This is a genomic window from Achromobacter sp. MYb9, from assembly GCF_002975275.1.
In the GTDB taxonomy this organism is placed as follows: Bacteria; Pseudomonadota; Gammaproteobacteria; order Burkholderiales; family Burkholderiaceae_B; genus Achromobacter.
Genome location: NZ_PCOQ01000001.1, coordinates 168796 through 226466 on the forward strand (window position 1 = coordinate 168796; position 57671 = coordinate 226466).

The 57671-nt window shown below is 65.2% G+C and carries 48 protein-coding genes and 1 other RNA gene (2 of these 49 only partly in view); 25 read left to right on the forward strand and 24 right to left on the reverse strand.

The annotated features are described in order from the left end of the window. The 3 genes in view from pheA to gyrA are tightly spaced (each overlapping or abutting the next) and all read right to left on the reverse strand, a layout consistent with a single transcriptional unit that may run on beyond the window. Positions 1-150: the 5' end (the start) of a prephenate dehydratase gene (pheA, locus tag CQ050_RS00830; protein ID WP_105554971.1), read on the reverse strand. 936 nt of this gene lie to the left of the window's left edge; only the first 150 of its 1086 coding nucleotides appear in the window; it begins with the start codon at positions 148-150; its stop codon lies off the left edge, out of view. Next, positions 143-1273 carry a 3-phosphoserine/phosphohydroxythreonine transaminase gene (serC, locus tag CQ050_RS00835; RefSeq protein WP_199196703.1) on the reverse strand — a complete coding sequence of 377 codons (1131 nt, stop codon included), beginning with the start codon at positions 1271-1273 and terminating at the stop codon, positions 143-145. The genes pheA and serC overlap by 8 nt, the downstream gene beginning before the upstream one ends. Then, complete coding sequence (gene gyrA, locus CQ050_RS00840) at positions 1273-3942, reverse strand: DNA gyrase subunit A (RefSeq protein WP_105554973.1); 2670 nt, start codon at positions 3940-3942, stop codon at positions 1273-1275. The genes serC and gyrA overlap by 1 nt, the downstream gene beginning before the upstream one ends. Positions 3943-4366: 424 nt before the next feature. Between gyrA and ompA the strand changes: the two genes are divergently transcribed. The 5 genes from ompA to ssrA all read left to right on the forward strand — a co-directional run bounded on the left by ompA (position 4367) and on the right by ssrA (position 8545). Continuing rightward, entirely contained in the window at positions 4367-4948 is a 582-nt protein-coding gene (gene ompA / locus CQ050_RS00845) for an outer membrane protein OmpA (protein WP_006225153.1), read from the forward strand. A 148-nt stretch (positions 4949-5096) separates the two neighbouring features. Next, positions 5097-5825 (forward strand): bifunctional 2-polyprenyl-6-hydroxyphenol methylase/3-demethylubiquinol 3-O-methyltransferase UbiG, encoded by a 729-nt coding sequence (gene ubiG / locus CQ050_RS00850; RefSeq protein WP_105554974.1) that lies wholly within the window; start codon positions 5097-5099, stop codon positions 5823-5825. Continuing rightward, positions 5822-6496 carry an HAD-IA family hydrolase gene (locus CQ050_RS00855; RefSeq protein ID WP_105554975.1) on the forward strand — a complete coding sequence of 225 codons (675 nt, stop codon included), beginning with the start codon at positions 5822-5824 and terminating at the stop codon, positions 6494-6496. The genes ubiG and CQ050_RS00855 overlap by 4 nt, the downstream gene beginning before the upstream one ends. 392 nt (positions 6497-6888) lie before the next feature. Next, on the forward strand, positions 6889-8064 hold the full coding sequence (locus tag CQ050_RS00860; protein WP_105554976.1) for an MFS transporter: 1176 nt from the start codon (positions 6889-6891) through the stop codon (positions 8062-8064). A 91-nt stretch (positions 8065-8155) separates the two neighbouring features. Beyond that, positions 8156-8545: a transfer-messenger RNA gene (gene ssrA, locus CQ050_RS00865) on the forward strand. A gap of 104 nt (positions 8546-8649) precedes the next feature. Here the strand turns inward: ssrA and CQ050_RS00870 are convergent. Continuing rightward, complete coding sequence (locus tag CQ050_RS00870) at positions 8650-8994, reverse strand: hypothetical protein (RefSeq protein WP_105554977.1); 345 nt, start codon at positions 8992-8994, stop codon at positions 8650-8652. 328 nt (positions 8995-9322) lie between these two features. Between CQ050_RS00870 and wecB the strand changes: the two genes are divergently transcribed. Genes wecB through CQ050_RS00925 form a run of 11 tightly spaced genes read left to right on the forward strand, consistent with a single transcriptional unit; the run spans position 9323 to position 24480 of the window. After that, positions 9323-10483: a non-hydrolyzing UDP-N-acetylglucosamine 2-epimerase gene (gene wecB, locus CQ050_RS00875; RefSeq protein WP_105554978.1), complete on the forward strand. Its 1161-nt coding sequence runs from the start codon at positions 9323-9325 to the stop codon at positions 10481-10483. A 34-nt stretch (positions 10484-10517) separates the two neighbouring features. Next, entirely contained in the window at positions 10518-12734 is a 2217-nt protein-coding gene (locus tag CQ050_RS00880) for a cellulose biosynthesis cyclic di-GMP-binding regulatory protein BcsB (protein WP_105554979.1), read from the forward strand. Positions 12735-12746: 12 nt separating this feature from the next. Beyond that, positions 12747-14444 carry a glycosyl transferase family protein gene (locus CQ050_RS00885; RefSeq protein WP_105554980.1) on the forward strand — a complete coding sequence of 566 codons (1698 nt, stop codon included), beginning with the start codon at positions 12747-12749 and terminating at the stop codon, positions 14442-14444. Continuing rightward, positions 14441-17188: a hypothetical protein gene (locus tag CQ050_RS00890; protein ID WP_105554981.1), complete on the forward strand. Its 2748-nt coding sequence runs from the start codon at positions 14441-14443 to the stop codon at positions 17186-17188. The genes CQ050_RS00885 and CQ050_RS00890 overlap by 4 nt, the downstream gene beginning before the upstream one ends. A gap of 38 nt (positions 17189-17226) precedes the next feature. Next, positions 17227-18207 (forward strand): twin-arginine translocation pathway signal, encoded by a 981-nt coding sequence (locus tag CQ050_RS00895; RefSeq protein WP_105554982.1) that lies wholly within the window; start codon positions 17227-17229, stop codon positions 18205-18207. Between the two features lie 4 nt (positions 18208-18211). Beyond that, positions 18212-19306 (forward strand): cell division protein FtsQ, encoded by a 1095-nt coding sequence (locus CQ050_RS00900; RefSeq protein ID WP_199196704.1) that lies wholly within the window; start codon positions 18212-18214, stop codon positions 19304-19306. A 9-nt stretch (positions 19307-19315) separates the two neighbouring features. Continuing rightward, on the forward strand, positions 19316-20896 hold the full coding sequence (locus CQ050_RS00905; RefSeq protein ID WP_105554983.1) for an MBOAT family protein: 1581 nt from the start codon (positions 19316-19318) through the stop codon (positions 20894-20896). 25 nt (positions 20897-20921) lie between these two features. Continuing rightward, positions 20922-21161 carry an acyl carrier protein gene (locus tag CQ050_RS00910; protein WP_105554984.1) on the forward strand — a complete coding sequence of 80 codons (240 nt, stop codon included), beginning with the start codon at positions 20922-20924 and terminating at the stop codon, positions 21159-21161. Positions 21162-21192: 31 nt separating this feature from the next. Beyond that, a complete protein-coding gene (locus CQ050_RS00915) occupies positions 21193-22662 on the forward strand; it encodes an AMP-binding protein (RefSeq protein ID WP_105554985.1) in 1470 nt (489 codons plus the stop codon). Positions 22663-22665: 3 nt separating this feature from the next. After that, entirely contained in the window at positions 22666-23340 is a 675-nt protein-coding gene (locus CQ050_RS00920; RefSeq protein ID WP_105554986.1) for an alginate O-acetyltransferase AlgF, read from the forward strand. A 9-nt stretch (positions 23341-23349) separates the two neighbouring features. Then, positions 23350-24480 (forward strand): acyl-CoA dehydrogenase family protein, encoded by a 1131-nt coding sequence (locus CQ050_RS00925; protein WP_105554987.1) that lies wholly within the window; start codon positions 23350-23352, stop codon positions 24478-24480. A gap of 7 nt (positions 24481-24487) precedes the next feature. Here the strand turns inward: CQ050_RS00925 and CQ050_RS00930 are convergent, their stop codons facing one another. The 4 genes from CQ050_RS00930 to CQ050_RS00945 form a co-directional block, all read right to left on the reverse strand. Next, complete coding sequence (locus CQ050_RS00930) at positions 24488-25477, reverse strand: DUF4434 domain-containing protein (RefSeq protein ID WP_369868245.1); 990 nt, start codon at positions 25475-25477, stop codon at positions 24488-24490. A 20-nt stretch (positions 25478-25497) separates the two neighbouring features. Beyond that, positions 25498-25911: a YidB family protein gene (locus CQ050_RS00935; RefSeq protein ID WP_105554989.1), complete on the reverse strand. Its 414-nt coding sequence runs from the start codon at positions 25909-25911 to the stop codon at positions 25498-25500. A 112-nt stretch (positions 25912-26023) separates the two neighbouring features. After that, positions 26024-27247, reverse strand: coding sequence for a lytic murein transglycosylase (locus tag CQ050_RS00940; protein WP_105554990.1), 1224 nt, complete (start codon positions 27245-27247; stop codon positions 26024-26026). Between the two features lie 55 nt (positions 27248-27302). Further along, positions 27303-28127, reverse strand: coding sequence for a ferritin-like domain-containing protein (locus CQ050_RS00945; RefSeq protein WP_105555548.1), 825 nt, complete (start codon positions 28125-28127; stop codon positions 27303-27305). 97 nt (positions 28128-28224) lie between these two features. Between CQ050_RS00945 and CQ050_RS00950 the strand changes: the two genes are divergently transcribed. Continuing rightward, positions 28225-29355 (forward strand): GNAT family N-acetyltransferase, encoded by a 1131-nt coding sequence (locus tag CQ050_RS00950; protein ID WP_105554991.1) that lies wholly within the window; start codon positions 28225-28227, stop codon positions 29353-29355. A gap of 51 nt (positions 29356-29406) precedes the next feature. On the opposite strand, the gene CQ050_RS00955 is transcribed toward CQ050_RS00950, so the two are convergent. Together CQ050_RS00955 and CQ050_RS00960 are read right to left on the reverse strand one after the other, a co-directional pair. Next, the gene (locus tag CQ050_RS00955; protein WP_105554992.1) at positions 29407-29877 is read right to left on the reverse strand and encodes a DUF1854 domain-containing protein; all 471 of its coding nucleotides are present in this window, start codon (positions 29875-29877) and stop codon (positions 29407-29409) included. Positions 29878-29898: 21 nt separating this feature from the next. Then, positions 29899-32184 carry an ABC transporter ATP-binding protein gene (locus CQ050_RS00960; RefSeq protein ID WP_105554993.1) on the reverse strand — a complete coding sequence of 762 codons (2286 nt, stop codon included), beginning with the start codon at positions 32182-32184 and terminating at the stop codon, positions 29899-29901. A gap of 269 nt (positions 32185-32453) precedes the next feature. Between CQ050_RS00960 and cphA (CQ050_RS00965) the strand changes: the two genes are divergently transcribed. From cphA (CQ050_RS00965) to CQ050_RS00985, 5 genes are all read left to right on the forward strand, one after another. Then, positions 32454-35069, forward strand: a complete 2616-nt coding sequence (cphA, locus tag CQ050_RS00965; RefSeq protein ID WP_105554994.1) for a cyanophycin synthetase — start codon at positions 32454-32456, stop codon at positions 35067-35069. 14 nt (positions 35070-35083) lie between these two features. Continuing rightward, positions 35084-37654 (forward strand): cyanophycin synthetase, encoded by a 2571-nt coding sequence (cphA, locus tag CQ050_RS00970; RefSeq protein ID WP_105554995.1) that lies wholly within the window; start codon positions 35084-35086, stop codon positions 37652-37654. 563 nt (positions 37655-38217) lie between these two features. After that, positions 38218-38418, forward strand: a complete 201-nt coding sequence (locus tag CQ050_RS00975; RefSeq protein WP_008161759.1) for a CsbD family protein — start codon at positions 38218-38220, stop codon at positions 38416-38418. A 45-nt stretch (positions 38419-38463) separates the two neighbouring features. Next, positions 38464-38628 carry a DUF1328 domain-containing protein gene (locus CQ050_RS00980; protein WP_006222909.1) on the forward strand — a complete coding sequence of 55 codons (165 nt, stop codon included), beginning with the start codon at positions 38464-38466 and terminating at the stop codon, positions 38626-38628. A gap of 96 nt (positions 38629-38724) precedes the next feature. After that, positions 38725-39063 (forward strand): BON domain-containing protein, encoded by a 339-nt coding sequence (locus CQ050_RS00985; RefSeq protein ID WP_105554996.1) that lies wholly within the window; start codon positions 38725-38727, stop codon positions 39061-39063. A gap of 140 nt (positions 39064-39203) precedes the next feature. On the opposite strand, the gene CQ050_RS00990 is transcribed toward CQ050_RS00985, so the two are convergent. From CQ050_RS00990 to CQ050_RS01035, 10 genes are all read right to left on the reverse strand, one after another. Continuing rightward, the gene (locus CQ050_RS00990) at positions 39204-40079 is read right to left on the reverse strand and encodes a PhzF family phenazine biosynthesis protein (protein ID WP_105555549.1); all 876 of its coding nucleotides are present in this window, start codon (positions 40077-40079) and stop codon (positions 39204-39206) included. Positions 40080-40165: 86 nt separating this feature from the next. Then, complete coding sequence (locus CQ050_RS00995) at positions 40166-41563, reverse strand: 4Fe-4S binding protein (protein WP_105554997.1); 1398 nt, start codon at positions 41561-41563, stop codon at positions 40166-40168. A 39-nt stretch (positions 41564-41602) separates the two neighbouring features. Continuing rightward, complete coding sequence (locus CQ050_RS01000; protein WP_105554998.1) at positions 41603-42454, reverse strand: FTR1 family protein; 852 nt, start codon at positions 42452-42454, stop codon at positions 41603-41605. Between the two features lie 13 nt (positions 42455-42467). After that, positions 42468-42821 (reverse strand): cupredoxin domain-containing protein, encoded by a 354-nt coding sequence (locus tag CQ050_RS01005; RefSeq protein WP_105554999.1) that lies wholly within the window; start codon positions 42819-42821, stop codon positions 42468-42470. A 2-nt stretch (positions 42822-42823) separates the two neighbouring features. Next, positions 42824-43360, reverse strand: coding sequence for an iron transporter (locus tag CQ050_RS01010; protein WP_105555000.1), 537 nt, complete (start codon positions 43358-43360; stop codon positions 42824-42826). 245 nt (positions 43361-43605) lie between these two features. Beyond that, positions 43606-44175 carry a polyhydroxyalkanoate synthesis repressor PhaR gene (phaR, locus tag CQ050_RS01015; RefSeq protein ID WP_006222902.1) on the reverse strand — a complete coding sequence of 190 codons (570 nt, stop codon included), beginning with the start codon at positions 44173-44175 and terminating at the stop codon, positions 43606-43608. A gap of 121 nt (positions 44176-44296) precedes the next feature. Then, entirely contained in the window at positions 44297-45034 is a 738-nt protein-coding gene (gene phbB / locus CQ050_RS01020; RefSeq protein WP_105555001.1) for an acetoacetyl-CoA reductase, read from the reverse strand. Positions 45035-45111: 77 nt separating this feature from the next. After that, positions 45112-46749, reverse strand: coding sequence for a class I poly(R)-hydroxyalkanoic acid synthase (gene phaC / locus CQ050_RS01025; protein ID WP_105555002.1), 1638 nt, complete (start codon positions 46747-46749; stop codon positions 45112-45114). A gap of 123 nt (positions 46750-46872) precedes the next feature. Next, on the reverse strand, positions 46873-47637 hold the full coding sequence (pgeF, locus tag CQ050_RS01030; protein WP_105555003.1) for a peptidoglycan editing factor PgeF: 765 nt from the start codon (positions 47635-47637) through the stop codon (positions 46873-46875). Continuing rightward, on the reverse strand, positions 47625-48632 hold the full coding sequence (locus CQ050_RS01035) for an RluA family pseudouridine synthase (protein WP_105555004.1): 1008 nt from the start codon (positions 48630-48632) through the stop codon (positions 47625-47627). The genes pgeF and CQ050_RS01035 overlap by 13 nt, the downstream gene beginning before the upstream one ends. Before the next feature lie 107 nt (positions 48633-48739). On the opposite strand from CQ050_RS01035, the gene CQ050_RS01040 reads away from it, so the two are divergent. Beyond that, complete coding sequence (locus CQ050_RS01040; RefSeq protein ID WP_105555005.1) at positions 48740-49528, forward strand: outer membrane protein assembly factor BamD; 789 nt, start codon at positions 48740-48742, stop codon at positions 49526-49528. A 147-nt stretch (positions 49529-49675) separates the two neighbouring features. On the opposite strand, the gene CQ050_RS01045 is transcribed toward CQ050_RS01040, so the two are convergent. Further along, the gene (locus tag CQ050_RS01045) at positions 49676-51778 is read right to left on the reverse strand and encodes an ATP-dependent DNA helicase (protein WP_105555006.1); all 2103 of its coding nucleotides are present in this window, start codon (positions 51776-51778) and stop codon (positions 49676-49678) included. Positions 51779-51991: 213 nt separating this feature from the next. Here CQ050_RS01045 and tex point away from each other — a divergent pair, with 213 nt between their 5' ends. Both tex and CQ050_RS01055 read left to right on the forward strand, forming a co-directional pair. Then, the gene (tex, locus tag CQ050_RS01050) at positions 51992-54364 is read left to right on the forward strand and encodes an RNA-binding transcriptional accessory protein Tex (protein ID WP_105555007.1); all 2373 of its coding nucleotides are present in this window, start codon (positions 51992-51994) and stop codon (positions 54362-54364) included. A 288-nt stretch (positions 54365-54652) separates the two neighbouring features. Then, entirely contained in the window at positions 54653-55159 is a 507-nt protein-coding gene (locus CQ050_RS01055; protein ID WP_105555008.1) for a hypothetical protein, read from the forward strand. Between the two features lie 85 nt (positions 55160-55244). On the opposite strand, the gene CQ050_RS01060 is transcribed toward CQ050_RS01055, so the two are convergent. The 3 genes from CQ050_RS01060 to CQ050_RS01070 form a co-directional block, all read right to left on the reverse strand. Continuing rightward, a complete protein-coding gene (locus CQ050_RS01060; RefSeq protein ID WP_105555009.1) occupies positions 55245-56597 on the reverse strand; it encodes a tryptophan--tRNA ligase in 1353 nt (450 codons plus the stop codon). 96 nt (positions 56598-56693) lie between these two features. Further along, entirely contained in the window at positions 56694-57017 is a 324-nt protein-coding gene (locus CQ050_RS01065) for a DUF3325 domain-containing protein (RefSeq protein WP_105555010.1), read from the reverse strand. Beyond that, positions 57014-57671, reverse strand: partial view of a PepSY domain-containing protein gene (locus CQ050_RS01070; protein ID WP_105555011.1) — the 3' end only. The gene runs 1034 nt beyond the window's last position; 658 of the gene's 1692 nt are visible here — the last part of the coding sequence; its start codon lies beyond the right edge, outside the window — the gene reads right to left on this strand; the stop codon is at positions 57014-57016. Before CQ050_RS01070 ends, CQ050_RS01065 begins: the two co-directional genes overlap by 4 nt.

Below are 57671 nucleotides of genomic sequence, written 5' to 3' on the forward strand. Positions count from 1 at the left end.
TACCGGACCGTCGGCCTGGGCAGCGTGCTTGGCCTCGCCCACTTCCAGCGCGGCGCGAGCGCGCTGCGACAGCAAGTCGAGGATCTGCGCGTCCAACGCATCGATGCGTTCGCGCAAGGGGCGCAGCTTGCGCTGCAGGTCTTCATCCATAGCGGCGCTCGAATTCCTTCAGGTACTCGACCAGCGCCGCCACCCCGGCAAGGGGCACGGCGTTGTAGATGGAGGCACGCATGCCGCCCACGCTCTTGTGGCCCTTCAACTGCGTCAAGCCAGCCGCGTCCGCGCCTTGCAGGAAGGCGTCGTTCAGCGATTCGTCGCGCAGCACGAAGGGCACGTTCATGCGCGAACGCACGGGTGCATGGATGGGATTGCGGTAGAACTCGCTGCTGTCCAGGTAGCCGTACAGCAGATCGGCCTTGGCTTTGTTGGCGGCTTCCATGCCCGCCACGCCGCCATTGGCCTTGACCCACTTGAACACCAGGCCCGCGACGTAGATCGCGAACGTGGGCGGTGTGTTGTAGCGCGAATGCTCGGCCGCCACGTTGGCGTAGTCAAACGCCGACGGGCAGATGGGCAAGGCGTGGCCAATCAGGTCGCGACGCGCGATGACCATGGTCACGCCTGCGGGGCCGGCGTTTTTCTGCGCGCCGGCATACACCATGCCGCAGCGCGTGATGTCCATCGGACGCGACAGGAAATGCGACGAGGCATCGACGACCAGCGGCACATCGGGCGCGCCCAGCGCAGCGGTGTCGGGCCAGTCCATGAACTCGACGCCGCCAATGGTTTCATTGCTGCACAGATGCAGGTAGGCCGATTCCTTGCGCACGTTCCAGGAATCGACCGGCGGCACCCAGGTCAGCGGCGCCTGCTCGCGGCCATCCAGCTGGATGGGCTGCTCGCTGCTTGCCGCCACATGGGTGCTGCCATAGCGGGCCGCTTCCTTGTACGAACGCTTGGACCAATGGCCCGTCACGACGAAGTCGGCGGCCGGCGTGCCGCGGCGTCCCATGAGATTCATGGGAACGATGGCGTTTTCCCCGGAACCTCCGCCTTGCATGAACATGACGGCGTAGTCGGCGGGCAAGCCCAGCAGATCACGCAGATCCGATTCAGCTTCGTCGCAGATCTGCACGAAATGCTTGCCGCGATGGGACATTTCCATCACCGACATGCCGCTGCCATGCCAATCCAGCATCTCAGCTGCTGCTTGCTGCAATACCACCTCGGGCAAGGCCGAGGGGCCTGCCGAGAAGTTCCAGGGGCGGGCCATTATTGCTCCGTAGGTTCCGTCGAATCCGTCGCTTGCGCGTCGCCGTTGCTGTCATCGCCGCCGTCGTCCTGGCCCTCTTCGTCCAGGTCGCCGTCGTCGTCCGCATCGCTTTCCACGACACGGCGCACGCCGGACAGCGTGCTGCCATCGTCCACGTTGATCAGCGTCACGCCTTGCGTCGCGCGGCCCATTTCGCGGATTTCCGCGACACGGGTGCGCACCAGCACGCCACCAGTGGTGATCAGCATGATCTCGTCGGTCGGGTTGACCAGCACCGCGCCCACGACCTTGCCGTTGCGCGAACTGGTCTGGATCGCGATCATGCCCTTCGTGCCACGGCCATGGCGCGTGTATTCGCCGATCGGGGTGCGCTTGCCGTAGCCGTTTTCGGTGGCAGTCAGCACGGTCTGCGTTTCGTCGCCGGCAACCAGCAGCGCGATGACGGTCTGCGTTTCCTCGAGCATCATGCCGCGCACGCCGCGGGCGTTGCGGCCCATCGGACGCACGTCGTTCTCGTCGAAGCGGACCGCCTTGCCCGAATCCGAGAACAGCATGACGTCATGCTTGCCATCGGTCAGGTCGGCGCCAATCAGGTAGTCGCCATCGTCAAGGTCGACGGCGATGATGCCGGCCTTGCGCGGGTTGGAGAAGTCGGACAGCGGGGTCTTCTTGACCGTGCCGCGCGACGTCGCCATGAAGACGTAGTGGTCTTCGCTGAATACCTTGACCGGCAACACCACCGTGACCTTCTCGCCGTCAGCCAGCGGGAACATGTTGACGATGGGCTTGCCGCGCGAGTTGCGCGTGCCCTGGGGCACTTCCCAGACCTTCAGCCAGTACACACGGCCGCGGTTCGAGAAGCACAGCAGGAAGTCGTGCGTGTTGGCGATGAACAACTGGTCGATCCAGTCGTTTTCCTTCATCGCCGTCGCCTGCTTGCCGCGTCCGCCGCGCTTTTGCGAGCGGTATTCAGACAAGGGCTGGCTCTTGATGTAGCCGCCATGCGACAAGGTCACGACCATGTCGGTGGGCGTGATCAGGTCTTCGGTGTCGAGTTCGGTCGCGTTCATCTCGATTTCCGAACGACGCGTGTCCTTCACGCCGGTCGAGAACTCGGCCTTGATGGCTTGGAGTTCGTCGGAGATGATCGTGGTGATGCGCTCGGGGCGGGCCAGGATGTCGAGCAAATCGGCAATGGTGGACATGATGTCCTTGTATTCGCCGACGATCTTGTCCTGCTCCAGCCCGGTCAGGCGTTGCAGGCGCATGTTCAGGATTTCCTGAGCCTGCGTATCGCTCAAGCGGTACATGCCGTCGCCTTGGAGGCCGAATTCGGCATCCAGGTCGTCCGGGCGGAAGGCCGAACGGCCTCCCGGCGTATCGCCGTCGGCGCGCGACAGCATTTCGCGTACCAGCGACGAATCCCACGACTTGGCCATCAATTCCTGGCGGGCGACGGGAGGCGTCGGCGCCGCCTTGATGATCGTGATGAAGTCGTCGATGTTGGCCAGTGCAACGGCCAGGCCTTCCAGCACATGACCGCGTTCGCGAGCCTTGCGCAGCTGGAACACCGTGCGGCGCGTGACCACTTCGCGGCGGTGCTGCAGGAAGTAGTCGATCATCTGCTTCAGGTTGAGCAGGCGAGGCTGGCCGTCGACCAGCGCCACCAGGTTCATCCCGAAGGTGTCTTGCAGCTGCGTGTTCTTGTACAGGTTGTTCAGAACAACCTCGGGAACCTCGCCGCGCTTGAGCTCGATGACCAGGCGCATACCGTCCTTATCGGACTCGTCGCGAATATCGGAGATGCCTTCGATCTTCTTGTCGTTGACGAGTTCTGCGATGCGTTCCTGCAACGTCTTCTTGTTGACCTGGTAGGGAATCGCGTCGATCACGATCGCTTGGCGATTGCCCTTTTCCATGTCTTCGAAGTGGGTCTTGGCGCGCATGATGACGCGGCCGCGACCGGTGCGATAGCCTTCCCGCACACCCGACATGCCGTAGATGATCCCGCCCGTGGGGAAATCAGGCGCCGGGATGAGCTCGATGAGTTCATCGACCGTGCAGGCCGGATTGCGCAGGCAGTACAGGCAGCCGTCGACCACTTCCTGGAGGTTGTGCGGCGGAATGTTGGTGGCCATGCCCACCGCGATGCCCGAACTGCCGTTGACCAGCAGGTTGGGCAGGCGCGACGGCAACAGCAGCGGCTCTTGCTCGCTGCCGTCGTAGTTGGGGCCGAAGTCCACCGTTTCCTGGTCGATGTCGGCCAACAATTCGTGGGCGATCTTGGCCAGGCGAATTTCGGTATAGCGCATCGCCGCGGCGTTATCGCCGTCGATCGAGCCGAAGTTGCCCTGGCCGTCGACCAGCATGTAGCGCATGGAGAAATCCTGCGCCATGCGGACGATGGTGTCGTAGACGGATTGGTCGCCGTGGGGGTGGTACTTACCGATGACGTCCCCGACGATACGCGCCGACTTCTTGTAGGCGCGGTTCCAATCGTTGTTCAGTTCATGCATCGCGTAGAGCACGCGCCGGTGGACGGGTTTCAGCCCGTCCCGCACATCCGGTAGCGCCCGCCCAACGATCACGCTCATCGCGTAATCGAGGTAACTGCGGCGCATCTCTTCTTCCAGCGAAACCGGAAGCGTCTCCTTGGCAAAGGAATCCATATATATAACGACAGAATCGTGTAAGGAGGAACCCGGGCCGGGTAAACAGGAAATTCTATCATTCGATTCCGATCCCGTTGGGCAGCGCCGCGGGAAGTGGCCGATGAGCGGTCTTTGCGGATAACCCTTCCGACGCCATGGGGATGCCGCGCCCCGCTGCCGGGCCGCGCCCAACGGCCCTGTTGTCAAAAACCAACATGGAAAACCTATGGAGCGCCGAAAACGTCGTATCCAGCGTTAATGCGCCTGTCCAGGGAAGCCAAAGCCCCCCAAATGCCTTAAGATTGTTTCCAGCACGCAGGAAACCCAGTAGCTAATCCTTTGAACCAGCTCTTGGCGTTGCTATACTGGCCCCGTTTTCCTGATATGCGGCGGGGGTTCGCTGCGAGTCACTTATCCAGCTTCAAGCTCAACGAGGAGAAACATGAACAAACCCTCCAAATTCGCTCTGGCGCTCGCCTTCGCCGCCGTCACGGCCTCTGGTGTAGCTTCCGCGCAAACCGTGGACAACTGGCGCAACCCGTTCGGTAACGTTTGGAAAAACGGTACGAACGAACTGTGCTGGCGCGATGCTTTCTGGACCCCTGCCACCGGTATCCCCGGTTGCGACGGTGTCCCGGTTGCACAACAGAAGGCGAAGCCGGCCCCGATGGCGGCAAAGGTCGTGTTCAATGCTGACACGTTCTTCGACTTCGACAAGTCGACCCTGAAGCCCGAAGGCCGTCAGCTGCTGGATCAAGTCGCCCAGCAAGCTCGCGGTATCGAGCTGGAAACCATCATTGCTGTTGGCCACACCGACTCCATCGGTACTGACGCCTACAACCAGAAGCTGTCCGAGCGCCGCGCCGCTTCGGTCAAGACCTACCTGGTCAGCAAGGGTATCGACCCCAACCGTATCTATACGGAAGGCAAGGGCGAGTCGAACCCCATCGCTTCCAACAAGACGAAAGAGGGCCGTGCCCAAAACCGTCGCGTTGAAATCGAAATCGTGGGTAGCCGCAAGTAATTGCCGGACTAGCTACAATAAAGGGCCTCGCATAGCGAGGCCCTTTTTTTCGTCCGTCTTGCACCAACGTGGTGCAATGGCGTGTTTCCTTCCCGCCTTCGCGCGACGGACCCCTCTATATATAGCGTCGCTTTTCGCTGGACCGCCCATGACCACGCAAATTCACGACTCCGCCCGCCCCGCCGTCAATGCCGACCAGGCCGAACTGGACAAGTTCAGCGCCCTGGCCAGCCGCTGGTGGGACCCCGAAAGCGAGTTCAAGCCCCTGCACGCCATCAATCCGCTGCGGTTGGAATGGATTCAGGAGTGCGCCGGCAGCCTGGCCGGCAAAAAAGTGCTGGATGTGGGTTGCGGCGGCGGCATTCTGTCGGAATCGATGGCCCGGGGTGGCGCGGACGTCACCGGCATCGACCTGGCCGACAAGTCGCTGAAGGTTGCCCGACTGCATGGCCTGGAGTCCGGCGTGAAGGTCGAATACCGTAAAGTGCCGGTGGAAGAACTGGCGGCGGAACAGCCCGGGCAGTACGACGTGGTTACCTGCATGGAGATGCTGGAACACGTGCCGGACCCGGCATCCATCGTGCGTGCCTGCTCGACGCTCGTCAAACCGGGCGGCTGGGTGTTCTTTTCGACACTGAACCGCAACGCCAAGGCGTTCCTGTTCGCCATCGTCGGCGCCGAGTACGTCTTGCGCCTGCTGCCGCGCGGCACCCATAGCTATGACCAGTTCATCAAACCCAGCGAACTATCGGCGGCGGCCCGCGCCGCCAGCCTGGAGCCGGTCAGCATGCGCGGCATGGAATACAACCCGATCACCCAGATCTACACGCTGTCGGCCGACACCTCGGTCAACTACCTGATGGCTACCCGTAAATGAGCGCCCTGATCCTGTTCGACTTCGATGGCACCCTGGCCGATACCGCCCCCGACCTGGCCGCCGCCGCCAACCGGCAGCGCACCCGCCGTGGGCTGGAACCCCTGCCCTACGAAGCCCTGCGCCCCGTCGCGTCGCAAGGCGCTCGCGGCCTGTTGCGCGTGGCGCTGGACCTGAAAGCTGGCGATCCGGACTACGAGCCGACGCGTTTGCAGTTTCTGGAAGACTACGCGGCCAGCTCGACCGTGCACAGCAAGCTGTTCCCCGGCATCGAAGCGCTGCTGGCCGACATCCGCCGCCGCGGCCTGTCGTGGGGCATCGTCACCAACAAGGTGACCTACCTGACCCTGCCGATCGTCGAATTCCTGGACCTGACGCGCGACAGCGCGGTGCTGGTCTGCGGCGACACGACGGCCCACGCCAAACCGCACCCGCTGCCGCTGCAACACGCCGCGCGCGAAGCGGGCTTCGCCGTTGACCGCTGCGTCTATGTCGGTGACGACCTGCGCGACATCCAGGCCGCGCACGCGGCGGGCATGCCCGCCGTGGCAGCCGCGTACGGCTATGTGGGCGAAGAAGACAACATCAGCACCTGGGAAGCCGAGACCTGCGCCAATACCCCGGCGGAACTCTGGTCCGCGATTCAACCGCTGTTGCCCAGCGACCTGCGCTGACACGACGCATGCTGCTGCCCTGCTGCCTGCAGCGGTACGTCCGGCGGGGCCGGGTCGGCTTCGGCCGCCTGCCCCGCCACGGGTTTCCTACGGTTGTTCGCGCGTATTAGTTGATCTGGTCGAATAATTTATCCGAAACCGGGCCCTTTATCCGGATTCCAAAGTCCCTTAAAGTGTCACTCATGCAAGGCATTCGGGTGCCTCCCGATTGCCATTCCGGCTGACGCCGGGGTTGCAGCCGATCCCATTCGCAACCACCGCCCTACGCGCCGACGGCTTTCTGCCGCCGCGCAGCGCCCGGCTCCATGCCGCCGCGCCCCTTAGACCTTTCAGTACGCCGATAACGCCCTGCCCCGCGCGCCGCCTGACGGCATCGCGCCAGAGGAATGCCTATGCTTTTGCCTATCCTGTTACTTTCCGCCGCCGGTTTCACGATCCTGACCACCGAATTCCTGATCGTCGGCCTGCTGCCCGGGCTGGCCCGCGACCTGGGCGTCACGGTGTCGCAAGCCGGTTTGCTGGTGTCGCTGTTCGCCTTCACGGTGGCGGCCACCGGCCCCCTGCTGACCGCGCTGATGGCCAACGTCGAACGCAAGCGCCTGTTCATCGGCGTGCTGCTGCTGTTCGGCGTGTCCAACGCCGTGGCGGCGATGGCCCCGAACATCTGGGTCATGGCCGTGGCGCGCTTCGTGCCCGCCCTGGCCCTGCCTGTATTCTGGTCATTGGCCAGCGCCACCGCCGTGGAATTGGTCGGACCGGCGCGCGCCGGCCGCGCGATCTCGATGGTGGCTTTCGGTATCGTGGCGGCCACCGTGTTTGGCATCCCGATTGGCGTGCTGATCTCGGATGCGTTTGGCTGGCGTGCGGCCTTCTGGGTGTTGTCGGGCGTCGCTTTCGCCAAGGCGCTGCTCCTGCTGCTGGCATTCCCCAGCACCCGCATCCGCGCCGACAGCGTCAAACTGGTCACGCAGTTGCGCATTCTGCGCAACCCGATCGTGCTGGGCCACGTGGTGCTGTCGCTGCTGGTGTTCACCGGAATGTTCACCGCCTACACCTACCTGGCCGACATGCTGGAGCGGCTGGCCGGATTCAATGGGCAGATCGTCGGCTGGACCATGATGGCCTTCGGCGGCGTGGGCCTGATCGGCAACACGCTGGGCGGCCGCATGGTGGACCGCAGCCCGCTGGGCGCGACCGCGCTGTTCTCATCGATGATGGCGGCAGGACTGGCATTCGTGGCGCCCGTGATGCAATCGCACGGCCTGTTGGCCGTGGCGCTGGGCGTCTGGGGCATTGCGCAGGCCGCGCTGTTCATCGTGTGCCATGTGCGCCTGATGAAGGCTGCCCCCGAAGCGCCGGCCTTCGCGGCCTCGCTGAACATCTCGGGCGCCAACATCGGCATCGGGCTGGGTGCCGTGGTCGGCGGCCATGTCATCGACCACTACGGCCTGGCGTCGCTGGGCTGGGCGGCATCGGTCATCGTGGCGGTTTCCGTTGCCCTGGCCTTCGCGCTGATGGCTGCGTCGCGCCCGCGGCAGGCGAAAGCCGCGTGCGCCAACGCTGCCTGAGCCAGCACGTGTGTCCCCCGCGCCACGCCTCTGCGGGCGGGCGCGGAGAACGCAGCAGGCTATTGCGTTTACCAGTACAATAGAAGTTCTTGGGGCCGATCCGGATTCGACGTGGGTCGCGAAACAACTCAGGGCATGCCGAGCACCAGTTCGCTCGTTAAACCACTGGAAACACTACAAACGCCAACGACGAGCGTTTCGCTCTCGCCGCTTAAGCGGTGAGCCGCTGCACTGATCTGTCCTTGGGTCAGGTGGAGGAAGGCAACTTCCTAGGGGGGTAACCCTCGAACCACAGCAGCGACATTCACAAGGAATCGGTCTGCGCTGGGGTCACACGGCTCAGATTTAAATTACGTGAATCGCTTTGGTCCGGCCTGTCGGTTGGCTAAGTCCAGAGTTAAAACTAAATAAATCGACTACGCATGTAGAACTGATTGCAGAGGGCTTGCGGACGGGGGTTCAATTCCCCCCGGCTCCACCAAACACTCCAGTGCTATCAAGCACTTAAAAAAGGCCAACCCTTAAAGTTGGCCTTTTTTTTGCGTGTTTGGGTTCGGCGTCCCCGACCGGCAGACCCCGCGCCCCTTAGGGAAGCCTTGAGACGATAAATGCAACTTCGTTTTGATGGTTTGGATATCGGCCGTTCACGTGGGCGGCGAAATCCTGTCTGGTGATCCGGTGGTGATAAGCATCATGCAACCACACCAGGAACTGGTCTTCCTCGGCTTTCGTATCGATGGGGATGCGCTTGTAGTTTGGCTCCGCCTTGATCCGGTCCACCAAGTTGTTGAGCCACGCATTGAAGGGCTGGTCATCCACCGCTGCCGCAACGCGAGGGTCGGTATTTGTCGCGCAGCCCTGTATCGCGGGCATGGCCAGAACGCACGCTAGCACGACAGCGCGACCGAAATTTCTCGCTCTCATTTTCATGCTCACTTCTCCTTCTCTGTCCGAACAGGAGCAATGAAGATACTTCGATAAGGGCGTGCGCAGCAAAAGGCCGGCATGCCGAATCCCGTTGGCTTCTGGTGCCCGGGTTTTTCTGAAACGCTTATCGAGAAAGCCCAAACAGGGCGAACCTCAGAAAGAAAAGTGCTACCGCCTGCTCGTGCCGTGGCGCGGGGACAACGGCCCGAACTTTTACCGAGTATGTCCCCAGCATTGGTTCGAGTCGAAATAATCCGTCACATATTACCAATACTTTCAATACATAATAAACGCAAGGAAATGCCACCACGTCTGTGAGGTCATTCTTGCGATGAAAGTCCTGTCCATATTCGGCACGCGTCCCGAAGCCATCAAGATGGCGCCACTTGTGACCGCGCTGCAGCAGGAGCGACGGATTCAAAGCGTGGTTTGCGTGACGGGCCAGCACCGGGAGATGCTGGATCAGGTCTTGGCGCTGTTCGACCTGCGCGCCCAGCACGACCTGGACATCATGATCCCCAACCAGACCCTGAACGGACTATATGCGCGGTTGATCAGCCGGGTGGACAGCGTGCTGGAGGCCGAGCAACCCGATTGCGTCCTGGTGCATGGCGACACCAGCACCGCCTCTGCCTGCGCCTTGGCGTCGTTCCACCGCCGTGTCCGTATTGGCCATGTCGAGGCCGGATTGCGCACGGGCAATCTGGCGATGCCCTTTCCCGAAGAAATGAATCGCCGCGTCGTCGATGCGGTCGGCGACTGGCTGTTCGCCCCCACGGCCGAGTCGCGCGGCAATCTGCTGCGCGAGAACCTGGCGGGCCACATTACCGTCACGGGCAACACGGTGATCGACGCGCTGGCGATGACGTGCGAAAAACTGGATCCGCAAGGTCCGCTGGCCCGCCAATTGGAGTCCCGCTACGACTGGCTGGATCCGTCCCGCCGGCTGCTGCTGGCGACCGGCCATCGGCGCGAGAGCTTTGGGGACGGTTTCAAGAATATCTGCGCGGCGCTGGCCGAACTGGCCCGACGCGACGACCTGCAGATCGTCTATCCCGTGCACCTGAACCCGCAAGTCCGCAATGTGGTGATGACGGAATTGGCTGGCCTGCCGCATGTGCACCTGATCGATCCGCTGGATTACCTGGACTTCGTCTGGTTCATGCAGCGGTCGTATCTGATCCTGACCGATTCCGGCGGAGTTCAGGAAGAAGCCCCTTACCTGGGCAAACCGGTGCTGGTGATGCGCGACGTGACCGAGCGCCCCGAGGCGGTGCAGGCGGGAACGGTGGCGCTGGTGGGCACCGACACACGGCGCATCGTGACCGAAGTGACCCGCCTGCTGGATGACCCTGGCCTGCATGCGTCTTTCTCGCGGCGCATCAACCCCTATGGAGACAGTCAAGCCAGCCAACGCATCGTGGACGCCTTGTGCGGACGCGCCGTATCGGAATTCGACCCCTACGGAACTGCGTCCGCTGCTGGCGCCTGACGCCCTTGCGACGTATTCCCAGCCCGGAGCCCCCATGCCTTCCCCTAGCCTGATCACCCCCGCTATCCGAACGCTTTGCCGCGCCTTGATGGCCGCCGGCATGCTGTTTCCCGTGGCCGCGACGGCCAGCCCCGCCGGCGACGCTTTGCGGCGCCTGCAAAGCGATGACTGGGTCACGCGGAGCACCACGCTGCAAGACCTGGGCATTACCGAGCCGGTCGTCCTGAGCAACAGCGACGCGCGTCATGACTTCTATCTTCCCGTGCCGCGCGGCGTGCCCATTTCCGATGCAACCCTGAACTTCGACGCGAGGTACACCAAGGGCGAGCCGGGGCGCACGAGCATGGTGCTATGGGTGGACGGTGAGCCGCAAACCGCACAGCGGATCGCCGACGGCGACGGGTCCCTGACGCGCAAGCTGGCCGTGGAACAGCGCAGCCGCCAGACCGGTTTCCTGCGGCTCGGCATCGATTGGCAATCGGAAATCGCACTGCGCAATTGCGAGAGCAATCGCGCGACGGCCAATGCGCTGACGATCTCGCCACAGACCGACCTGAGCTACCGCTACGACGCGTCCGCCATCAGCAATCTTGATGACGCTTGGCGCACCTTGCCCGGCAAACCGGTATTGATGGTGCCCGGGGCCAAGGTAGACCCGCAGACGTTCGACAGCGCCTGGCGCATGGGCGTGGCGATGGAGCGCGCGGGCAAGCGCGTGGCGGTCAAGGCATTCCCGTCGGTGGGCGACGAGGTCGACACGCGGGGCCTGCAGGCGCCCGCCGGCCTGGGGCAGATCCCGGCGTTCGCCGCCGTGACGGACAAGGCGAAGCACAAGCTGGCCAGCCCCGCCGAAATTGGCGCCTTGCTCGTCCTGGGCGCCCCCGCCGTGAGCGGCGATGTGGTCATCGTCGATGCCTCGCTGCGCGCTCGCTACAACGCCGCGCTGGATGCGCTGCAAACGCAACTGGCCTCGGACGCCGACGCCGCCGACGCCTTCAAGGCGTGGCGCCAGCAGCGCATGCCGCTGGCCGGCGCGGACCTGCCCGCGAAGGATATCCGGCTGCTGTCGTTGGGGCGCCAAGCCGTGATCGCCGTGGCGGCCGATGCCGGTGCTCAAGGCGCAGGCGCTTTCGACGCGGCCTGGCGGCGCATCCTGGTGACGCGCCAGGTCAATGTGAAAACCGCCACGCCGCCCCAGACCTTCGCGGACGGCGGCCTGCGCCTGACGACCCTAGGCGGTTCAGCGGACAGTTTCGACGTGGTCGCGCGTGGCGACTGGAACGCAACCTTCCCGCTGGCGTCCGTATCCGCGGATGGCCGGATGCCGGACGAACTGGTCCTGGATCTGGCTGCGGCGCCCGGGGCGTCCACGACACGTCCCGTGGCCTCGGTCTTCTGGAACGGCATTCTGCTGGCCGCCAAACAGATGGACGCCGACGGCAGGCCCGAGCGCCTGATCGCTCGCGTTCCCGGCTATGCGCTGGGCGTCACCAATGCCGTGCGCGTCACGTTCCAGCGCCAGCCGGTATCGGTGGACTGCAACGAAATCCCCCAGGGCTATCCCGTGAACGTGCTGCCGACGAGCTACGTAAAACCGGGCAAGGCGCAGCCTGACGGCACCTTCGTGGGACTGCTGCCGCTGCTGGCCGGCAGCCCGCAACTGATCATCCCGGACGCCTACCTGGCCGATGCGCCCGACAACCTCAAGCGCGTGATCGGTATCGCCTCCGCCAGCGGCGTGTCGGCGACGCGCGCCGAGCTGACGGTGACGCCCGCAGGCCAGGCCGTCAAGCCGGCACGGCCGTTCCTGGCGATGGAAGTCGCGGTGGAAGGAGCCAAGCCCATGGTCCAGGTGACCGACCGCAAGCAATTGAAGGTGGATGGCAAGGACGCGCCCTGGCTGGACATTTCCGGCCTGGACCACATCAGCACCGCGGAGGTCGTCAGCGGCGGCGGCCAGGACGGCTTGCTGTGGCACACCCTGGGCGAGCGGCCGGGCATGCTGGATGCGCCCTTCGTGCTGAACCGCGGCAACGTCGTCATCATCGGCGCAACGGGACCGGTGGCCTGGATCGATAGCGGCAACCCCGACGCCAGCCACCCGCCGGGCGCAGGCGAAAGCGCCTTCTTCGAATGGCGCCGCTATATCTCGTGGAGCGTGCCCGCCATCAGCATCAGCATGCTGATACTGATCTTGATCCTGATCGTTGCCCTGCGCGTGAGCCGCAGGAAGCACAAGGAAAACAAGTAACCCGGAAGCGCCATGTCCTCGCTCTACTGGCCCTACCTCATCGCGGATTACTACCGCGGGCTGGAAGTCGTGACCGCCATCGTGGGCGTGGTCATCCTTCTGTCGAGCCTGGACGACCTGTTCATCGACGCCTGGTACTGGCTGCGCGAGCTGAGGCGTTCATTGACGGTCAAGCGCCGCTACACCCCGCTTTCGGCTGAACAGCTGCGCGCCAAGGAGGAACAGCCGCTGGCGATCATGGTGCCCGCGTGGCTGGAGTACGACGTGATCTCGTCGATGCTCGAGACCATGGTGTCGACGCTGGAATACAAGAACTACATGATCTTCGCCGGCACGTACCAGAACGACCAGCGGACGATCGACGAAGTGGAGCGCATGCGCCGGCGTTATCGGCAATTGATCCGGGTGGAAGTGCCCCACGACGGCCCCACCTGCAAGGCCGATTGCCTGAACTGGATCGTGCAGGCCATCTTCGCGCAGGACGAGAAGCAACCGGTGCCCTTCGCCGGCGTCATCCTGCATGACAGCGAGGACGTGCTGCACCCGCTGGAGCTCAAGTACTACAACTACCTGCTGCCGCGCATCGATTTCATCCAGCTGCCGGTGACGTCGCTGGAGCGCCATTGGTATGAGCTGGTCGCCGGCACCTACATGGATGAATTCGCGGAGTGGCACACCAAGGACCTGGTGGTGCGCGAAAGCCTGTCCAAGATGGTGCCGTCCGCCGGCGTGGGCACCTGCTTTTCGCGCCATGCGCTGGTGGAGCTTGCGGCTGAAACCAACAACCAGCCCTTCAACACGGACACGCTGACCGAAGACTATGACATCGGCGCGCGGCTGGCCCAGCGCGGCATGAAGCAGATCTTCGGCAAGTTCCGCGTGGAATACGTGACGCGGCGGCGCTCGTGGTTCGGGCTTGGGCCTGAAAAAATATCGACCATCAGAATGCCGCTGGGTGTGCGCGAATATTTTCCCAACACCTTTCGCACGGCGTATCGGCAGAAGGCGCGCTGGACGCTGGGGATCGGCCTGCAGGGCTGGCAGCAAGTGGGATGGACGGGATCACTGGCGACCAGATACCTGCTGTTCCGCGACCGCAAGGGGCTGATCACGTCGTTCATTGCGATTCTGGCATATGTCCTGCTGGCCAACTTTTTCGTGTTTTTCCTGGCGGACAAGTTTGGCTGGTGGACGGTGTATTACCCCTCTTATTTCCGGCCCGGCGGGTGGCTGGTGACGCTGATGTGGATCAATGCGGTGGCCCTATTGCTGCGTGTGGTGCAGCGGGCGTACTTTGTGGGGCGCATGTATGGCTGGGAACACGCCATGCTGTCGATCCCCCGGATGATCGTCGGCAATTTCATCAATGCAATGGCGGCGGCGCGGGCCTGGCGGCTGTTCATCATGCACCTGATCACCGGCAAGCGCCTGGCATGGGACAAGACCATGCACGACTTCCCAAGCACCGACCAACTGTCGCAGCAGCGCAAGCGGCTGGGCGAACTGCTGCTGTCCTGGCAGGCCATCGACCAGGACACGCTGTCACGCGCGCTTGAGATCCAGGCGCGCGAGAAAAAGCCACTGGGCAAGATTCTGATGGAGCAAGGCTGGCTGGACGAGCGCACGCTCAACGAGGCCATCGATTTCCAACAAGCGGGACAGGAGGCGCCGCCGCCCCCGCACGCCAAAGACAAACCCGCGACGACATGACTCTGCTGACCCGTTCGCTCATCTTGTCCGCCGCGCTGGCATGCGTGTGGGCGGCCGCGCCCGCCTCCGCTCAAACCCCGGGCCAGACGCCGGCCAAGACGGAAGCGCCGCTGGAAGGCGCCGCCTGGCAGTTTGCCGATGAAGGCTACAAGAACTACGACGCGGGCAAGTATGAACTTGCCCAGCGGCAGGCGGAATCCGCCATCGCCCTGCGTCCGGACGTGGAACGGCTGCGCTTGCTGCTGGTCTATTCGCTGCAAAAGCAGGGCAAGCTGAAAGAGGCCGATCAGGCCGCTGCCGATGCGATCAAGAACGGCCTGGACACCCCCGCCTTGCGGCAGGCCCGCGCCAACCTCCGGCCGCAGGCAGCGCCGCGCCCGGCGGGCGTTGCATCCGGCGGTTCGGCCACGACTTCCGCCTACCGCCGCGGCTTTCCCATCGCCACGCGCGCCTACGCCGACTACAACCGTGCCGACTACCCGGCCGCCGCGCGCGGGGCCGAACAGGCGTTCCGCATCGATCCGAAGCAAGGCGCGTGGGCCATGCTGTGGTTGGACGCGCTGGAAGCCCAGGGCAAGTATGAAGAGGCCGACGCTGCCGCCGCCCAGGCGATTGCGCTGGGTGCACCCAACAAGAACGACTTGACCGCCCGCCAGCAGACGATGAAGCGGCGCATGGCGATCAAGCCGGCCGAAGCGGGCTACCAGGCCCTGATCGCCAATCGGCCGGGCGACGCCGTGCCGCTGGCGCGTCAGGCCGTCGCGCTGGCGCCCGATACCGCCAGCCATCGCCTGCTGCTCATCAGCGCCCTGATGCTGGACAACCAGTTGCAGGCGGCCGAAGACGCCGCGACGGACGCGATGAAGCAGGACGACGAAAACACCGTGGCGCTGGTCATGCGCGCGTATCTGCGCCAGCGCCAGGGCAAGACCGACCTGGCGGACGCGGACTTCGACGCCGCCCTCAAGCAGGATTGGCTGGACGACGACCAGCGCCGGAATATCCGCTTGATTGCGGCGGATGCGTCGCTGGCCGCCGGCGAGAACGCGCGCGCGCTAGCCTTGCTGCAGCCGCTGGGCGCCAAGGATGACGCGGCGGAGGCTCGCATCAAACGCGCACGCTCTCGGCCCGCGGTGCCTGCGACCCTGACGTTGGCCAACTATCCTGCCCCGGTGCAGGATTGCCGCGACACGCCCTACGGCACATCGTGCGAACTGCTGCCTTCGGACGCCGCCGGCAGCGGCGGCCCTGCCTCGCTGGCTTACGCGGCGTATGCGCGCGAGGATTATCAGGAAGCCATTGCCCAAGCCCGCCAGGCGGTTGCGCAAGACCCCGCCAACAAAGAGTTCCAGCGCCTGCTGACGACCACGCTGGCCGCCGGTAATCGCGCGCAATTGACGGAAGCCAACCAGCGCATGAGCGAGGCGCTGGCGGCCCAGCCCGACAATCCCACGCTGCTGATGCAGCGCGGCTATTTGCACCAGCGCATGAAACAGCCGAAGCTGGCGCTCCAGGATTTCCAGGCGGCGCGCGCCACCGGCAAAGCGCCTCCGACCGTCATCCTGGACGAGGGCTATGCGCTGTCGGGAGTGGGCGACAAACGCGGCGCGGTCGACAAACTGAAGGAAGCCATCGACGAAGCCGATGCCGGCAGGCTGGAACTGACGCCGCAGCAGCGCTTCGACACCCGCAACGGCATCGCGGGGCTGGACCGCGAATGGGGCGGCTATTTTTCCGCCGGCTACCGGGGCGCACGGCCCGCCTCGGCAGGCCTGGGCGGCGCGGCGGTTACCGTGCCGGGCGACGCCGTATTCAGCACCGCCGAGATCTTCTGGCGGCCATCGGATTTTCTGAATTCGTCCACCCAGGTCTTCGAACTGTACGGCCGCCTATCCAACACGCTGTACGACAAGGGCGGCAAGACCACGAGCCAGACCGTGTCCGACCCGTGCGGCGGCAGCATCGACGTCAACGAGACCAGCAATCAGGGGCTTGCCGGCATTCCCACGACGGTGGGCTCATTGGGGTTGCGCTTCACGCCGTCCACCGAGGTGGGGCTGACATTCGGCCTGGAACGCCAGTTCAACCTGGGCACCGCGACCCGGCGCGGCACGTTCAGCCCGGATCCGTCGGCGTTGCGCTGCCAGCTCAACCAAGACAACGAGACCGCCCACTACGAAACCAATGCCGGTAGCGGCGGCTGGCTCGCCTATGTGACTTACGGGCTGTATGAAGGCACGACGCTGCGCATCGACCGCCCCGACTGGTTCACGATGGAAGGCTACGTACAGGCGGGCTACTCCTGGCAGGACATGCCCGCGAAATTCTGGCTGCGCAACAACGCGACCGGCGTCGATGGCGAGAAATCATCGGGCAGGCTGAAGCGCGACCAGGCCTTTGGCGCGGGCGAGCTGCGCGTGGGGCGCAGCTACCGCATGGACGCCATCAGCGACCGTCTGGTGTTTTTTCCGTATGCCGTGATCGGCGCGGACTGGTTGTCGAACCGGAACCGTGTATCCGGCCTGGACATCAACGGCACCGATTCCTACAACCTGGTGGGCAACGGCTCGTCCTGGTCCCTGGGCGCCGGCCCCGGTTTCAACGTCCGCTACTGGTTCCGCGAAGACCATTACAACGCACCACGGTCCTATCTGGACTGGACGACGCAATACCGCTTCAACATCGGCGGCGGCGCGGCCGACCGGGCCCGCGGCCTGTTCATCAACCTGACCCTGTCGTACTGACGACGCGCCGACCCGCAACGAACAAGGAGTCCGTCTTCATGAAAACCCCTTTCCCCTTTTCCCGCCGGCTGGCGATTGGCCTGTCCGCCGCGCTGCTGGCCGTTGCCGCGTATGCGCAGGAAGGCTCGTCCCTCGTGATCCAGGGCAAGGACAACTGGCTGTTCCCCGGTTGGGGCAGCCTGACGCAGGTGGACATGCGCGGCATCGACGCCTCGACCCAGCTGGTACGCGAAACCCGCGACGCCTTGGCCGCCAAGGGCATCCAGCTGGAAGTGCTGGTGCTGCCGGACAAGACACTGTTCTATCAGGACAAGCTGCCCGACGGGAAATCGCTGAGCGCCGACGTGAAGAAGCGCTATCAGACCATCCAGGACAAGCTGAAGCAGGCCGGCGTGTCGACCTTCGACGACGAAGCCGTACTGAAGCAAGTGAAGGACAGCGGCAAGGACGTCTTCTACCGCACCGACCAGCACTGGACGCAGGCCGCCGCCGACGCCACCGCCGAAGCGCTGGCGCAGCAGATCCAGCAAGACGTGAAGACGCTGGCCGGCAAGCCCGGCACCGGCATGCCGCTGGGCAGCGTGGTCAACGAGCGCCGCTATGGCGATCTGGCTGAACTGTTCCTGACGCCCGACCAGCGCAAGCAGGCCGGCCGCGAGACCTACACCGTGCGCCGCCAGGCCGAAAACCAGAGCCTGCTGGACGACGCGCCGGCCCCCGTGCACGTGACCGGCCACAGCATGGTGCAGCCGTATTTCGGTTTTCCGCAGAAGCTGTCCAACGTGCTGGACCGCCCGGTCTCCGTCAATTGGAAGCCCGGCAACGTCGGCCAGTGGATCATGCTGCTGGAGTACCTGGAGTCGCCCGCGTTCAAGCAGAACAAGCCGCAGGTGCTGGTCTGGCAGATGTTCGAACCCACCTATGCCCAAGGACCGGACGCCAAGGGCTTATGGGACAACGCGTCCATCATGGGCGCCGACACCTGGCGCAACCGCATGAAGGCCGCCATTGGCAAGTAGCGCCGTGGAACCCTCTGACAAAGCCGCCGCGCCCAGCCACCGGCTGAGCGCCTGCGTGGTCGCGTTGCTGCTGGCGATGGGCTTGGGCTGGGGCGCCTGGTGCCTGGTCGACGCCAAGATCAGCCCGGCCGAGGTGTCGCCGTCCGCGTGGGCCGACGGATCGGCGGGCAGCGTGCTGAACAAGGCCATGCATATGCCCAGGCAGCCGGAAGTGGACACCTGGAACGCCTCGGTGCGCTACCGCGTGCTGGGCGACCTGGGCGATCAGGTCGCGATGGGCTGCCCGCAATGGCTGTTCTACCGCGACGGCTTGCGCCCGCAGCCAGGCGTCCACGTCTTCAATGAGCGCCTGCGCCTGATGCGGCACTGGGTGGATGAACTGCGCAAGAAGCAGGTACAGGTGCTGGTCGTTGCCGTGCCGGATAAATCGCGTATTGAAGCTGACCGGCTCTGCGGCCTGCCGGTGTCGATGCCGATGCGCCAGACGCTGGATGCATGGCAGGATGCCCTGCGTGCGCAAGGCGTGCCTTTCGTGGACCTGCGCGACGCGTTACGCGCCGCGCCCGCCCCCCGCTTCTTCCGCACCGACGTGCACATGAACGCGCAGGGCGCGAAGGCCGCCGCGCAGCGTGTGGCCGAGGCGGCCTTGCCCCTGCTGCAAGGCCCCGGCACGCAAGCGTTCAAGACCGATGCGCCCACGCCCGCCACGACGCGGATGGGCGACCTGATCGTGCTGGCAGGGCTGGAGCATGCGCGGCCGGGCTGGCGTCCCGAACTGGAAGTGGTATCGGAGCAGAGAATCGAACCGGTGCGCGCCGGCGGGCTGCTGGACGAGGCGCCGCCCGTGGAAGTACTGCTGGCAGGCACGTCCAACGGCCGCCGCAGCCAGTTCGCGGAACGGCTGGGCATCGGCCTGGGCCGCGAAGTCTGGAACATGAGCCTGGACGGCGGGCAGTTCTCGGGAGCGTTGCAGATCGCGCTGAAGCAGCGCGATCAATGGCCCAAGAGCCTGAAGGTACTGATCTGGGAATTCTCGGAAAACGCCTTGTCCCTGCCGCTGACCCCGGACGAACAGGCCGTGCTGGCCCGCCTGCCGTAGCGAACCAAGATGCTATTTAACTCTTACCTGTTCCTGCTGATCTTCCTGCCGGTCACGCTGGCCGTCTATTACGCGCTGGGGCCGCTGAACGTGCGCCTGGCGGCGTTGTGGCTATGTCTGACCTCGCTGGTCTTCTACGGCTGGTGGAACCCGCAGTTCGTGGCGCTTCTGGCTGGCTCCATCGCGTTCAACTACGTGATCAGCCAGTTGATCCTGCACAACGCGGGACGGCCCCGGCTGCAGGGGCTGATCGTGGGACTGGGCGTGGGCGCCGACCTGGTGCTGCTGTTCCATTACAAGTACTTCGCCACGCTGCTGAACTTCCTGACCGACCTGGGGGTGACCCAGACGACGATGGACGACATCATCCTGCCGCTGGGTATTTCGTTCTTCACGTTCACGCAGATCGGCTACCTGCTGGATTGCAAGGCCGGCGTGGTGAAAGAGCGCAGCCTGCTGAGCTATGTGCTGTTCGTCACGTTCTTTCCGCACTTGATCGCCGGCCCCATCCTGCATCACAAAGAAATGATGCCGCAGTTCGCGCAGGCCGAAAACTACCGCTTCAAGGCTGAAAACCTGTCGGTCGGCGCCATGCTGTTCGTCATCGGACTGGCCAAGAAGGTGCTGCTGGCCGATGGCATCGCGCCCTATGCGGACGCCGGCTTCGCCGCGCCGGGCGAACTGATGTTCTGGGGGTCGTGGGGCGCCAGCGTCTGCTACGCGCTGCAACTGTATTTCGATTTTTCGGGTTATTCGGACATGGCGTTGGGCCTGGCCAAGATGTTCGGCATCCGTTTCCCGCTGAACTTCAATTCGCCCTACAAAGCCAGCAGCATCATCGACTTCTGGGCCCGCTGGCACATGACGCTGACCCGCTACATCACCGCCTACCTTTACTACCCCGTGGCGATGGCCGTGTCGACATGGCGCACCAACCGCAACCTGCCGGTGGGCTCCGCGGGCATCCGCACGCCGGGCGGATTCGCCAGCAGCATCGTGGTCCCCACGCTGTTCACGATGACGTTGGCGGGCGTGTGGCACGGCGCGGGCTTGCAGTTCATCGTCTTCGGACTACTGCACGCCATGTACCTGTCGGTGAACCATGCCTGGCGCATCTTCGTCGTGGGCCGAAAACCCGCCGCGGCGCGCCAGGTCGGCGCCGTCAAGCGCGGCCTGTGCATTCTGCTGACCTTCGTGGCGGTGCTGGTGGCGCAGGCGTTCTTCCGCGCCCATGGCGTGGGCGACGCGATGCTGCTGATGCAAGGCATGGTTGGCATGCGCGGCATGGAATCGCTGGACCTGTCCACGCATGTGGCCGGCCTGGCGTGGGGCGACGCCTGGCGCGTCATCGTGGGCCACCACCTGCAGCTGGTCTACGCGATCGTGCTGCTGGGCATTGCGTGGTTCACGCCCAATGCGCACCAGATCCTGGGCCGCTATTCGCCCGCGCTCTTTAAAACGCAGGAAGCGCCTCGCGCCTTCATGCGCTGGCGCCCCAACGCGGCCTGGCTGGCCGCGATGCTGGTGTTGCTCTTTCTTTGCCTGGTAAACCTGCACAAGGAAACCCGGTTCCTCTATTTTCAATTCTGACCGCGTCGCGGTCCTGGAGCACCCTATGGACATCAAGGCGATCGAGACCAAGGTCTCGGACATCATCGAGAACATCATCCTGACCAAGGTCGACCCGGACACACTGCTGATCGACTCCGGCCTGGTGGATTCGCTGGCCGCCGTGGACCTGGCCCTGGCCGTGGAACGCGAATTCGGCTGCAAGATCCCGCCGACCGAAATCGACGTGCACCTGGAATCGGTGCATACGCTTGCCGCATTCATCGCGGAGAACGCCCGCGCTTGAGGCGCACGCCGGCAGCCAGGAGGACGGGATCATGCGTTTCGATTTCAACACCTATGATTTTGCCGACGCTGCGGTCGACGCCGCCGCCATCGCGGTCGTCGACGCGCAAGGCGCCACGACATGGGGCGAGTTGAAGGCCGCCACCGAAGCGTGGGAACAGGCCGCACGCCAGGCCGGCGCCACGGCGGGCGTGCCGCTTGCGATCTCGGGCCACAAGGAAACCGCGTTCCTGGTGGCCATCCTGGGGTGCCTGCGGCTGGGCGCGCCCTTCGTGCCCGTGGACGTCATCAATCCGCCCGACCGCATCGCGCGCATCGGCGAGCTGGTGCGTGCGGGCCTGCGCTACGACGCGCAAGCCCGCACATTCCAGCCCGGCTGCGCCGCGCCGGCGCCGCTTGCCGAAGCGGGACTGGCCTACATCATGTTCACGTCCGGCAGCACAGGCGATCCCAAGGGCGTGCAGATCGGCCGCGAAAGCGTCACGCTGTTCGCAGGCTGGATCCGCGACTGCCTGGGCCTGGGCCCCGCGCCCGCGTTCATGGACCAGATGCTGTTCAGCTTCGACTTTTCGTTGTTCAACTGGGTCGGCGCGCTGGCGCTGGGCGGCACCTGCGTGTTGTGCCCGCGCGAGATCATCGCCGAACGCGACGCCTTCCTCCGGTACCTGGCCGATTCCCGCGTCAGTGTCTGGGCCTCGACACCGTCGTTCGTGCGGCAGCAGCTGTTCAATCCCGAGTTCGATCACGCGCATCTGCCCGACCTGCGCGTCTTCGTGTTTGGCGCGGAATCCCTGACGCCCTCCCTGACTGACGCACTGTGGCAGCGGTTTCCGCACGTCCGCATCATCAATTCCTACGGACCGACGGAGGCCACCTGCTCTACGACCTGGGTAGAAATTGACTCGAACCTGCGCGCGGCCGCGCCCAATCCCTTCCCCATCGGCCGTGCCAAACCGTATGCGGACGTTTTCATCGAAAACGGTGAAATCAACATCGCGGGCGACCACGTCATGCGCGGCTACCTGAACCGCCCCGACCTGAACGCGTCGCGCATGTTCGTGCGCAACGGCAAGCGTGGGTACCGCAGCGGCGACCTGGGTGAGATCGACGCGCAAGGCCTGGTCACCTTCCGTGGCCGCGTCGACGACCAGATCAAACTGCACGGCTATCGCATCGAACTCGCCGAGATCGACGCAGCCATTGCCACGCTGCCCGGCGCCCGCGCTGGCGCCGCCGTCGCCCTGCGCCGTCCCGACGGCGCCATCGTCCGGCTGATCGGCTTTGTCGAACCCGCAGTGGCCGGCCCCGACGGCTTGCAGCCGCTACCGCCGGAACTGCATGATTGGAAGTCCGCGCTGGGACGCCGCCTGCCGCCCTACATGATCCCGTCCGAGCTGCTCGCCTGCCACCGCTTCCCCACGACCAGCACGGACAAGGCGGACCGCAAACAGCTGCAGCGCCTGTACCTGGACGCCCGCCTCAGCAAAAAACCGGAGCCCTGAATCATGCCCACCCTTTTTCGCAATGCGGCGCTTGCCGTCGCGCTGGCCGCCATGGCCGGCAACGCGGCGGCCGAAGGCGCGTTCGCGCAGCTCTACGCCGCCCGGCCACCCGCCGGATCCTCATTCGTGCGCATCGTGAACCCTGCCGCCACGCCGCTGCGTGTGCAGATCGCCGACGGGCCGGCGCAGGAAGCGGGCGCGGCCAAGCCCGCCACGACCTACGCCATCGTAAAAGGCAACCAGGCCTTCACCGTGCAGGTGGACGGCAAGCCCGCGGCCAGCCTGCAAGTGGCCCCCGACACCTTCAGCACGCTGATTCCACGGCGCGTGGACGGCAAACTGACGTTCGCCGTTGTCGACGACAGCAATGGCGCGCAGGACGCGCTGAAGGCAGAGCTACGCTTCTACAACCTGGCGGCCGACTGCCCCGCCGGCCAGTTGGGCGTCAGCCCGTCCGGACCCGTGCTGTTCCAGGACGTGAAACCGGGCGCGGCCGCGGCACGCGCCATCAACCCCGTCAGTGCCACGCTGGCCGCAGGCTGCGGCGCGGCAGCCTCCCCCACGATGTCGCTGCCTGCCCTGCAGCCCGGCGACCACTACAGCCTGTTCCTGACCGGGTCCGCGGCCGCGCCAATACTGCGCGGCCAGGTCAGCACCACGGACCCCTACCGCCGCTAAGGAGACGTCATGCGCCGCGTTTTCCGGGATGACCACGAACTGTTCCGCGATCAGGTCTGGCGCTTTGTCGCCAACGAGATCGCGCCCCACTATGCCGAATGGGAAAAGGCCGGCGTCACGCCGCGTTCGCTCTGGCGGCGCGCAGGCGAAGAAGGCCTGCTCAACTGCGCTCTGCCCGACCCGTACGGCCTGGGCGGCGACTTCGGCCACGCCACGGTCGTGATCGAAGCGCTGGCCCACGCCAACTTCCTGGGCATCGGCTTTTCGATCCATTCCGACATGGTGTCGCCCTATCTGCTGAACTTCGGCACCAACGCGCAAAAGGAACGCTGGCTGCCGCCGATGACGCGCGGCGAGGTAATCGGCGCCATCGCCCTGACGGAACCGGGCGCTGGCAGCGATCTGAAGGCCATCCGCACGCGGGCGCGCCGCGACGGCGACAGCTATGTGCTCAATGGACAGAAGACCTTCATCACCAATGGCGTCAATGCCGGCCTGGCCATCGTGCTGGCCAGCACCGACCCGGAGCTGGGCGCGCGCGGCCTGTCGCTATTCTGCGTCGAGGAAAACCTGCCCGGCTACACCAAGGGCGCGGCGCTGGACAAGATCGGCCAGCACAGCCAGGACACCTGCGAACTCTACTTCGACGACGTCCGCGTGCCGGCGGATTGCCTGCTGGGCCAGGAAAACGCCGCGTTTGAATACATGACCCGCGAACTGGCGCGCGAACGCCTGGCGATTGCCTTGCGCGCCGCCGCCTCGGTCGAAGGCATGCTGGACGAGGCCGCGCAATACACCCGCGACCGCAAGGTCTTCAGCCGCCGCGTGATCGACTATCAGAACACGCGTTTCAAGCTGGCCAACGCGCGTGCGCAGACCACGATGCTGCGCGTGTTCCTGGACGACTGCCTGGCGCGCCAGATGGCGGGCGAACTGGATCCCACGACGGCCGCCATCGCCAAGCTGAACGCCACCGAAATCCAGGGCCGCGTGCTGGACGACCTGCTGCAGATGTATGGCGGCTACGGCTATATGGCGGAATACGGCATCGGCCGCGCCTGGGTCGACGCGCGTGCGCTGCGGATATTCGGCGGCACCAGCGAAGTCATGCTGGAGATCATCGGCCGCAGTTTCAACTGACGCGCGTTCAGACGCGCGCCGCCAGCCACGCGCGCATCAGGGCGCGCGCTTCCGGCGTGTCGTCGATGACCCAGGGGTCCATCGCAAACGCCACGACCCGTTCGGCCCCGTAGCCGCGCGCCACTTCCCACTGCGCCTTCACGCGGGTGAAATCAGCCGAGCGCGCCTTGAACGTGGACCCGTCGGTACTGCCCGACGGCAGTTCCTCGAACAGTTCCATGACCAGGTCGAACGAGGCCCGGCGCGCAAGCAGCATGTCGTGCAACGGCTCCAGCGCCTGATAGTTCGCCAGGCCGGCCACGCCCACCCCGTCCTGGATCATCGGGTGGATGCGCACCTGGTCGAGGATGCCGCGCCACAGCATCATCAGCGACCCTTCACCGGGCAGGCGGCTGTGATAAGTGGAGATGCAGGGAACGCCTCGGCTGGTGGCTTGCGCCGTACGCGAGAACGCGTCCAGCCAGGGAATCAACTGCGCCTGGCGCTCGGCGGACGCCCAGTTGTATTGCTCTAGTTCGTAGGGCAGATACCAGCCCCGGAACGCACGGCGCTTGGACCACGGGGCGGATTCCATATACGCCACCCCACGCGCGCGCGTCTGGTTCAGAAAGCCCGTGAATGCCGCCTTGTCCCTGCCCGCCAGCACATCCCACCAGCGTTGATCGTAGGGCAGCCCGACATGCACGCCGAGCCCCTGGTGTTCGGCTTCGTCGAAGATGTGGCCCAGCACGGCATCGGGCGCCATCCAGTCGTCCGGACGCCCGCCCTCCAGCCCCACCCATTGCAGGAAGATCTCGCGGCAGCCCAGTCGGCGATAAGCCGACAGCCGCACACGCCAATCGTCGGGGCTCAGGTCCAGGTGGCTGCGCCACAATTGCAGGAACGTGGCGTTCAGCGCCAGTGGCGGCGCACAGGCGGCCAGCGGCGCCAGCGCACCCAGCGCTAGCGCCTGAAGCAGGCGCCGCCGGGACGGGGATGCAGGCAGACGGCGTGTCAGGAGAATATCCTGTGCCGCCTTTAGCCGCGGTTGCCGAACAGGCCGGACAGCGATGCCAGCAGGTCGGTCGGGTTGAATGGCTGACCCGGCTGCACCGCGCCTTCCGGCGTGGCCTTGTCCACCAACTGCGGCAGCAGCGAAGACAGCGACCCCAGCACGGAATCGGTGTCCTGGCCGGTCTTGGCAGCCAGATCATTGACGACGCCAGGATCCAGCACGGACCCGAGCTGGTCGGGACTGACGGGCAGGTTCTGCCCGGTGCCCACCCAAGACGCAACGATCTCGCTCAAGCCGCCCTGCTGGAAGCTGGCGATCAAGCCGCTCAGACCGCCCGGGTATTTGTTCAATTGCTCGATCAGCGCGGGCAACAGCGATGCCGAGCCTCCTTGCTGACCGCCGCCGGCCATCGAGGCCAAAGTATCCAACAGACTCATCGCCATGCTCCTGGAAAGTCGGAAAAACAGTATAGGGCCGCCGCGCGCGCAACGCATGTCAGCCCCGTTACCTGAGGCCGGATCTTTGCAAAACTTGTAAATCGCGGGCCGGTCAACCGGGCGCCTTGGCGGTCGCCGATGCTTTCAAGGCTTTCAGCGCCTTCTGCCCGGCACGGCCGTCCGCCGGCAGACCCAGCTCCCGCTGCGCCGCCTGCAGAGCCTGGCGCGTACGGGCGCCGATCATGCCGTCGGGCTCGCCCACGTCATAGCCTTTGGCAATGAGCAGGCGTTGCAGCTCGCGCCGTTCCGCTCGCGAAAGACCCGGGTCGTCCGTCGGCCAGGCCTGCACCAGCGGACCGCCGCCCCGCAACCTGTCCGATAAATGGGCGATCGCCAGCGCGTAGCTCTCGGCTGCGTTGTAGGAATACAGGGCGTCGAAATTGCGCGTCACCAGGAAGGCGGGGCCATTGCGGCCCGCGGGCAGCAGCAGGCCGGCAGGCGTGTCGCCACCGGGCAAGGGCTGCCCGTCCGCCCGGGTCACGCCCTGCCTGGCCCACGACGACATCGGCCGCTTGTTCTTGCGGCCCGCGCCCGCCGTGTCCGTGCCGGCGGGAAGCCTGACCTCGTAGCCCCAGGCCAACGAGGGGTTCCAACCGGCGCGCTTCAGGAAATTGGCCGTGGAAGCCAGGGCATCCGGCACGCTGTCGACCAGGTCTCGGCGGCCATCACCGTCGAAGTCCACGGCCAGCCGCAGATAGGTGGACGGCATGAACTGCGTCTGCCCGAACGCGCCGGCCCAGGACCCCACCAGCCGATCGGGCGCAATGTGCTCGTCCTGGATGATCTTCAGGGTGGCGAAGAACTCGCCGCGAAAATACGCCTGGCGACGGCCGAAGCACGACAGCGTGGACAGCGACGTCAGCAGCGGGCGGCCGCCCAGCGTGCGGCCGAAATTGCTCTCCACGCCCCATACGGCCGCGATCGTGGCCGGGTCCACGCCGTAGCGCGACGCCGCGCGCGCCAGCTCGGACTGCCAGCGCGCCATGCCCGCCTGCCCGTCCGACACGCGTTCGTCATCAACCAGCCCGGCCATGTAGTCCCAGATCGGTGTCTTGAACTCGGGTTGGGCGTCCAGCAGGCCGATCACGGCCATGTCGGGCGTCAAGCCGGCCGTGTGCGCATCGAAGGTGGCGCCGGACACGCCCGCCTTGAGCGCGGGGCCGCGCAGTTGCGACAGGCAGGCCGCAAAGGGTTCCGCCGCATGCGCGGTCTGCGCGGCGCCCGTCAACAGGGTCAGGGCGGCGCCGGATAGCGCGGTAGCCAACAGGGATTTCATGTTCGGTAGTCCTTGGGATAGTCGGCGTGGGCGGGTGGATGCGGGACGAACCCGGTCAGCCCGCTTGCAATGCGGCAAGTTCATCGTCGTCGAAACCCGCAGCGCGGCGCGCCTCCAGGTTGAACGGGCCGCGCAGCCGGGGCGCGTCGTAACGCCGCGCCAACTCGGCATAGCAGGCGACGGGTTCCTGCCCGGCTTCGGCGCAGAGCCGCTTGAACCAGAAGTTGCCGATGGCGACGTGGCCGATTTCGTCGCGCAAGATAATGTCGACGATGGCCGCGCTTTCCGCATCGCCCGCGCCGGCCAGCTTGTTGCGGATCATGGGCGAGGCGTCCAGGCCGCGCGCCTCCAGCGTGCGCGGCACCAGCGCCAGGCGAGCCAGCAGATCGTCGCGCGTCCGTTCGGCCATGTCCCACAGGCCGTTGTGCGCCGGGAAATCGCCATAGGCGAAACCCAGCGCAGCCAGCCGCTGGCGCAGCAGGTCGAAGTGATAGGCCTCTTCGCGGGCGACGCGCAGCCAATCCCGGTAGAACGCATCTGGCATGCCGGCAAAGCGCCAAAGGATGTCCAGCGCCAGATTAACCGCGTTGAATTCGATGTGGGCCAGCGCATGCAGCAGCGCCGCGCGCCCTTCCTGGGTGGCCATGGAACGGTGCTTGACCTGCGCGGGCGCGACCAGTTCGGGCCGCGCCGGACGGCCGGGCAAGCCGGCGGGCGCCACGAATTCCCGCTGGCGGTCCAGTGCCGCGGTATCGGCGATGGCGCGCACCGCCGCCATTTTCTCGGGCCATTCCAACGCGGCCAAAGCCGCCAGCGCCTGCCCGCGCAGGCAGTCGGCATGCGGCCCTTCCTGGCGGGAAGGCATCGTGTTGCTGTCCATGATGATTGCAAACCCCAAGCGGCGCGACACCGCTTCAAACCCTGACAAAACCCACGGTTTCAGTACCGTGCGTTGGCGATGACTTTATCATTCACGGATGGATTCCCTGCGCCTGACCATCGAAACCGACCTGTCCCGCATCGACGCCCAGCAATGGGACGCGCTGGCCGGCGATCAGCCCTTTCTGCAGCACGCCTTCCTGCGCGCCATGCACGAGACCGGCTGCGCGTCGCCCGGCACGGGTTGGGCGCCGCATTACCTGGCGCTGTGGCGCGGCGGCGTGCTGGCCGCGGCCACGCCGCTCTACCTGAAATCGCATTCCCGCGGCGAGTACGTGTTCGACTATGCCTGGGCCGACGCGTTCCAGCGCCACGGCATGCGCTACTACCCCAAGTTGCTGTCGGCCATCCCCTACACCCCGGTGACGGGGCCGCGCCTGCTGGCATCCAGCGACGAAGACCGTGCGACGCTCGTGCGCGGCCTGGTCGCCTTTGCCGAAGAGGTCAAGGTGTCGTCCCTGCATGTGCTGTTCCCGTCGGACGCCGACATGCACGCGCTGCGCGACGCCGGCTTCATGATTCGCGAAAGCGTGCAATTCCATTGGACCAACGCCGGCTATGCGGACTTCGACGCATTCCTGGCGCTGATGAGCCACGACAAGCGCAAGAAGATCCGGCAAGACCGCAAGAAGGTCGCGGCGGCCGGCTTGTCGTACCGCTGGCTGCGCGGCACCGAGATCGGCGACGCCGACCTGGGCTTCTTCTACGACTGCTATTGCCGCACCTATTTCCAGCACGGCAACCCGCCCTATCTGAACCGCGATTTCTTCGTGCGCGCGCACCGCGAACAGCCCGACGCCTTCGTGCTGATCCTGGCCGAGCGCGGCGGCCAGCCGGTCGCGGCGGCACTGAACCTGGCGGGCGGCGATGCGCTCTACGGCCGCTATTGGGGGGCGACGGAATATGTGCCGGGACTGCACTTCGAGACCTGCTATATGCAGTCGATCGCATACTGCATCGCGCACGGCATCGCCCGCTTCGAAGGCGGTGCGCAGGGTGAACACAAGATGGCGCGCGGGCTGCTGCCCACGCCTACGTGGTCCGCGCATTGGGTCGCCCATCCCGGTTTTGCCGAAGCGATCCAGAACTTCCTGGACGAAGAGACTTCGGCCGTGACGGATTACCTGGGTGAACTGGAAGGCCACACGCCGTTCAAGCGCAGCGAGTAGCCCGCGCCGACCCGGCCCCGGCCGGTTGCCAGGAAAGACCGGGCTTGAGCCTTAGAGGAAGCGGTCCAGCATCTTGCGGCTGTGCTTGTCCAACGACAGGATGTCGCGCACCAGGTAGAAGATGCCGTGGCTGTCGGCGATCAGCAGGGTTTGCGGGCTGAGGCGGCGGATGTCTTCTTCGCCGCGCAGCACGAAAGACGTGGGGCCGCGGTCCGTTTCCACCTTCCAGGTACTGGGCGTGGCGTACGTGGACACGCTGGCCAGCTTGCGGATCTCGGGCATGAATTCCCGGCCCGCCAACTCTTCTTCGATCAGCGCGCGCGGCCCCTCAGGCACATCGGACAAGTGTTCGATCCAGAGCAGCTCGTGGCCATCGCTCGTCACCAGCGACAGGCCACGGCCCGCTTCGCTGATCGGGAACGCGCGCACGGGGATGACGCCTTCGTGCATCTCGCCGTCGGCGGATTGATATTCCAGACGCCCGAAGGCGTTGCGGCGCAGCTGAAAGGTCGGCAACGTCATGACGATAATCCCGGTTCCGCGTCAGGCCACGGCGGCCATGTCTTCGCTGCCCGACGCCTGCGCGTCGGCTTCCGCCTGGCGCGCCTGCGCCTGGTAGAGGCGATAGTAGGCGCCCTCGCGGGCCATCAGTTCTTCGTGCGGCCCCTGCTCCACGATCTGGCCACGGTCCAGCACGACCAGTCGGTCGGCCTTGCGCAGCGTGCTCAGGCGGTGGGCGATGGCGATAGTGGTGCGGCCGCGCACCAGATTGTCCAGCGCCTTCTGGATTTCCTTCTCGGTCGTGGTGTCCACCGACGACGTCGCCTCGTCCAGGATCAGGATGCGCGGGTCGATCAGCAACGCGCGGGCGATCGAGATGCGTTGGCGCTCGCCGCCGGACAAGGCCTGGCCGCGTTCGCCAACCAGTGAGTCGTAACCGTGCGGCAGGCGCAGGATGAACTCGTGCGCATGGGCGGCGCGGGCCGCGGCCACGATCTCGTCGCGCGTCGCGTCCGGCTTGCCGTAGGCGATGTTTTCGGCGATGGTGCCGAAGAACAGGAACGGCTCCTGCAACACCAGCCCGATGTTGCGGCGGTAGTCCGCCACGCGCACCGAGCGGATGTCGGCGCCGTCCACCAGCACCGCGCCTTCGGACACGTCGTAGAAGCGGCAGATCAGGTTGATCAGCGTGCTCTTGCCTGAACCACTGTGGCCGACCAGGCCGATCATTTCGCCCGGGGCGATGGTCAGGTCCAGGCCACGGATGACCTGGCGATTGCCATAGCGGAAACCCACGTCGCGCAATTCGATGCGGCCGTTGATCTGCGGCAGCTTGGCCGGATTCTGCGGCTCTGGCACGCTGGATACGTGATCCAGAATGTCGAAGATGCGCTTGGCGCCCGCCGCCGCTTTCTGCGTAACCGAAACGATGCGGCTCATGGAATCCAGGCGCATGTAGAAACGCCCGATGTACGCCAGGAACGCCGCCAGGACACCGACGGTGATCTGCTTTTGCGAGACCTGCCAGATGCCGAAGATCCACACGACCAGCAAACCGACCTCCGTCAGCAGCGTGACGGTGGGCGAAAACAGCGACCAGGTCGTGTTTACGCGGTCGTTGACTTCCAGGTTGCGGTTGTTGGCTTCGCGGAAACGCGCGACTTCGCGCTTTTCCTGGGCGAACGCCTTCACCACGCGAATGCCCGGAATGGTGTCGGCCAGCACGTTGGTGATTTCGGACCAGATGCGATCGACCTTTTCAAAGCCATGGCGCAGGCGGTCGCGCACCGCGTGGATCATCCAGATGATGAACGGCAGCGGCACCAGCGTGACCAGCGCCAGCCACGGGTTGATCGACACCAGGATCACCGCCGTCATGACGATCATCAGGATGTCGTTGGCGAAGTCCAGCAGATGCAGCGACAGGAACACGCAGATGCGGTCGGTTTCACTGCCAATGCGCGAAATCAGGTCGCCCGTGCGCTTGCCGCCGAAATACTCCAGCGACAACTGCTGCAAATGCTCATAGGTGGTCGTGCGCAGATCGGCGCCGATGCGTTCGCTGACCCAGGCCAGGATGTAGGTTCGGGCCCAGCCCAGCCCCCAGGCCAGGAAGGCGGATGCCAGTAGCCCGCTGAGATACAGGCGGACCTTGCTGTAGTCGATCGGCGCGCCGTTCTGGAATGGAATCAGCACATCGTCCATCAGCGGCATGGTCAGGTACGGCGGCACCAGGGTGGCGGCCGTGCCCAGCAGCGTCAGGATGAAGCCGGCCAGCAACGGGCCGCGGTACGGCCGGGCGAAGCGCCACAGGCGCAGGAGCGCCCAGGTGGTGGACGGCGCCGCCTGCGACTGGTGACAGGCGGGGCATTCTTCCTCGTCGGCGGGAATGACGTTATTACAGTTGGTGCAGGTACGCTCTGCCCGTTCCTGTTCCGGCAGGCCGGACAGCCGGATCGCCTGCTGCGCCTCGAATTGGGCCAACAGGCGCAGCGCGGCCGGATTGCGGGCCAGCGTAAACCGCCAGACCGCCAGACGGGCGTTGTCGTCGTGAAGCTCCAGCACGGCGGCGCCGGCGTGATCGGACAGGTTTAGCGTTAATTGGGGGCCATAGACCCACGATTCCCAGCCGTTGTCCTCGGCATTACGGGCCAGCAGGCGCCGGTCGGTGGCCGCGATCAGCCCAGGCTGGAACTTCAGCCGCTGGTCCAGGTCTATTTCAACCCAGGCCAGCAGGCTTTCGCCCTCCGCCAATTCAGCGCGGATTTCGTCCCGCCAGCGGGCAGGAAAGGCATCGGCAAGGCCGGAAAGCAGGTGTGGTTTTTTCATTGGAACGCATACCGGGCCAGGACTCTGCCCTACTAGGCGGCAACCGGTTTACCACCCACGGCGGCAAACGTGTCCCTTCCTTACAACACAACGAGTTCACGCCTTGAAGGCGTCGTATAGTAGCAGCCGATTTTTCTAATTAGGAATATCTGGGATCCCCCACTCGTTGGCATTATTCTTACAGCGCAACCCCAAAAATTCGTAATAAATTCGCGGTCTTACATAGGGGCGTCCGCGCGTGCCAACCTGCTTCTCAAGTAAATTAAAACATGAAAAAGAAAGACATTGAATTTCTCGATGTCGTGGCTTTGCGCGGCCCGAACATTTGGACGTATCGCCCGGTCCTTGAAGCATGGGTGGATATTGGTGAACTGGAAGACTTTCCGTCCAACACCATTCCCGGGTTTTACGAGCGCCTCTCCAACTGGTTGCCGACCCTGATCGAGCACCGTTGCAGCCCAGGCGTACGCGGAGGCTTCCTGGCCCGCCTGAAAGAAGGCACCTGGCCCGGCCACATTCTTGAACATGTCACCCTGGAATTGCAGAACCTGGCCGGATTGCGCGGCGGTTTTGGCAAAGCCCGGGAAACCTCGACCCGGGGCGTCTATAAGGTTGTTGTGCGCGCCTGGCAGGAACAGGTCACCCGCACCGCCCTGAACGAAGCCCGCGACCTGGTCATGGCGGCCATCGAAGACCGCCCGTTCGACGTGCCGGCTACCGTCGCCCGCCTGCGCAGCCTGGTGGACAAGCATTGCCTGGGCCCCAGCACGGCTTGCATCGTGGATGCCGCCGACGACCGCGACATCCCGTATATCCGCCTGTTCGAAGGCAACCTCGTGCAGTTCGGCTACGGTTCCGCCCAGCGCCGGATCTGGACGGCCGAAACCGACCGCACGAGCGCCATCGCCGAAGGGATCTCGCGCGACAAGGACCTGACCAAAGAGCTGCTGTCGACCTGCGGCGTGCCGGTGCCGGAAGGCCGCCTGGTGCGCAGCGAGGACGACGCCTGGGAAGCCGCCGAAGACATCGGCCTGCCCGTCGTGGTCAAGCCCTATGACGGCAACCATGGCCGCGGCGTGTTCACCAACCTGACGACCCGCGACGAAGTCGTTTCCGCCTACCGCGTCGCGGTGGACGAAGGCAGCGGCGTCATTGTCGAGCGCTTCGTGCTGGGCAACGAACACCGCCTGCTGGTGGTGGGCAACCGCATGGTAGCTGCCGCCGCCGGCGAACTGGCCTGGGTGACCGGCGACGGCAAGTCGACCATCACCGAGCTGATCGACAGCCAGATCAACACCGACCCCCGCCGCGGCCGCACCGAGAACCATCCGCTGAATCCGGTGCGCCTGGATTCCGCCGCCCGCCTCGAGATCGCCCGCCAGGGCTTGTCCGAAGACAGCGTTCCCCAGGACGGCCAGCGCGTGCTGGTGCAGCGCAGCGGCAACGTCGCCTTCGACGTGACCGACCGCGTGCATCCCAGCATCGCCGCCACCGTGACGCTGGCCGCCCGCGTGGTGGGCCTGGACATCGCCGGCGTCGACCTGGTGGCCGAGGACATCTCCCGGCCGCTCGCGGAACAGCGCGGCGCCATCGTGGAAGTCAACGCCGGCCCGGGCCTGCTGATGCACCTGAAGCCGGCCGACGGCACGCCGCGCCCGGTGGGCCGCGCCATCGTCGATCATCTGTTCCCCGAAGGCGACGCCGGCCGCATCCCCATCGTGGGCGTTACCGGCACCAACGGCAAGACCGTGGTGGCGCGCCTGGTGGCCCGTCTGCTGCACCTGTCGGGCAAGCGCACCGGCCTGGCCTGCAGCGAAGGCCTCTACCTGGACCGCCGCCTGGTGCAAAAAGGCGATCGCGCCGACTTCGCGTCGGGCACCCGCCTGCTGATGAACCGCAATGTGGATGCGGCCGTCATCGAAAACGACAGCGGCGTCATTCTGGGCCAAGGCCTGGCCTATGACCGCTGCCAGGTCGGCGTGGTTACCAACATCGACGACGCCGACCATCTGGGCGACTTCGACATCAACGAAACGGAGCGCATGTTCAATGTGTTCCGTACGCAGGTCGACGTGGTTCTGCCCACCGGCGCCGCGGTCCTCAATGCGCGCGATCCGCGCGTGGTCGAAATGGCCGAGCTCTGCGACGGCGCCGTGATCTTCTTCGGCATCGACCCTGCCCTGCCCGCCATCGCCGCCCATCTGCAACAGGACGGCCGCGCCGTGTTCGTGCGTGACGGCAGCATCATTCTGGCCCAGGGCGCCCGCGAAGAACGGCTGGCCGACGTGGCCGCGATCCCGTTGACGCATGGCGGCCGCGTTGCCTTCCAGGTTGAAAACGTGCTGGCCGCGGTGGGCGCCGCCTGGGCGCTGGACATACCCGTGGAACTCATCCGCGCCGGCATCGAAACCTTCGACATCGACCAGGCCGACGCGCCGTGGCAATTCACGCTGTTCGAACGCAACGGCGGCACGGTAGTGGTGGACGACGTGCACAACGCCTCGGCGCTGCGCCCCCTGATCCAGGCCATCGACCAGTTCCCGTCGGCAACCCGCGCCGTGGTCTATTCCGCCGGCGCCGACCGCCGCGACGCGGACCTGATCGAGCAGGGCCGCTTGCTGGGCGACGCGTTTGATCGCGTCGTGCTCTACGACGACAAGACGGTCAACAGCAAGCGCCCCGAGGGCGAGGCGCGCGCGTTGCTGCGCCAGGGCCTGTCGCAAGGCAGCCGCGTGAAAGACATCCAGGATGAGCCCGACCATGGCAAGGCCATCGAGAGCGTGCTGAACGGCATTGCGGCCGGCGACTTCGCCCTGCTGCAGTCCGACGAAGCATTCTCCGGCCCCACCATCGATCTGGTCCGCCGCTGGATTCAACAATACTGACAGGAATACCTGCCATGGAAGTTTCCCGTATCCGAGCTCTGCGCGGCCCTAATCTGTGGAGCAAGAACACCGCGATCGAGGCCATCGTTTCCTGCGCCGACGCCGAGTGCTCCATCGACAACCTGCCCGAGTTCGAAGCCCGCCTGCGCGCGCGGCTGCCGCAGATCGGCCTGATGCGCCCCGAGGGCCATCAAGATGCCGTCTCGATCGCCCACGTCTTGCAGATCGTCGCGCTGACGATGCAGGCGCACGCCGGCTGCCCCGTCACCTTCGGCCGCACCTCCTCCACGATCGAACCCGGCGTGTTCCAGGTAGTGGTTGAATACAGCGAAGAGGAAGTCGGCAAGCTGGCGATGGAGCTGGCGCAAGCGCTGGTCCGCGCCGCGCTGGACGACACCCCGTTCGACTTCGCCGATGCGCTCAAGCGCCTGCGGGAACTGGACGAAGACGTGCGCCTGGGACCCAGCACGGGTTCCATCGTGAACGCCGCCGTTGCCCGCAACATTCCCTACCGCCGCCTGACCCAGGGCAGCATGGTGCAGTTCGGCTGGGGCAGCAAGCAACGCCGCATCCAGGCCGCCGAAACCGACCGGACCAGCGCCATCTCCGAATCGATCGCGCAGGACAAGGACCTGACCAAGATGCTGCTGGACGCCGCCGGCGTGCCGGTGCCGATGGGCCGCTCCGTGACATCGGCCGAGGAAGCCTGGGCCGCCGCGCAGGAGCTGGACGGCCCCGTGGTCGTCAAGCCGCGCGACGGCAGCCAGGGGCGCGGCGTGGCCGTGAACATCGAAACGCGCGAGCGCGTGATCCAGGCGTTCGAAGTGGCCGAAGAGATCAGCTCGGAAGTGATTGTCGAACGCTACATCCCCGGCCACGATTTCCGCCTGCTGGTGGTGGGCGGCGCACTGGTCGCGGCATCGCGCCGCGATCCGCCCCAAGTCACGGGCGACGGCCAGCACACCATCCGGCAGCTGGTCGAACAGGTCAACGCCGACCCCTTGCGCGGCGATGGCCACGCGACGTCGCTGACCAAGATCCGGTTTGACGACATCGCCTTGGCAACGCTGAAAAAGCAGGGTTTCGACGCCGATTCCGTGCCACCCCCGGGCACCCTGATCTTCCTGCGCAACAACGCCAATCTCAGCACCGGCGGTTCGGCCACCGACGTGACCGACGAGGTGCATCCCGAAATGGCGGCGCGCGCCGTGTCGGCGGCCCGCATGATCGGGCTGGACATCTGCGGGGTGGACGTCGTGGCCGAGAGCGTGCAATACCCGCTGGAAGAGCAACATGGCGGCGTCGTGGAAGTGAACGCCGCGCCCGGCCTGCGCATGCACTTGAACCCGTCGTTCGGCAAGGGCCGCGCGGTGGGCGACGCCATCATCGCCAACATGTACGCCGATGGCGACGACGGCCGCATTCCGGTCGTGGCCGTGGCCGGCACCAATGGCAAGACCACCACCGTGCGCCTGACCGCCCATCTGCTGGGCGCGGCCGGCAACCGCGTCGGCATGACGAATTCCGATGGCGTCTACGTGGAGAACCTGCGCATCGACACCGGCGACTGCAGCGGCCCGCGCAGCGCCCGCAGCGTGCTCATGCACCCCGACGTGGATGCCGCGGTGTTCGAAACGGCACGTGGCGGCATCCTGCGCGAAGGCCTGGCTTTCGACCGCTGCAACGTGGCCATCGTCACCAACATCGGCATGGGCGATCACCTGGGCCTGGGCTACATCAGCACGGTGGAAGACCTGGCCGTGGTCAAGCGCGTGATCGTGCAACACGTGCACCCGTCAGGCACCGCGGTACTGAACGCCGCCGACCCCATCGTGGCCGACATGGCCGCGAGCTGCCCGGGTTCAATCACCTACTTCGCCGAAGACCGCAACCATCCCGTGCTGGCCACCCATCGCGCGCAGGGCCTGCGTTCAGTCTACCGCGACGGCGATGACATCGTCGCGGCGCAAGGCGCGGACGAGGTCCGCCTGGCGCTACGCGACATCCCCCTCACGCGCAACGGCACAATCACGTTCCAGGTCGAAAACGCCATGGCATCCATCGCCGCCGCCTGGGCGCTGAATCTGGACTGGGACATCATCCGCCGCGGCCTGGTCACCTTCGTCAATGATGCCCAGACCGCGCCCGGACGCTTCAATGTGTTCGACCACCGCGGCGCCACGGTGATCGCGGACTACGGCCACAATCCCGACGCGATCCTTGCACTGGTGCGCGCCGTGGATGCCATGCCCGCCAAGCGCCGCTCGGTCGTCATCAGCGGGGCGGGCGACCGCCGCGATGAAGACATCCGCATGCAAACCGAGATCCTGGGCGCCGCGTTCGACGACGTGCTGCTGTATCAAGACCAATGCCAACGTGGCCGCGCCGACGGGGAAGTGCTGGCGCTGCTGCAGGAAGGCCTGGTCGGCGCGCCGCGCACGACGCACATCGAAGAGATCCACGGCGAGTTCCTGGCGATCGATACGGCGCTGGGACGCTTGGCGGCCGGTGACCTGTGCCTGATCCTGGTTGACCAGGTGGAAGCGGCGCTGGACCACATCGCCCGTCGCATCGCCGAGGGCTGATCCTGCGGCATCCCTGGCCGTTGCGGTCATGCAAACGGGGCGCCTGGGCGCCCCGTTTTCTTGCCCGCCGGCGTCAGCCGCGGGACGCCTCGACGGGCGCTGTCGCCTGGTACTTGTCCGTTACGTGGGTGCACCCCACCGCCGCCATGGCGGCCAGCGTCAGCAAAATAGCGCTGCAAAGTCGTTGCGTCATGCGTGCCCTCTCCCTTCCTAGTTGATGAACCGCGCAGCGGCTTCCGCCACGACTATACCGGGGCGCGTCCGCGACAGCCAGCGCAGCAAGGCCACGTGGACGCCGCACCTCCCGTTACCAGCCCCGATCAAAAGGGGACAAAACATTGCAAGAATGTAACTGCCCGATCTAGTACGGCTGCGCTGCCCGCCCGTCGGAGAATGGCCAGGATCTTGCGCTTTGCCCCGTTACATTTGTCCACAGCCACGTTTGACAGGCCCGTTGTGGGGCTCGTACGGTAAAGGCTAGCTGATCAGTGTCCAACTCAACCGCGATTGCAGGACTTATAGGCCATAAGCCTTGTGTCGCACGCAGATAGAGAGAGGTCACCATGAATAACGACATCATCGCCGGCAAGTGGAAGCAACTGACCGGCAAGGCCAAAGCGGCCTGGGGTGAACTCACCGACGACGAGTTGACCCGTACCGAAGGCAACGCCGAACGCCTCGCTGGCTTGATCCAGGAGCGTTACGGCAAGACCAAGGAAGAAGCGCAAAAGGAAGTCCGGGATTTCTTCGACCGCAATCCCTGAATCCGCCCACCGCCTTGATCGGTCGAATCTACTGGAGAAGCTGACATGTTGCACTACGCCGTTGTTTTCTTCGTTATCGCGATCATCGCGGCGGTTCTCGGCTTCGGTGGCATTGCCGCCGGCGCCGCGGGTATCGCCAAGGTCCTGTTCTTCGTATTCCTGGTGCTGGCGCTCTTGTCCATCCTGAGCGGCGCCCTACGGAAAAAATAGGACACGTTGATAGATAGAACGCGTAACCCGAAAGAGTCCTGCACGACCGCGTCGTCCCTGGACGGCGCCCCGAACACTGAGTTTCAAGGAGGAACTATGGAAATTCGCAAGCTGATCGCCGCCGCCGCACTGGGAACAGGCGCTGTCTTCACTTCCATGGCTTTTGCGGCCGATGACGGCAAGCCCAAGCAGTCCGTGGGCGAATATGCCTCCGATGCAACCGTGACCACGAAAATCAAGGCCGCCTTCGTCGCCGACAAGCAACTGAGCGCCCTGGACATCGCGGTCGAGACCAACAATGGCGTCGCCACGCTGACCGGCACGGTGGGCACGTCGGCCGAGGCCGATCACGCCGCCACCGTGACGCGCGGCGTGGAAGGCGTCAAGCAGGTCATGAACAACATCAAGGTCGACCCCGCCAAGAACAAGCGGTAAGGCCGGCATCGTTTCCGACTGAGGCCTAGAGAGCCAGCGGCGCCTGTGTACGACACAGGCGCCGCTTTCGTTTTGGGCTTCGGAGTGCCGAATCGGCGCGCCGGCTCCGGTTCGGCACGCATGTGTTCGGCACGCAAGCCTTAGAGGGTGATCGACCCCCGGCCGATCTCGAGCGCGCGGCCGCCCACCTGGATGCGGCCATCGGCCAGCACGTCCAACAGCAACCGGCAGGGCCGGCCCATCTGATCGCCCTGCTCGACCAGGATGCTGGCCGGCAGCGGACGTTGATTGTGGACCAGCCAGCCGCCCAGGTTGGCGCAAGCCGACCCCGTGCCCGCATCCTCGTCCACGCCGCCTCCCGCCTTGGCAAAGAAGTAGCGGGCCACCACCACCTGGCGCGCATCCTGCACGCGGCGGCCTTCATCGAAGGCGAACACATACAGCGTCTTGCGGCCCAGGCTGCTGGTCTGCCAGCGGTGCAGTTTCGAGGCGTCGGGCGCCGCGCGGCGCACGGCCTCGACGCTAGCCAGCGGCACCAGCAATTGGTCCGCGCCGGTATCCACCCAGATTGGCTCGCCCAACAGGTCATCGGCATCCAGGCCGACCAGGCCGGCGATCTCGGCGCGGTCCAGTTCGGGTGGCGCCGTGCGCACGCCATCGGGGCATGGCGCCGTGAAGGTCCAGGCATCCCCCCGGGCTTGTACCGGCACCACCCCGGCTTTGAACTCAAGCGTCAGCGCGTCGCCGGTTTTGCGCAGGTCGCGCACCACTTGCGAGGTGCCGATGGTGGGATGCCCGGCGAACTTCATTTCGTAGCCGGGCGTGAAGATGCGCACGCGCGCATCCGCGCGGTCCGACGGCAGAATGAAGGTGGTTTCGGAAAGGTTGAACTGCGCCGCCAGGTTCAGCATGGTGGCGTCGTCCATGCCGCGCGCGTCTTCAAACACGCAAAGCTGGTTGCCGCTGAAAGTGGTGGACGCGAAAACGTTAAGCAGGCGAAACGCGTAGGAAGTCATGAAAAACGTCTGGAAAAAGGCAGCCGGCCGGTCCGGCGGGGCTTCCAATGTATCGCAGCGCCCCGCGTCGGACCATCAAGCCGTTCTTACCAGATCGCAAAGAAAAACACCCAGGCCATGCAGAACGGCGCCAGTCCCGCCGCCAGCACGAGCCAGGCGGCGGCCTTGCGCCATCCTTGGGATTGACGCTGCGTCAGCAAACGCGCGAACAGGCGCAAGGTCCACAACACCGCCAGGGTCAGCAAGGTGAAGCGCACCGGGCCGGCCCAGGCGGCTTGCACGCCCTCGTGCTTGAGCAGGTTGATCGTGGTGGCGGACAGGCCCAGGAACACGCCGATGCCAGCCGACGGGATCAGGCCCTGGGCCAGCTTGTGCACGCCGGGACGGATCCAGCGCGTGACGGGCGCGCCCGGCTGCTCCGCGGCCGGCGCCAGGCGGTCGGCGATCCACAGCGACAGGAAGCTTGCGCCGCCAACGATGACCGTGGCGCCGACGACGAACAGCAAGATGCCCGCGCCGTCCAGCCACGAGAAGCTGTCGTTCACGTCCGGATAGTGCGTCAGGATGAACCAGGGCGCGTTGTCCATCAACGGCCACATGATGTCGTGTTCCACCAGCCAGGTGGCGGCCCATTGCTTGGCGGTCACGTACCAGGGGCTGGCGCTCCAGAGGAACGCGCCGATCGCGATGCCCATCAGCCCGAAGCACAGCAATGCGGTCTGCCATGCGTCGCCGTCCGCGACGTGCACGATCTCTTCTTCGGGCGAACGCGGAGTCAGTGCGATCGCGCCGCGATAGCCGCTGCAACGCCCGCAGACGTGGCAATCGCCCGCGCCCTTCATGTGGCGCAGCGGCACCAACGGCGCGCAGTTGATGGGTTCGATCCGGATGACCGGATGGCGCCACTTCTCTTCGTCGACCTTGAAGTGCCACGGCGCCAGCTTGGCCAGCAGGTTGAACACGCCGTTGACGGGACACAGGTACTTGCACCACACCCGCTTGCTGCGGCCATAGCGCCAGCCGACGATCATGGCGGCGACGGTGGACCCGCCAAGCACGGCCAGCACCGCCAGCGGATACTGGTACACGCTGACCAACTGGCCGTAGACCGTCGTCAGCGCGAAGGCCACGAACGGCCAGCCGCCCCAGCGCATCCATTTGGGAATCGCACGGCCCTGCCCGCGCTCGCTGGCCCATTCGGTCAGCATGCCTTCGGGACAGAGCCAGCCACACCAGGCGCGGCCCAGGATAGGCATCGAGATCAGCACGAACGGCCACCAGACGCCCCAGAAGGCAAACTGCGCGACGATCGTCAGGTTGTTGAAGACCGATGCCGTGTTGTCGGGCAAAGGCAGGATCGCGGGCACGATCAGAAGAAACGCGTACAACGCGACAATGCCCCACTGCAGCTTGCGCAACAGCGGGGCATGGTCACGGAGGAAATCGGCGATCCGGGAGGTCACCCTCCCGAGTACAGCAGCCATGTTCACACCTTCATTGTTCAGTCCGGCATCACGTCGGAATCAGGATGCGCGCTGGGCGGCCACCGGGGCGCGGGCGGACTTATTGCCCACCCAGCGCAGCAGCGCCCAGACCACGATCCAATAAGCCACCCACAGCAAGACCGAGATCAGTGCCGGCAGCGCGCGGTAGCCGGCGAAGTCGGCCAGGACCTTGCCAAAACCGGTGCTGTCGCTCAAGAGCCATGAGCTGTCCCAGACCGGGTCGACGATGGTCGGCAGCACGTCCAGCGAAATCAAGTGGTCCAGGCCGCCCACCAGCAGCGAACCCGCCAACAGCAGCAGCAGGATTTCGGTGACGCGGAAAAAGCGGCGCCAGGTAATCAGCTTGCCGCCCAACTGCAGCAGCCAGAACGTCAGCAAGGCCACCGCGAAGCCGGCGACGCCAGCCAGCGCCAGCATCAGCATGTCGCTGCCGCCTTCGCCCGCCGACACGGTGCCGTACAGGAACACCACGGTTTCGCTGCCTTCACGCGCCACGGCGATGGCCACCAGCACGAACAGCCCCCACCAATTGTCGTTGGCCACGGAACTGCGCGCCCCGCTTTCCAATTCGCCTTTCAGCGTGCGGCCGTGCTTCTTCATCCACACGACCATCTGCACGACCAGCGCGCACGCCGCCAGCGACATGATGGCCTGGAACCATTCCTGGCCCTCGTCGCTCAGCCAGGACGACACGCCCAGCAGCACCAGCGCCAGCGCGACGGCCAGCCCCAGACCGGCCGCTACGCCGCCCCACAGATAGTTCAGCCCGCGCTTGCCTTCGGGCGTGGAGCGCAGCCAGGTGTACAAAATGCCCACCACCAGCATGGCTTCGACGCTTTCACGCCAGACGATAAAAAGGACCTGTTCCATGTATTGCTACCGCTTATTCCTTGGGCTTGACGACCAGGGTGCCTTTCACGCTCTGGTGAAAGTCATCAAAGAAGGGATACTCGCCGGGACGGGAAATGGTGATCACCACGAACGATTTCACCCCCGGGCCCAGCACTTTTTCCTTGCGCAGCGGAATGCTCTCGAATTCCACCGGCTCGTTGCTCTCGTTGATGAGCTCGATCTTGAAACGGCCGGCGGGCACTTCAAGCGTCGCCGGCTCGAAGGTGCCGTCCGGCTTGAACCGCAGCGTGAACGTCGGCAGTTCGTCCGCCTGCGCGGGCGCCATGCCGGCAAATACGGCCAGGCCGATCAGCACGGCGGCAGCAACGCGATGCAGGCGGCGCACGATCAATATCCGCCTTTCTTGCCGGTGCCGGCGTAGACGAATTCGTACTCCAGCTCGAACGGTTCGAACCACGGGCCCACGCCGGTTTCCTTGTCGACGTGGCGGCCGAAGTGAGCCATCTTGTTTTCGGACGGCGGCAAAATCGAATACTTCAGCTTGTACTTGCCCGGGCCTTCCAGCTTGACGTTGTCGCCATAGTGCGGGCCGTCGTTGGCGACCATGGGCATGAAGGTGCCCTTCTGCACGTTCTGGCTACCGACCTTCTGGATCTCGAAATTCACGACCAGGTAGGGCACCCATTCGCCTTCGGGGAAACCGGTCTTGTTGCCCGCGGTGGCGTGGATATCGGCCTCAAGGTGGACGTCGGAATCCTTGGCGGGACGCATCATCCCGGGCGGGTCCATTTCGATCGGCTGCAGATAGACCGCGCCGACTTCCATGCCGCCCTTCTCAACCGGCTTGCCGATGGGGTATTCGGCCGCTTGCGCGGCGGATACGCTCAGAGCGACGATGGCCAGCGCCAAGGCTTTCTTGATCATGTGCAAAATCCTCGAGACACAAATGAATGGCGGTTCCGATAAAACTAAACAAGAACCGTTTTCATTAATGTAACCAAAAAAACTGACATATCCCTGAACCTCAAGGGCCAAAAAGGGGCGGATTATTGCGTTCAGTCAAAGGGCGGCAGGGCCGGCGCGGGCAACAAAAAAGCCGGTCAGGCTAACGCCCTACCGGCTTCTGGATCAACGGGAAAGGGCCTCGGCCCACCCGCTTGCAGCGGTGATTACTTGCGGCCCGAACCCGGCGGCGTGCTGCCGGGCGTGAACGGGAACGTCGAGAACATCGCGCGCGTCTGGTCCTGCATCTGGTCCTGCATCTGCACGAACAGGTTCTTGCTCTGGTCGATGTAGTTATTCATCATGTTCTGCAGCATCGGAGTCTGCACATTCATGAACTGGGTCCAGGCTTCGGGCCCGAACTGGCTGCCGTACAGCCCTTTGGACTGCTCGGCCATGCGGGTCTGGATTTCCATGAAGGCCTGGATGTTCTTCTCAAGGTAAGAACCCATGATGCCCTGCATGGCGTGGCCGTAGAAACGGATGATCTGCGACAGCATGTTCGACGAGAACATCGGCATGCCGCCGCTTTCCTCTTCCAGGATGATTTGCAGAAGGATGCTGCGCGTCAGGTCTTCGCCGCTTTTGGCGTCGACCACCTGGAACTCTTCGTTGGCCAGGACCAGTTGCTTGACATCTGCCAGAGTGATGTAGGTGCTGGTCCGGGTGTCGTATAGGCGACGGTTGGGGTATTTTTTAATCAGGCGCAGGCTGGCGCCGGTTTGTGCTTGCGTCATGTGTGTCCCCGGATCGGGCGATCTCTAAGACTTCGAATAAGGTGGAGTGTAATGCCGGAAGGCCCTGTCCCCGAGGCCTTCCGACGCCTGGAGCCGCCCGATGGCGGCCCGCTGCCCAACATTAGCCCATGTGCAGGCCGCCGTTGAGCGAGAAATCCGCGCCGGTCGAAAAGCCCGATTCATCCGAGGCCAGCCACGAGGTCATGGACGCGATTTCCTCGGGTGTTCCCAGACGGCGAACCGGAATGGTGGCCACGATCTTCTCGAGCACTTCGGGACGGATGGCGCGAACCATGTCCGTGCCGATGTAGCCCGGCGAAATCGTGTTGACCGTGACGCCCTTGCTGGCGACTTCCTGAGCCAGCGCCATGGTGAAGCCGTGAATGCCCGCCTTCGCCGTGGAGTAGTTCGTTTGGCCGAACTGGCCCTTCTGCCCGTTCACCGAGCTGATGTTGATGATCCGGCCCCACTGACGCTCGACCATGCCTTCGATGACCTGCTTGGTCACATTGAACAGACTGTTCAAGTTGGTATCGATGACCGCGCGCCAATCGTCCGCGGTCATTTTGCGGAACAGACCGTCGCGCGTGATGCCCGCATTATTGACCAGCACATCGACCGGACCCATGTCGGCCGTGACCCGCTCAAAGGCCGCTACCGTTGATTCCCAGTCGGACACGTTGCCCACCGAGGCATAGAACGTGTAGCCCTGCGCTGCCTGCTCATCCAGCCATTGCTGGTAATTGCGGCTTGGGCCGCAACCTGCCACCACGCGAAAGCCATCCTTGGCCAAGCGCTGGCAAATAGAGGTGCCGATACCGCCCATCCCGCCTGTTACGTAAGCCAGTTTTCCGCTCATTGGACTTCCTCCTGTGTGCGACGGACGCCTCGTTGATTAACTTTCTTATTGGCCTGGGTGAACCGCGCATGGCGGCTTCAGGCAGCCCTGACCTTTACATACCTGCCAGGCGCCGGCTCGATCGGCCGGTACTTGGCATTGCCTAATTTTGTACGCGCCTTGACCTGCTTGCCCGCGTGTCCCGACAGCCATTGCGTCCAGTCGGGCCACCAGCTGCCCGCGTTTTCAGTGGCCTGCGCGAACCAGGCGTTGGGGTCGCCGGGCATGTCGTGCCCCGCGTGCCCCAGCTTGTCCGCCACCCAGTAGCTGCGGCGCTTCTTGGCGGGCGGATTCACCACGCCGGCGATGTGGCCCGAGGCCCCCAGCACGAAGCGTTGCGGGCCGCGCAGCAACTGCGTGGAGGCATAGGCCGACACCCAAGGCACGATGTGGTCTTCGCGTGAACCGAATATATACGCCGGCATCGTCAGGCGCGTCAGGTCCAGCGGCAGGCCGGCGGCTTGCGCGCGGCCCGGCACTTTCAAATTGTTCTCAAGGTAGGTATTGCGGAAGTACCAGGAGAAGAACGGCCCGGGCAGATTGGTGCTGTCGCCATTCCAGAACAGCAGATCGAACGCGGGCGGCTTCTGGCCCTTCAGGTAGTTGCCCACCACATAGTTCCAGACCAGCTCGTTGGGCCGCAGGAACGAGAACGTGGTGGCCAGGTCGCGCCCGGGCATCAGCCCGCCGTTACCCAGTTGGTGGTCGCGCAGCAGCGCATGGGCTTCGTCGACGAAGACTTTCAGGATGCCGGTGTCGTGGAAATCCAGCAGCGACGTCAGCAGCGTCAGCGACGCCACGGGCTGTTCGCCGCGGGCCTCGGCCAACGCCAGCGCCGACGCTAGCATCGTGCCGCCCACGCAGAAACCCAGGCCATTGACCTTGGGCTGCTTGGTGATGTCGCTGGCCACGCGCAGCGCCTGCAGCACCGCGTCGTCCAGATAGTCGGACCAGGTGGCGCGGTCCACGCCATCGGTATCGCTGGCGACGGGATTGCGCCACGAAACCAGGAACACCGTATAGCCCTGCTCGACCGCATGGCGCACGAAGGAATTTTCGGGCTGCAAGTCCAGGATGTAGAACTTGTTGATGTTCGGCGGCACGATCACCAACGGCAATTCGTGCACCGTGGCCGTCGACGGCGCGTACTGGATCAGTTGGAACAGCGTGTTCTCGAACACCACTTCGCCGGGCGTCACCGCCACGTTGCGGCCGATCTCGAACTGCGATTCGTCGGTCTGGGTGATGCGGCCTTTCTTGACGTCGCCCAGCAGGTTGGCCAACCCTTCGTTCAAGGCGCGTCCCGCGCTTTCCACGATGGATTGCTGGGCGTCCGGATTCAGCGCCAGGAAGTTCGATGGGGACAGCGCATCGACCCACTGCATGATGGAAAAGCGCAGGCGCTCGCGCATGGGCTCGCTGACCTGGGCCGCGTCGACCATGCGTTGCATGGCGCGGGCCGACAGCAAATAGGTGTGCGCCAGCAGCAGATGCGAACCGTTGGCGGCCCAGGCATCGCCTGCGAAACGGCGGTCGGCCAAGGGCGCAAGCGCGCCGCGTCGGGCGTCGTCACAAAGGCGCTGCCACTCGCGAGAGAATTCGGCCTGAATGTCGGCCAGGATTTCCGGTGCCACGCTCACCGGTATGGGCCCTGCGGCGGAGAGATTGGCATTCACTTCGACACCTTGTTATCGAGACTTCTCGATTGATGTTGCATTCCGGGTCCTGGACTGTCAATGCGGGTATACAAGGAGGCCGCCGGGGCGGGCGACAAGCCCGCGCGCAGCCCTTGCGCAAGATCAATCCGGGTGGAGCCAGGCCAGCAGCGCCATGCGTCCGGTTTCACCATCGCGCCGGTACGAAAAGAAGCGTTCCGAGTCGGTCACGGTGCACATCCCGCTCAAGGACACCTCTTGTACTCCGGCACGGCGCAGGCGGAAATCGGCCAATCCGGCGAGGTCTGCCAGCCACTTTCCCGAGAGGCCCGGACGCGGCGTGAAATAGCGGGCGGTAGCGGGATCATCATGGGTGAAGGCGTCAAGCACGTCCTGGCCCACTTCGAAAACCCGCGGGCCGATGCCGGGGCCGACCCAGGCGCGCCAGCCAGTGGCCGCGGGCACCTTGGCGCGCATGGCCGCCAGCGTATGCTCGAGCACGCCACCCGACAAGCCGCGCCAGCCGGCATGCGCCGCGCCCAGCACCTTGCCATCGGCGTCGGCGATGACGACCGGCAGGCAGTCCGCCACCATGACGGCCAGCACGCGGCCCGGTTGCGACGTGACGCTGGCATCCACCGCCGGTTCGTCCGGCACATCCTGCGCATCGGCGTCCACGACGTCGCTGCCGTGCACCTGGCGCAGCCACAGCGGGTCGGCCGGCACCGCGGCGCGCACCCGGCGCCGGTTCTCGGCCACCGTGTCCGGATCGTCGCCCGCCCGGCGCCCCAGGTTCAGGGTGTCGTGCGGCGCCACGCCCGCGCCGCCTGCGCGCGTGGTGCAGAAATAGCTCACGCCGGCCCATTCCGGGCCCGTTACGACAGGCAGGCTGGCGATCACGCGTTCCATGCGATGTTTTCCTGGACCTGGGTCATGTCCTCGGGCAGCGCGGCGGCGAACTGGACTTCGCCACTACCGCCCGGGTCATCGAAATGCAGGGCGCGGGCATGCAGCATCTGGCGCTGCGCGCCTGCGATGTTCTTGCCGCCGTAGATCGTGTCGGCCAGCAGCGGATGGCCCAGGCTGGCCATGTGGACGCGGATCTGGTGGGTGCGGCCCGTTTCCAGGCGGCACACCACTTCGGTGACACGACCGCCGGGATCCACCTGGCCACGGCGGGCGGGCGCGTAATTGGTAATGGCGGGCTTGGGCGCCACCGGGCGTTCGACGCTCATGCGGATCGGCACGCGGGCATCGCGGCCAATGGCGCGTTCGACACGGCCGGCGCCGGCGATCCAGCCATGCGCCAGCGCCACATATTCGCGGCCCATGCTGCGCGCCTGCAACTGGCGCACCAGGTGCGTCTGGGCGCGCTCATTGCGGGCGACCACCATCAGGCCAGAGGTGTCCTTGTCCAGTCTGTGAACGATGCCGGCACGCGCGACGGACGCCAATTCCGGAAAGCGGTACAGCAAGCCGTTGAGCAGCGTGCCGCTCCAGTTGCCCGCGCCGGGATGCGTGACCAGGCCAGCGGGCTTGTTCACCACGATCCATTCGGGGCTTTCGGCCACGACGACGAATTCAACGGGTTCAGGGGTGAAGGCGCGCGCATCGGGCGCCGGCTGGGCCCAGACTTGCAACTCGTCGCCCGGACCGACCGTCTGACGGATCTTGCCGGGCGCGCCGTTGACGTGCACGTTGCCGGCTTCGATCCAGCCTTGCAGGCGGCTGCGCGAATGGTCGGGCAACAAGCCGGCCAGCACCTTGTCCAGCCGGTCGGCCTTCACGGTGGAAGGCACGGTTACAAGTTGCGGTTCGCCCCGGTTTCCACTGGGGGTTTCGTCGGAAAGGCCCAGAAGTTCATCGTCGGAAACGAGATCTGTGCCGGCGGCTGTATCAGACATGGAGACAAATCATATAATCAGCCTGCCATGCTAACACCAAGGATACGATTCTCGTGATTCACCACTCCGCAGCTCCCTCGAACCCCGCATCCCGAAGCGGGCCGGTTTTGCGCGTGGTTATCGCGCTATTTGCCGTCATCGTCATCGCCGGTTGCGGCTCGACCAACAGCAAATACGACAAGACCACCAACTGGAGCGCCGAACAGCTCTACGCCGACGCCAAGGCCGAAATGTCCTCCGGAGGCTGGAAGGAAGCACGCGAACGCCTGACCGCCATCGAAAGCCGCTACCCCTTCGGCGTCTACGCCCAGCAAGCCCTGCTTGAACTGGCCTACGTCAACTGGAAAGACGGCGAAAACGAACAGGCCCTGGCCGCGATCGACCGCTTCCAGCAGCTGTATCCCAACCACCCCGGCACCGATTACGCCCTGTACCTGAAGGGCCTGATCAACTTCACGCCGGCCAGCGCCTTCATGAGCAACATCACCGGCCAGGATCCCGCCGAGCGCGACCCCAAGGGGCTGCGGGCGTCTTATGACGCGTTCAATGAACTGATCAAGCGCTACCCGGACAGCAAGTACACGGTGGACGCCGAAAAGCGCGTGGCATGGCTGGTCAACACCATCGCCATGAACGAAGTCCACGTTGCCCGCTATTACTACGAGCGCGGCGCCTACGTGGCAGCGGCCAACCGCGCACAAACCGTGATCACCGACTTCGAAGGCGCCCCCGCCACCGAAGAGGCGCTCTACCTGATGGTCGAGTCCTACGACAAGCTTGGCATGACGGAACTGAAGAACGACGCGCAACGCGTCTACGACAAGAACTTCCCCAACAGCGACTTCAAGAGCAAGGGTCTGACGGCCGACCGCAGCTGGTGGAACCCGTTTGATTGATGGGTCCGTGTCCGGCTGGCCAGTGCGCGTTTGATTGGCCAGCCAGCGCAATCTCGCCGCATGGGAAAAAGCAAAGCCCCTCGATCGAGGGGCTTTCTTTTTGTCCGCCGGGGCCACGGGGCCGCCGGAGCCGTTATCCCTGCGGCGCTACGCGTCCCCGCCTTCCTGCTTGCGCCGATAGAACGCCAGCACCTCCTCCAGTTCGCGCGTCCGCGCGAAAGGCGGCAGGCCGCGCCAAAGGCGCTTGCCGTATGGCTTTTCGACCAGGCGCGCATCTCCCACCATCAGCACGCCCCAATCCGACTCGGTACGGATCAGACGGCCCGCGCCCTGCTTGAGCGAGATCGCGGCCTCGGGCAACTGGTATTCCGAAAACGGATTGCCCCCCTCGGCCCGGCACGCGCGCAAGCGCGCTTCGATGACGGGGTCGTCGGGCGGCGCGAACGGCAGTTTGTCGATGGCGACCAGGGTCAGCACGTCGCCGGGCAGGTCAATACCTTCCCAGAAACTGGCGCTGCCCACCAGCACCGGATGCTTGAGCTTGCAAAAACGGTCCAACAGGTCGCGGCGCGTGCCCTCGCCCTGTTTAAGCAGCGGCCAGTCGTGCCCGGCGTCGTCGAAGGCGTCGGCCAGCAAGGTCGCGACCTTGTCGACCGCGCGCAGCGTCGTGCACAGCACCAGCGTGCCGCCGGGGCTGGCTTCAAGCAGGGGCAACAGCGTCTGGACGAAACGGTCCAGGAACTGGGGCGATTGCGGTTCGGGCATGCCGCGCGGCACGAAAAGCAGCGCCTGCTCGGGGTAGTTGAACGGCGATTCCCACTTGCCGGTGCGGGCGCTGGAAAGCCCCAACTGGCTGGTGAAGTGCGTGAACTCGCCGTTCACCGACAGCGTGGCCGACGTCATGATCCAGGCCTGGCCCGGCTTGCGGTATTTGGAGAACGCCTGGGCCACCGATAGCGGCGCCGAGTGCAGCCGCACGTGGTGCTGACCGTGTTCGACCCAACGCACCGCGGGCCCCGTCCATTGGACGGCCGCGGCGGCCACGCCTTCCAGGATGGAAGCCGGCGTGGCGGGGCCGTCGCCCAAGTCGGCGGCGGCGGTGGCGTCGGGCGATTGGTCGTCGCGCCCCCAGCCTTCATCGGCCATGCCGGCATCGGCGCGGCCCGGCGTGGCCCAGCGTTTGAGGCGCACGGAGATTTCAGCGCCGCTGCGTGCAGCAGCCATCAGGTCGGGGTGTTTCTCGGCCACCGCGCCCAAGGCTTTGGTGGCCGTATCCACGGCCTCTCGCAGGGCGGCCAGCGCCTCGTCGAATTCCTCGGGGTTGGGGATGGCGTCGAACGTGGCTTTGCGGCCCGGCATCCGGTCCAGCGGCGCACAGACCAGCCGCAATTCGCGCGCGGCGGTTTCCAGATGGCGACTGACGTCGCTCCATTTGGCGGCTTCGCGCGCGTACGCCAGGCCCGCGACTTCCAGCGCGCGGCCGAAGTCCATCAGTTGGTGCGTGGACACGCTGCTGCCCAGGAAGCGGGTGGCGGTGTCGGGCAATTGATGGGCTTCGTCGAAGATGACCGTATCGGCTTCTGGCAACAGGTCGGTCACGCCCTCTTCGCGCAGCACCAGGTCGGCCATGAAAAGCGCGTGGTTGACCACCACCACGTCGGCCTCCTGGGCCTGGCGGCGTGCCTTGACGACGAAACAGTCGCGGATGCGCGGGCATTCCTGGCCCAGGCAGTTCTCACGCGTGGACGTCACGCGTTGCCAGATGTCGGCGTCTTCGGGCACCTGGGCGAGATCGCTGCGGTCGCCCGTCTTCGTAATGCCCGCGAAGACCTGGATCTGGCGCAGTTGCTGGATCTCGGTGCGCGATTTCAGCGCGCGCTCATCGCCCTGCAGGCGTTCAAGGTGATAGTGGCAGACGTAATTGCCGCGGCCCTTGAGCAGCGCCGCCGTCACGGGCGCGGCCAGCGCGGCGCGCACGCGCGGCAGATCGCGCGCGAACAACTGGTCCTGAAGCGTGCGGGTGCCGGTAGAGATCAGCACCTTGCCGCCCTGGATGAAGGCGGGTACAAGATAGGCCCAGGTCTTGCCGATACCGGTGCCCGCTTCCGCCACCAGCGTGGCGCGGTCCTGGATGGCGTCGCCGATGGCCTGCGACAGCTCCACCTGCGAAGGGCGTGGCTTGTAGCCGGGCATGGCCGTGGCCAGAGGCCCGTCCTCGTCAAAAAATTCGGAAATATCCAGGTCCAGCATTACGGCAGCCTAGTGTCGGTCGGCGTCTATGGTGAACCGGTACCGCGTACGGTTCGGCCGCCAGACACTGATGTGGGAAAGGACCAAATGATACCCGTTGCAGCGCCCGTCTCCGGCGGTCGCAGGGACGGATCGGTCCATGTTGGCACGTTCTGTAACAGTGGCTTATGGCACAATCCGCCCCTTGTTTTTCCTTTTTGTCGTCGTATAGAGATGTCTGAAACTTCCGCTATCACGAACGTCGCCGCCGGCGTCGACAACGCCCGCATCGTCGCGCAGCTTGCCACCGAGCTCGGCGCGCGCCCCTCCCAGATCGCTTCGGCGGTGGAACTGCTGGATGACGGCGCCACCGTGCCCTTCATCTCGCGCTATCGCAAGGAAGCCACCGGCGGCCTGGACGATACCGTGCTGCGCAATCTGGAAGTGCGCCTCGGGTACCTGCGCGAACTCGAAGAGCGCCGCGGCTCCATCTTTGAATCCATCTCGCAACAGGGCAAACTCACGCCCGAGCTGCAGCAGGAAATCGCAACGGCCGATACCAAGCAGCGCCTGGAAGACTTGTACGCGCCGTACAAACCCAAGCGCCGCACCCGCGCCCAGATCGCCCGCGAAGCGGGCCTGGAACCGCTGGCGGACGCGATCCTGGCCGATCCGGCCTGCGACCCTGCCGCGCTGGCCGCGCAATACCTGAACCCCGAAGCGTCCATCAACGACGCCAAGGCGGCGCTGGACGGCGCGCGTGACATCCTGGCCGAGCGCTACGCCGAAAACGCGGATCTGCTGGCCGACATGCGCGAGCATCTCTGGTCCACCGGCCTGATCTATTCCAAGATGGTCGACGGCAAGGAAACCGAAGGCGCGAACTTCCGCGACTGGTTCGATTTCAACGAGCCGCTGCGCACGCTGCCCTCGCACCGCATTCTGGCGCTGCTGCGCGGACGCCAGCAGGGCGTGCTGGAACTGCGCCTGGGCCTGGAAGCCGAACTGGAAGCGCAGCTGCCGCACCCGTGCGTCGCGCGCATCGCCAACTTCCTGAAGCTGGGCAACGGGCTGTTCGCGCTGGACGCCACGCCGCGCGCGCGCTGGCTGGGCGAAGTCTGCCGCTGGACCTGGCGCGTGAAGCTGTTGACGGCGTTTGAAAGCGAACTGATCGGCCGTCTGCGCGAAAGCGGCGAAGCCGAAGCCATCCGCGTGTTCGCGGCCAACCTGAAGGACCTGCTGCTGGCGGCTCCCGCCGGCCCCAAGGCCGTGCTGGGCCTGGACCCGGGTATCCGCACGGGTTGCAAGATCGCCGTGATCGACCAGACCGGCAAGGTGGTCGATACCACCACTGTCTACCCGTTCGAGCCGCGTCGCGACCGCGAAGGCACGATCAACACGCTGGCCGCGCTGGTCGCGCGCCACAAGGTGGACCTGATCGCCATCGGCAACGGCACCGCTTCGCGTGAAAGCGAAAAGCTGGTGGGCGACATGATGGAACGCTTCCCCGACCTGAAGGTCACCCGCGTGGTGGTCTCCGAGGCCGGCGCGTCCGTGTATTCCGCATCGGAAACCGCGGCGCTGGAATTCCCCGACCTGGACGTGACCCTGCGCGGCGCCGTGTCCATCGCGCGCCGCCTGCAGGATCCCCTGGCCGAACTGGTCAAGATCGATCCCAAGGCGATCGGCGTGGGCCAGTACCAGCACGACGTGAACCAGCGCGAACTCGCGCGTTCGCTGGACGCCGTGGTCGAGGACTGCGTGAACGCCGTCGGCGTGGACGTGAATACCGCATCGGCCGCGCTGCTGGCCCGCGTATCGGGCCTGAACTCGCTGCTGGCCAAGAACATCGTGGCGTGGCGCGACGAGAACGGCGCGTTCCCCACCCGCGATATCCTGCGCAAGGTGCCGCGCTTTGGCGATAAAGCCTTCGAACAGGCGGCGGGCTTTTTGCGCATCCCGAACGGCGACAACCCGCTGGACGCCTCGTCGGTCCACCCCGAGGCGTATCCGGTGGTCGAGCGCATCGTCGCCAAGATCAAGGCCGAGGTAAAGCAGATCATCGGCCAGCGCGATGCCTTGAAGGGCGTATCGCCGTCCGACTTCACCGACGAGCGGTTCGGGCTGCCCACGGTGCGCGACATCTTCGCCGAACTGGAAAAGCCTGGCCGCGATCCGCGCCCGGAGTTCAAGACGGCGCAGTTCAAGGAAGGCGTGGAAACGCTGAATGACCTGTACCCCGGCATGGTGCTGGAAGGCGTCGTGACCAACGTCGCCAATTTCGGCGCGTTTGTCGATATCGGCGTGCACCAGGACGGCCTGGTCCATATCTCGGCGCTGGCCGAGAAGTTCGTCAAGGATCCCCGCGATGTGGTGCGTGTGGGCCAGACGGTCAGCGTGAAGGTGTTGGAAGTGGATGCCGCGCGCAAGCGCGTCGCCCTGACCATGCGCCTGAACGATACCGCGGCCCCGGCACGCCGCAGCGGCGACGCACCCAAGGGCGGCGACCGGCCCCGCCGCCCCCAAGGCGATGGCGGGCGCGGCAATGCAGGCGGCGGCGCGGCGAACAGCGCAATGGCGGATGCCTTCGCCAAACTCAAGCGCTGATCTTTCCTGGTCAGGCGACAAAAGCCCGGTGCGTTGCGCGCCGGGCTTTTTTTCTTCAGCTTAGGACTTTCCCTTAAATGGGCTTTTCCTTGCGCTCCCTCAAGCATCAAACCATAAAAATAAGGGAAAATATCTAATTGTGTCTAAATAATAAAAGCTGGTGGCGTAGGGGAACCCGGCAGGCACAAATTCCATGATCAGGCGAACAGCGGCGCGACCCGTCTATCAGGCACGAAGCACAACAACAACAGCGCCCTATCCCTGAGATTCCCCGGAGAGCCATCCGTCATGCGCGATACCATTACGCTTGCCGCTAATGAAGCGGCAACCATTACCGAACAAGAAGCCGGCCATAGCGGCGCTTACAACGAAGTCACGCTGGGCCAGTACGCGCATCTGATCGTCGATGGCGCTGAAGTGACCTTCAAGCACATCACGCTGGAACGCCTGGGCACCCGCGTCATCGAACTGCGCAATGGCGCCCAACTGCATGTGGGCGCGCTGGGTTTCGCCAGCATGGGGGCCAGCATCATCTATCGCATCGGCGCGGGCTGCGCGCTGGTCTTCGATGCCAGCCAATGGGATCCGGAAGTCGTCGCCAACACCACCTTCGACTTCGCCAGCCAAGGCAGCGGCACGCTGAAGTACTTTCCGTTCATCAACCCGGAGTGGCTGGACTGCCCGAACGTCACGGGCTATTCGGAAGGCGACATGCTTGAAATCGCGGGCCAGGGCAGCGCCCAGCGTTTCCAGGTGCGCGATGGCCGCATCGTGGCCAGCGCCCGACTGGCCTGAGCGCGCGGGTTACCGGGCCACACCCGGAACGTTCCTGATATTGCGGTAAGGTCGCCGGCGGCGCATTGCGCCGCCGGTTGACACCTTATTCCTGCGACAACGACGCCAAGGCCTCGCGCGCACGTACCAATTGCGCGTCGGACCCGGCCTGCGCGCCCGACGGCGCCGTAGCGACCGCCACGCCGTCGATCATGGCCGCATAGCCCTCGGCGCTGGCCTGCAGCACGCTGTCAGCCGGTTCGGACTGCAAGCGGCGCATCAAGGCGCCGGCCTCCTTCGGGTCGGCAAAGCGCTGCGACAGCAGCAACTCTTCGCCGTCGGCAGCCAGCAGGCGGAAACGGAAGCCGCCGTCTTCATCGCGGAAGCTGACAAAGCGGGCGCCCTTGCCCTTTTCCTTTTTGCCCTGCGCCTTGCCTGCCGCCACGCCGGCGCCAAGGTTGCGAAGGCCCACGGCCTCGCGCAATTGCTGCATCAGCGGCAGGGCCAGTTTGCGGGCGCGGGCGGCGCCGGCTTGCAGGATGTCTTCGATGCGGCCCGGGTTGGCGATCAGGTCAACGTACTTTTCACGCATCGGCGCCAGCAGCGCTTCCAGGTGTTCGTACAGCGCCTGCTTGGCGTCGCCCCAGCCCATTCCCTCTTCCAGCTGCTTGCGGAATGCGGCCGATTCGGCCTGCGTCGCAAACGCGCGGTACAGCGTGTACAGATGCGAGCTTTCGGCGTCCTTGGGTTCGCCCGGCGCGCGCGAATCCGTCACGATGCGCATCACCGACGCGCGCAGCGCATTCGCACCGCCTTCGAACAACGGAATCGTGTTGTTGTAGCTCTTGGACATCTTGCGGCCGTCCAGGCCGGGCAGCGTCGCCACGTCTTCCTCGATCGTCACTTCCGGCAGCGTGAAGTAGTCGCGGCCATACAAGTGGTTGAAGCGTTGGGCGATATCGCGCGCCATTTCCAGATGCTGGATCTGATCGCGGCCCACCGGCACCTTGTTCGCATTGAACATGAGGATGTCGGCCGCCATCAGGATCGGGTACGAGAAGAGCCCCATCGTGACCCCGTCGTCGGGGTCCACGCTTTTGGCCACGTTCTGGTCCACCGACGCCTTGTAGGCGTGCGCGCGGTTCATCAGGCCCTTGGCCGTGACGCAGGTCAGCAGCCAGCTGAGTTCGGGAATTTCGGGAATGTCGGACTGGCGGTAGAACGTCACGCGTTCGTGGTCCAGGCCCACCGCAAGCCAGGTGGCCGCGATTTCCAGGCGGGATCGCGCGACGCGGGCAGGGTCATCGCACTTGATCAGCGCGTGGTAATCCGCCAGAAAGAAGAATGCGTCCACGCCGGGCTGGGTACTGGCCTGGACCGCGGGACGGATCGCGCCTGCGTAATTGCCGAGGTGGGGAGTTCCAGTCGTGGTGATGCCGGTAAGGACGCGGGTATTCATGGGGCGAAGAGGCGTTTGCTAGGGGAAACAAGCAGTGTAACGTGCTGGCGGCACGGAACCGCCTGGCGGCGCCCCGCCCAAGGTGGAATCGGCGCGCTACAGGACGGCCAGCAGCGGCGCCGCCAACGCGCATAGCCCGCCCGTGGTCAACGCGGCACGCGGGCGGAACGTCAGGAACCAGATCAGCAGCAGGCCTGCGATGCTGAGGATGCCGATCCATTCGACCGTGCCGTAGCTCCATCCCCAGACCGCGGCGGAGGCGCACAGCGACAACGCCAGCGCGCCCCAGCCGAACGCCCGCAGCGGCACGCGGTGGCGCCGCGGCATGGCGCGGTCGAACAGGTTTTCGTAGTGGCGATCCATGCCCAGGCAAAGGGCGGAAAAGCCGGCGTAAGCCAGGCAAAATGCGGCAAGCGTCATGGCGTATCGCCTCGCGGTTCATAGACGACGGGGTTCGGGGCGCGCGGCGCCTCGGGTTCAGCGGCTTGGGCGGAAACCGTTTGAACGGCAGGCTGGCCGGCGCGGGGTTGGGCCACGGCCTTCGCGCGGACCTTCACCGGGGCTTTGCGTACCCGCGCCGCCTTGCGGGCCATCCAGGCGAACAGCAACGCGCTGGCCAGGCAGGTCAGGTCGAATCCGGCCATGACCCAATCGCCTTGCGGCAGGGACACGCCCAGATGGCGCGACGTAGTGAACGCGTTGACAACCGGCACCAGGGCCAACGATGCAGCGGCTACGGCCAGCAGGTCCTGCCATTTGCGGCGCTGGAACAAGAAGGCATAGACCAGCGACAGCGCCCAAGCCGAAAAGAAGGCACGCACTTCCCAGACCTGGCGCCCCGGCATGTCTGCGGGCAGCAAACGATTGACCAGGAAAAAGGCCGCTACGCCAAAGACCACGCCCGCGATCGTACCGGCGTTCAGGCCATCGACCAGACGCAAGGAAAACGCCTCGCGGGCATCGCCCGGCCGCGCCTTTTGACGGCGCTTGGCAATCCACAGCACCAGGCCGGTGCCGACCATGGCGGTGCCCGCCAGGCTGACGAGGAAATAGAACCAGCGCAGCAGCGGGGCC

Coding starts and splice junctions, on each gene's coding strand:
- serC (WP_199196703.1), bottom strand. CDS start 1,273: ATGGCCCGCCCCTGGAACTTCTCGGCAGGCCCCTCGGCCTTGCCCGAG.
- gyrA (WP_105554973.1), bottom strand. CDS start 3,942: ATGGATTCCTTTGCCAAGGAGACGCTTCCGGTTTCGCTGGAAGAAGAG.
- ompA (WP_006225153.1), top strand. CDS start 4,367: ATGAACAAACCCTCCAAATTCGCTCTGGCGCTCGCCTTCGCCGCCGTC.
- ubiG (WP_105554974.1), top strand. CDS start 5,097: ATGACCACGCAAATTCACGACTCCGCCCGCCCCGCCGTCAATGCCGAC.
- CQ050_RS00855 (WP_105554975.1), top strand. CDS start 5,822: ATGAGCGCCCTGATCCTGTTCGACTTCGATGGCACCCTGGCCGATACC.
- CQ050_RS00860 (WP_105554976.1), top strand. CDS start 6,889: ATGCTTTTGCCTATCCTGTTACTTTCCGCCGCCGGTTTCACGATCCTG.
- CQ050_RS00870 (WP_105554977.1), bottom strand. CDS start 8,994: ATGAAAATGAGAGCGAGAAATTTCGGTCGCGCTGTCGTGCTAGCGTGC.
- wecB (WP_105554978.1), top strand. CDS start 9,323: ATGAAAGTCCTGTCCATATTCGGCACGCGTCCCGAAGCCATCAAGATG.
- CQ050_RS00880 (WP_105554979.1), top strand. CDS start 10,518: ATGCCTTCCCCTAGCCTGATCACCCCCGCTATCCGAACGCTTTGCCGC.
- CQ050_RS00885 (WP_105554980.1), top strand. CDS start 12,747: ATGTCCTCGCTCTACTGGCCCTACCTCATCGCGGATTACTACCGCGGG.
- CQ050_RS00890 (WP_105554981.1), top strand. CDS start 14,441: ATGACTCTGCTGACCCGTTCGCTCATCTTGTCCGCCGCGCTGGCATGC.
- CQ050_RS00895 (WP_105554982.1), top strand. CDS start 17,227: ATGAAAACCCCTTTCCCCTTTTCCCGCCGGCTGGCGATTGGCCTGTCC.
- CQ050_RS00905 (WP_105554983.1), top strand. CDS start 19,316: ATGCTATTTAACTCTTACCTGTTCCTGCTGATCTTCCTGCCGGTCACG.
- CQ050_RS00910 (WP_105554984.1), top strand. CDS start 20,922: ATGGACATCAAGGCGATCGAGACCAAGGTCTCGGACATCATCGAGAAC.
- CQ050_RS00915 (WP_105554985.1), top strand. CDS start 21,193: ATGCGTTTCGATTTCAACACCTATGATTTTGCCGACGCTGCGGTCGAC.
- CQ050_RS00920 (WP_105554986.1), top strand. CDS start 22,666: ATGCCCACCCTTTTTCGCAATGCGGCGCTTGCCGTCGCGCTGGCCGCC.
- CQ050_RS00925 (WP_105554987.1), top strand. CDS start 23,350: ATGCGCCGCGTTTTCCGGGATGACCACGAACTGTTCCGCGATCAGGTC.
- CQ050_RS00935 (WP_105554989.1), bottom strand. CDS start 25,911: ATGAGTCTGTTGGATACTTTGGCCTCGATGGCCGGCGGCGGTCAGCAA.
- CQ050_RS00940 (WP_105554990.1), bottom strand. CDS start 27,247: ATGAAATCCCTGTTGGCTACCGCGCTATCCGGCGCCGCCCTGACCCTG.
- CQ050_RS00945 (WP_105555548.1), bottom strand. CDS start 28,127: ATGGACAGCAACACGATGCCTTCCCGCCAGGAAGGGCCGCATGCCGAC.
- CQ050_RS00950 (WP_105554991.1), top strand. CDS start 28,225: ATGGATTCCCTGCGCCTGACCATCGAAACCGACCTGTCCCGCATCGAC.
- CQ050_RS00955 (WP_105554992.1), bottom strand. CDS start 29,877: ATGACGTTGCCGACCTTTCAGCTGCGCCGCAACGCCTTCGGGCGTCTG.
- CQ050_RS00960 (WP_105554993.1), bottom strand. CDS start 32,184: ATGAAAAAACCACACCTGCTTTCCGGCCTTGCCGATGCCTTTCCTGCC.
- cphA (WP_105554994.1), top strand. CDS start 32,454: ATGAAAAAGAAAGACATTGAATTTCTCGATGTCGTGGCTTTGCGCGGC.
- cphA (WP_105554995.1), top strand. CDS start 35,084: ATGGAAGTTTCCCGTATCCGAGCTCTGCGCGGCCCTAATCTGTGGAGC.
- CQ050_RS00975 (WP_008161759.1), top strand. CDS start 38,218: ATGAATAACGACATCATCGCCGGCAAGTGGAAGCAACTGACCGGCAAG.
- CQ050_RS00980 (WP_006222909.1), top strand. CDS start 38,464: ATGTTGCACTACGCCGTTGTTTTCTTCGTTATCGCGATCATCGCGGCG.
- CQ050_RS00985 (WP_105554996.1), top strand. CDS start 38,725: ATGGAAATTCGCAAGCTGATCGCCGCCGCCGCACTGGGAACAGGCGCT.
- CQ050_RS00990 (WP_105555549.1), bottom strand. CDS start 40,079: ATGACTTCCTACGCGTTTCGCCTGCTTAACGTTTTCGCGTCCACCACT.
- CQ050_RS00995 (WP_105554997.1), bottom strand. CDS start 41,563: ATGGCTGCTGTACTCGGGAGGGTGACCTCCCGGATCGCCGATTTCCTC.
- CQ050_RS01000 (WP_105554998.1), bottom strand. CDS start 42,454: ATGGAACAGGTCCTTTTTATCGTCTGGCGTGAAAGCGTCGAAGCCATG.
- CQ050_RS01010 (WP_105555000.1), bottom strand. CDS start 43,360: ATGATCAAGAAAGCCTTGGCGCTGGCCATCGTCGCTCTGAGCGTATCC.
- phaR (WP_006222902.1), bottom strand. CDS start 44,175: ATGACGCAAGCACAAACCGGCGCCAGCCTGCGCCTGATTAAAAAATAC.
- phbB (WP_105555001.1), bottom strand. CDS start 45,034: ATGAGCGGAAAACTGGCTTACGTAACAGGCGGGATGGGCGGTATCGGC.
- pgeF (WP_105555003.1), bottom strand. CDS start 47,637: ATGGAACGCGTGATCGCCAGCCTGCCTGTCGTAACGGGCCCGGAATGG.
- CQ050_RS01035 (WP_105555004.1), bottom strand. CDS start 48,632: ATGTCTGATACAGCCGCCGGCACAGATCTCGTTTCCGACGATGAACTT.
- CQ050_RS01045 (WP_105555006.1), bottom strand. CDS start 51,778: ATGCTGGACCTGGATATTTCCGAATTTTTTGACGAGGACGGGCCTCTG.
- tex (WP_105555007.1), top strand. CDS start 51,992: ATGTCTGAAACTTCCGCTATCACGAACGTCGCCGCCGGCGTCGACAAC.
- CQ050_RS01055 (WP_105555008.1), top strand. CDS start 54,653: ATGCGCGATACCATTACGCTTGCCGCTAATGAAGCGGCAACCATTACC.
- CQ050_RS01060 (WP_105555009.1), bottom strand. CDS start 56,597: ATGAATACCCGCGTCCTTACCGGCATCACCACGACTGGAACTCCCCAC.
- CQ050_RS01065 (WP_105555010.1), bottom strand. CDS start 57,017: ATGACGCTTGCCGCATTTTGCCTGGCTTACGCCGGCTTTTCCGCCCTT.